At 73.7% G+C, this 56878-nt stretch carries 47 protein-coding genes (2 of these 47 cut by a window edge); 38 read left to right on the top strand and 9 right to left on the bottom strand.

The window, feature by feature from the left end:
• From atpA to pdxA, 13 genes are all read left to right on the top strand, one after another.
• Window positions 1-1054, top strand: partial view of a F0F1 ATP synthase subunit alpha gene (atpA, locus tag AMPC_RS14420; protein WP_248341979.1) — the 3' portion only. Its footprint begins 476 nt before the window's first position; the window shows 1054 of its 1530 coding nt (coding positions 477-1530); its start codon lies off the left edge, out of view; its stop codon occupies window positions 1052-1054.
• 27 nt (window positions 1055-1081) lie between these two features.
• Complete coding sequence (atpG, locus tag AMPC_RS14415) at window positions 1082-1960, top strand: ATP synthase F1 subunit gamma (protein WP_248341978.1); 879 nt, start codon at window positions 1082-1084, stop codon at window positions 1958-1960.
• 30 nt (window positions 1961-1990) lie between these two features.
• On the top strand, window positions 1991-3439 hold the full coding sequence (gene atpD / locus AMPC_RS14410) for a F0F1 ATP synthase subunit beta (RefSeq protein WP_248341977.1): 1449 nt from the start codon (window positions 1991-1993) through the stop codon (window positions 3437-3439).
• Between the two features lie 18 nt (window positions 3440-3457).
• The gene (locus AMPC_RS14405) at window positions 3458-3853 is read left to right on the top strand and encodes a F0F1 ATP synthase subunit epsilon (RefSeq protein WP_248341976.1); all 396 of its coding nucleotides are present in this window, start codon (window positions 3458-3460) and stop codon (window positions 3851-3853) included.
• 105 nt (window positions 3854-3958) lie between these two features.
• The gene (gene gyrA, locus AMPC_RS14400; RefSeq protein WP_248341975.1) at window positions 3959-6652 is read left to right on the top strand and encodes a DNA gyrase subunit A; all 2694 of its coding nucleotides are present in this window, start codon (window positions 3959-3961) and stop codon (window positions 6650-6652) included.
• Complete coding sequence (hemL, locus tag AMPC_RS14395) at window positions 6649-7938, top strand: glutamate-1-semialdehyde 2,1-aminomutase (RefSeq protein WP_248341974.1); 1290 nt, start codon at window positions 6649-6651, stop codon at window positions 7936-7938. The genes gyrA and hemL overlap by 4 nt, the downstream gene beginning before the upstream one ends.
• A 126-nt stretch (window positions 7939-8064) precedes the next feature.
• A complete protein-coding gene (locus tag AMPC_RS14390; RefSeq protein WP_248341973.1) occupies window positions 8065-8334 on the top strand; it encodes an AtpZ/AtpI family protein in 270 nt (89 codons plus the stop codon).
• A gap of 11 nt (window positions 8335-8345) precedes the next feature.
• Window positions 8346-8696 carry a hypothetical protein gene (locus tag AMPC_RS14385; RefSeq protein ID WP_248341972.1) on the top strand — a complete coding sequence of 117 codons (351 nt, stop codon included), beginning with the start codon at window positions 8346-8348 and terminating at the stop codon, window positions 8694-8696.
• The gene (locus tag AMPC_RS14380) at window positions 8693-9829 is read left to right on the top strand and encodes a F0F1 ATP synthase subunit A (protein ID WP_248341971.1); all 1137 of its coding nucleotides are present in this window, start codon (window positions 8693-8695) and stop codon (window positions 9827-9829) included. Before AMPC_RS14385 ends, AMPC_RS14380 begins: the two co-directional genes overlap by 4 nt.
• Before the next feature lie 70 nt (window positions 9830-9899).
• A complete protein-coding gene (gene atpE / locus AMPC_RS14375) occupies window positions 9900-10130 on the top strand; it encodes an ATP synthase F0 subunit C (RefSeq protein ID WP_248341970.1) in 231 nt (76 codons plus the stop codon).
• Between the two features lie 55 nt (window positions 10131-10185).
• Window positions 10186-10725 (top strand): F0F1 ATP synthase subunit B, encoded by a 540-nt coding sequence (atpF, locus tag AMPC_RS14370; protein WP_248341969.1) that lies wholly within the window; start codon window positions 10186-10188, stop codon window positions 10723-10725.
• 129 nt (window positions 10726-10854) lie between these two features.
• Entirely contained in the window at window positions 10855-11964 is a 1110-nt protein-coding gene (gene ychF, locus AMPC_RS14365) for a redox-regulated ATPase YchF (protein WP_248341968.1), read from the top strand.
• Window positions 11965-12075: 111 nt separating this feature from the next.
• Window positions 12076-13113 (top strand): 4-hydroxythreonine-4-phosphate dehydrogenase PdxA, encoded by a 1038-nt coding sequence (gene pdxA / locus AMPC_RS14360; protein WP_248341967.1) that lies wholly within the window; start codon window positions 12076-12078, stop codon window positions 13111-13113.
• Here the strand turns inward: pdxA and AMPC_RS14355 are convergent.
• From AMPC_RS14355 to mfd, 3 genes are all read right to left on the bottom strand, one after another.
• On the bottom strand, window positions 13110-14147 hold the full coding sequence (locus AMPC_RS14355; RefSeq protein WP_248341966.1) for a peptidylprolyl isomerase: 1038 nt from the start codon (window positions 14145-14147) through the stop codon (window positions 13110-13112). The genes pdxA and AMPC_RS14355 overlap by 4 nt on opposite strands.
• A gap of 90 nt (window positions 14148-14237) precedes the next feature.
• Window positions 14238-15257 (bottom strand): peptidylprolyl isomerase, encoded by a 1020-nt coding sequence (locus tag AMPC_RS14350; RefSeq protein ID WP_248341965.1) that lies wholly within the window; start codon window positions 15255-15257, stop codon window positions 14238-14240.
• Between the two features lie 95 nt (window positions 15258-15352).
• Complete coding sequence (gene mfd / locus AMPC_RS14345; RefSeq protein WP_248341964.1) at window positions 15353-19132, bottom strand: transcription-repair coupling factor; 3780 nt, start codon at window positions 19130-19132, stop codon at window positions 15353-15355.
• A 457-nt stretch (window positions 19133-19589) separates the two neighbouring features.
• Between mfd and AMPC_RS14340 the strand changes: the two genes are divergently transcribed.
• From AMPC_RS14340 to AMPC_RS14305, 8 genes are all read left to right on the top strand, one after another.
• The gene (locus AMPC_RS14340) at window positions 19590-20291 is read left to right on the top strand and encodes a tetratricopeptide repeat protein (protein WP_248341963.1); all 702 of its coding nucleotides are present in this window, start codon (window positions 19590-19592) and stop codon (window positions 20289-20291) included.
• A gap of 7 nt (window positions 20292-20298) precedes the next feature.
• Complete coding sequence (gene hrcA / locus AMPC_RS14335; RefSeq protein ID WP_248341962.1) at window positions 20299-21372, top strand: heat-inducible transcriptional repressor HrcA; 1074 nt, start codon at window positions 20299-20301, stop codon at window positions 21370-21372.
• 197 nt (window positions 21373-21569) lie between these two features.
• Window positions 21570-22325: a nucleotide exchange factor GrpE gene (locus AMPC_RS14330; protein ID WP_248341961.1), complete on the top strand. Its 756-nt coding sequence runs from the start codon at window positions 21570-21572 to the stop codon at window positions 22323-22325.
• A gap of 24 nt (window positions 22326-22349) precedes the next feature.
• A complete protein-coding gene (gene dnaK / locus AMPC_RS14325; RefSeq protein WP_248341960.1) occupies window positions 22350-24176 on the top strand; it encodes a molecular chaperone DnaK in 1827 nt (608 codons plus the stop codon).
• A gap of 126 nt (window positions 24177-24302) precedes the next feature.
• Entirely contained in the window at window positions 24303-25427 is a 1125-nt protein-coding gene (gene dnaJ, locus AMPC_RS14320) for a molecular chaperone DnaJ (protein WP_449658152.1), read from the top strand.
• 9 nt (window positions 25428-25436) lie between these two features.
• Window positions 25437-26867, top strand: coding sequence for a penicillin-binding protein activator (locus AMPC_RS14315; protein ID WP_248341959.1), 1431 nt, complete (start codon window positions 25437-25439; stop codon window positions 26865-26867).
• A gap of 16 nt (window positions 26868-26883) precedes the next feature.
• Window positions 26884-27825 carry a site-2 protease family protein gene (locus AMPC_RS14310; protein WP_248341958.1) on the top strand — a complete coding sequence of 314 codons (942 nt, stop codon included), beginning with the start codon at window positions 26884-26886 and terminating at the stop codon, window positions 27823-27825.
• A 327-nt stretch (window positions 27826-28152) separates the two neighbouring features.
• Entirely contained in the window at window positions 28153-30042 is a 1890-nt protein-coding gene (locus tag AMPC_RS14305) for an ATP-dependent DNA helicase (protein WP_404800654.1), read from the top strand.
• A 3-nt stretch (window positions 30043-30045) separates the two neighbouring features.
• On the opposite strand, the gene AMPC_RS14300 is transcribed toward AMPC_RS14305, so the two are convergent.
• Window positions 30046-31740, bottom strand: coding sequence for a sensor histidine kinase (locus AMPC_RS14300; RefSeq protein WP_248341956.1), 1695 nt, complete (start codon window positions 31738-31740; stop codon window positions 30046-30048).
• A 686-nt stretch (window positions 31741-32426) separates the two neighbouring features.
• Between AMPC_RS14300 and AMPC_RS14295 the strand changes: the two genes are divergently transcribed.
• Genes AMPC_RS14295 through AMPC_RS14245 form a run of 11 tightly spaced genes read left to right on the top strand, consistent with a single transcriptional unit; the run spans window position 32427 to window position 44011 of the window.
• Window positions 32427-33116, top strand: a complete 690-nt coding sequence (locus AMPC_RS14295; RefSeq protein WP_248341955.1) for a GTP-binding protein — start codon at window positions 32427-32429, stop codon at window positions 33114-33116.
• The gene (locus AMPC_RS14290) at window positions 33113-34516 is read left to right on the top strand and encodes an ATP-binding protein (RefSeq protein ID WP_248341954.1); all 1404 of its coding nucleotides are present in this window, start codon (window positions 33113-33115) and stop codon (window positions 34514-34516) included. Before AMPC_RS14295 ends, AMPC_RS14290 begins: the two co-directional genes overlap by 4 nt.
• Window positions 34517-35485, top strand: a complete 969-nt coding sequence (gene thiL, locus AMPC_RS14285) for a thiamine-phosphate kinase (protein WP_248341953.1) — start codon at window positions 34517-34519, stop codon at window positions 35483-35485.
• A 31-nt stretch (window positions 35486-35516) separates the two neighbouring features.
• Entirely contained in the window at window positions 35517-36908 is a 1392-nt protein-coding gene (locus tag AMPC_RS14280) for a methyl-accepting chemotaxis protein (RefSeq protein WP_404800618.1), read from the top strand.
• A gap of 10 nt (window positions 36909-36918) precedes the next feature.
• A complete protein-coding gene (locus tag AMPC_RS14275) occupies window positions 36919-37386 on the top strand; it encodes a chemotaxis protein CheW (protein WP_248341952.1) in 468 nt (155 codons plus the stop codon).
• A 5-nt stretch (window positions 37387-37391) separates the two neighbouring features.
• Window positions 37392-37763: a response regulator gene (locus AMPC_RS14270; protein ID WP_248341951.1), complete on the top strand. Its 372-nt coding sequence runs from the start codon at window positions 37392-37394 to the stop codon at window positions 37761-37763.
• Window positions 37760-39778 (top strand): chemotaxis protein CheA, encoded by a 2019-nt coding sequence (locus AMPC_RS14265; protein WP_248341950.1) that lies wholly within the window; start codon window positions 37760-37762, stop codon window positions 39776-39778. Before AMPC_RS14270 ends, AMPC_RS14265 begins: the two co-directional genes overlap by 4 nt.
• Window positions 39775-40374 carry a chemotaxis protein CheC gene (locus AMPC_RS14260; protein ID WP_248341949.1) on the top strand — a complete coding sequence of 200 codons (600 nt, stop codon included), beginning with the start codon at window positions 39775-39777 and terminating at the stop codon, window positions 40372-40374. Before AMPC_RS14265 ends, AMPC_RS14260 begins: the two co-directional genes overlap by 4 nt.
• 13 nt (window positions 40375-40387) lie before the next feature.
• Window positions 40388-41134: a nickel pincer cofactor biosynthesis protein LarB gene (gene larB / locus AMPC_RS14255; protein WP_248341948.1), complete on the top strand. Its 747-nt coding sequence runs from the start codon at window positions 40388-40390 to the stop codon at window positions 41132-41134.
• On the top strand, window positions 41131-42321 hold the full coding sequence (gene larC, locus AMPC_RS14250; RefSeq protein ID WP_248341947.1) for a nickel pincer cofactor biosynthesis protein LarC: 1191 nt from the start codon (window positions 41131-41133) through the stop codon (window positions 42319-42321). The genes larB and larC overlap by 4 nt, the downstream gene beginning before the upstream one ends.
• 31 nt (window positions 42322-42352) lie before the next feature.
• Window positions 42353-44011 (top strand): ATP-binding protein, encoded by a 1659-nt coding sequence (locus AMPC_RS14245; RefSeq protein ID WP_248341946.1) that lies wholly within the window; start codon window positions 42353-42355, stop codon window positions 44009-44011.
• Window positions 44012-44014: 3 nt separating this feature from the next.
• On the opposite strand, the gene AMPC_RS14240 is transcribed toward AMPC_RS14245, so the two are convergent.
• Entirely contained in the window at window positions 44015-45679 is a 1665-nt protein-coding gene (locus AMPC_RS14240; protein ID WP_248341945.1) for a type 1 glutamine amidotransferase family protein, read from the bottom strand.
• 93 nt (window positions 45680-45772) lie between these two features.
• Between AMPC_RS14240 and AMPC_RS14235 the strand changes: the two genes are divergently transcribed.
• From AMPC_RS14235 to AMPC_RS14210, 6 genes are all read left to right on the top strand, one after another.
• Entirely contained in the window at window positions 45773-46519 is a 747-nt protein-coding gene (locus AMPC_RS14235) for a MotA/TolQ/ExbB proton channel family protein (RefSeq protein ID WP_248341944.1), read from the top strand.
• 12 nt (window positions 46520-46531) lie between these two features.
• Window positions 46532-47008 (top strand): ExbD/TolR family protein, encoded by a 477-nt coding sequence (locus tag AMPC_RS14230; RefSeq protein ID WP_248341943.1) that lies wholly within the window; start codon window positions 46532-46534, stop codon window positions 47006-47008.
• A gap of 6 nt (window positions 47009-47014) precedes the next feature.
• Window positions 47015-47581, top strand: a complete 567-nt coding sequence (locus AMPC_RS14225; protein ID WP_248341942.1) for an ExbD/TolR family protein — start codon at window positions 47015-47017, stop codon at window positions 47579-47581.
• Window positions 47582-47711: 130 nt separating this feature from the next.
• Window positions 47712-50120, top strand: a complete 2409-nt coding sequence (locus AMPC_RS14220; RefSeq protein ID WP_248341941.1) for a sodium-translocating pyrophosphatase — start codon at window positions 47712-47714, stop codon at window positions 50118-50120.
• A 6-nt stretch (window positions 50121-50126) separates the two neighbouring features.
• Window positions 50127-50831, top strand: coding sequence for an LON peptidase substrate-binding domain-containing protein (locus AMPC_RS14215; protein WP_248341940.1), 705 nt, complete (start codon window positions 50127-50129; stop codon window positions 50829-50831).
• A 13-nt stretch (window positions 50832-50844) separates the two neighbouring features.
• Window positions 50845-52437, top strand: a complete 1593-nt coding sequence (locus AMPC_RS14210; protein WP_248341939.1) for an LIC_10190 family membrane protein — start codon at window positions 50845-50847, stop codon at window positions 52435-52437.
• A gap of 48 nt (window positions 52438-52485) precedes the next feature.
• Here AMPC_RS14210 and AMPC_RS14205 read toward each other — a convergent pair whose 3' ends face one another.
• The 4 genes in view from AMPC_RS14205 to AMPC_RS14190 are tightly spaced (at most 56 nt apart) and all read right to left on the bottom strand, a layout consistent with a single transcriptional unit that may run on beyond the window.
• A complete protein-coding gene (locus AMPC_RS14205; protein ID WP_248341938.1) occupies window positions 52486-53952 on the bottom strand; it encodes a hypothetical protein in 1467 nt (488 codons plus the stop codon).
• Between the two features lie 29 nt (window positions 53953-53981).
• Window positions 53982-54722 carry an SDR family oxidoreductase gene (locus AMPC_RS14200; protein WP_248341937.1) on the bottom strand — a complete coding sequence of 247 codons (741 nt, stop codon included), beginning with the start codon at window positions 54720-54722 and terminating at the stop codon, window positions 53982-53984.
• Window positions 54719-56053, bottom strand: coding sequence for an FAD-binding oxidoreductase (locus tag AMPC_RS14195; protein WP_248341936.1), 1335 nt, complete (start codon window positions 56051-56053; stop codon window positions 54719-54721). Before AMPC_RS14195 ends, AMPC_RS14200 begins: the two co-directional genes overlap by 4 nt.
• A gap of 56 nt (window positions 56054-56109) precedes the next feature.
• On the bottom strand, window positions 56110-56878 hold the 3' portion of the coding sequence (locus AMPC_RS14190; protein ID WP_248341935.1) for a decaprenyl-phosphate phosphoribosyltransferase. Its footprint extends 110 nt past the window's final position; the window shows 769 of its 879 coding nt (coding positions 111-879); its start codon lies off the right edge, out of view — the gene reads right to left on this strand; the stop codon is at window positions 56110-56112.

Here is a 56878-nt window from a genome sequence, read left to right as displayed (position 1 = left end):
CGGCCGCGGCCAGCGCGAGCTCATCCTCGGCGACCGCCAGACCGGCAAGACCGCCGTCGCCATCGACACCATCATCAACCAGAAGGGCCTGAACGTCTTCTGCATCTACGTGGCCATCGGGCAGAAGCAGTCCACCGTGGCCCGCGTGGTGGACCGCCTCAAGGAGGCCGGCGCGATGGAGTACTCCATCGTCGTCGCCGCCAACGCCTCCGACCCGGCCCCGCTGCAGTTCCTCGCGCCGTACACCGGCGTGACCATGGGCGAGTACTTCCGCGACAACGGGATGCACGCCCTCATCATCTACGACGATCTCTCGAAGCAGGCCGTCGCCTACCGCCAGCTGTCGCTGCTCCTCCGCCGCCCGCCGGGCCGCGAGGCGTACCCGGGCGACGTGTTCTACCTCCACAGCCGCCTGCTCGAGCGCGCCGCCAAGCTCTCCGACAAGGAGGGCGCCGGGTCGCTCACCGCCCTCCCCATCATCGAGACCCAGGCCGGCGACGTCTCCGCGTACATCCCGACCAACGTCATCTCGATCACCGACGGCCAGATCTTCCTCGAGACCGACCTCTTCAACGCCGGTCAGCGCCCCGCCATCAACGTCGGCATCTCGGTGTCGCGCGTCGGCGGCTCGGCCCAGATCAAGGCCATGAAGCAGGTGGCCGGCTCGCTGAAGCTCGAGCTCGCCCAGTACCGCGAGCTCGCCGCCTTCGCCCAGTTCGGCTCCGACCTCGACAAGGCCACCCAGGAGACCCTGGCCCGCGGCGAGCGCCTGGTCGAGGTGCTGAAGCAGGGCCAGTACCAGCCGCTCCCGGTCGAGAAGCAGGTCATCCAGATCTACGCCGCCACCAACAAGGACGCGGCCGGGCAGGGCTGGATCCGCAACATCGCCGTGGAGCAGGTGAGCCGGTACATGAAGGAGCTCATCGAGTTCCTCGACAACCGCCACCCGGAGATCGGCAAGGCGATCGTCGAGAAGAAGCAGCTCGACGACGGCATCAAGAAGTCGCTCGACGCTGCCCTCGCCGAGTTCCGCGAGGTCTTCCAGGCCGCCTAGCCGGCGGTCCTCTCCCGGAAAGAGCCCGTGCCCAACCTTCGCGACATCCGAAAGCGGATCGGCTCGGTCAAGAGCACCCGCCAGATCACCAAGGCCATGAAGATGGTGGCCGCGGCCAAGCTGCGGCGGGCGCAGGACGCCATCCTCAAGACCCGCCCGTACGCCGCGCTCCTCGAGCGCGCCCTCGGCGAGGTGGCGGCCCGCGCCGGCGCCGCCGCCGAGAAGCCGGCCCACCCGCTGCTCGCGCCGCGGGTGGCGAAGAAGGCCGAGATCGTCCTCGTCACCAGCGACCGCGGGCTCGCCGGCGCGTTCAACTCGAACGTGCTCCGCCGCGCGCAGCGCTTCATGACCGAGAACGCCGAGCGCTACGCCGAGGTCCGCGTCACCACCATCGGCCGCAAGGCGCGCGACTACTTCAAGAGCCGCAAGGTCACGATGCAGGCCGACTACACCGGCGTGCACCAGCACCTGCGGTTCGAGAAGGCGCAGGAGATCGCCGAGGAGCTCACCGCCCGCTGGCTCGCCGGCGAGGTGGACGCGGTCTTCCTCTGCTACAACGAGTTCAAGAGCGCCATCTCGCAGCACGTGGTGGTGCGCCAGGTGCTCCCGGTCGAGACCCCCGCGGCCACCGAGGCGCAGGCGGCCTCGGTCGACTTCATCTACGAGCCGGGTCGCGAGGCGCTCCTCGCCGACCTGCTCCCGCGCCACATCAACATGCAGGTGTGGCGGGCGCTCCTCGAGTCGGCCGCCAGCGAGCACGGCGCGCGCATGACCGCGATGGAGTCCGCCACCAAGAACGCCGAGGAGATGATCGGCAAGCTGACGCTCGACTACAACCGCGCGCGGCAGGCCTACATCACCAAGGAACTGATGGAAATCGTCAGCGGCGCCGAGGCGCTCAAGTAAACCCTCCCAAAGCCACCGGACAACACACACATGGCCACCGAGCTCCATCTGCAGAACGGCAGGATCACCCAGGTCATCGGCCCCGTCGTCGACGTCGAGTTCCCGCCCGGCGCCCTGCCCGAGATCTACAGCGCCCTCGCCATCACCAACCCCGGCATCGACGAGCGCCAGGACAACCTGGTGGTCGAGGTGGCGCAGCACCTGGGCGAGTACACCGCCCGCTGCATCGCCATGGACACGACCGACGGCCTCGTCCGCGGCATGGCGGTGAAGAACACCGGCGCCCCGATCTCGATGCCGGTCGGCAAGGCGGTGCTGGGCCGCATCCTCAACGTGGTCGGCGAGCCGGTGGACGAGCTCGGCCCGATCGCGGCCAAGGAGACCCGCCCCATCCACCGCTCCGCCCCGACCCTCACCGAGCAGAACGTGAAGATCGAGGCCTTCGAGACCGGCATCAAGGTCATCGACCTCCTCGCCCCCTACCTCCGCGGCGGCAAGATCGGCCTCTTCGGCGGCGCCGGCGTGGGCAAGACCGTGCTCCTCATGGAGCTCGTGAACAACGTGGCGAAGGAGCGCGGCGGCTTCTCGGTGTTCGCCGGCGTCGGCGAGCGCACCCGCGAGGGCAACGACCTGTACCACGAGATGATGGAGTCGGGCGTCATCAAGTCCGACAACCTCTCCGAGAGCCAGTGCGTGCTCGTGTACGGCCAGATGAACGAGCCGCCCGGCGCCCGCGCCCGCGTGGCCCTCTCGGCGCTCGCCATCGCCGAGTACTTCCGCGACGTCGAGGGGCGCGACATGCTCCTCTTCATCGACAACATCTTCCGGTTCACCCAGGCCGGCTCCGAGGTGTCCGCGCTCCTCGGCCGCATCCCCTCGGCCGTGGGCTACCAGCCGACCCTCTCCACCGAGATGGGCGAGCTGCAGGAGCGCATCACCTCCACCAACAAGGGCGCCATCACCTCGGTGCAGGCCATCTACGTGCCCGCCGACGACCTCACCGACCCGGCCCCGGCGACCGCGTTCGCCCACCTCGACGCCACCACGGTGCTCAGCCGCAAGCTCACCGAGATCGGCATCTACCCGGCCGTGGACCCGCTCGACTCCACCTCGCGCATCCTCGACCCGCTGGTCGTCGGCGACGAGCACTACCGGGTGGCCCGCTCGGTCCAGGAGACGCTCCAGACCTACAAGGACCTCCAGGACATCATCGCCATCCTCGGCATGGACGAGCTCTCCGAGGACGACAAGCTGGTCGTGTCCCGCGCCCGCAAGATCCAGCGCTTCCTCTCGCAGCCGTTCCACGTCGCCGAGCAGTTCACCGGCAACCCCGGCAAGTACGTGAAGCTCGCCGACACCATCCGCGGCTTCAAGGAGATCGTCGAGGGCAAGCACGACGACCTGCCGGAGCAGGCGTTCTACATGGTCGGCACCATCGAGGAGGCCGCCGAGAAGGCGAAGAAGCTGGCGGCGGCCTAGCCGGCCCGAGGCGACCCCATGGCCATCACGCTCGACATCGTCACTCCGGAGAAGCGGGTGCTCTCGGTCAGCTGCGACGAGGTGCGCGCCCCCGGCGTGCAAGGCGGCTTCGGCATCCGCCAGGATCACACGCCCTTCATGAGCGCGCTCGAGCCGGGGCGCCTCACCTACGTCGAGGGCGGGCGGGAGCACCACTACGCCATCGGTGGGGGCTTCCTGCAGGTGGCCGACAACAAGGTCATCGTCCTCGCCGACACCGCCGAGGCCCGCGACGAGATCGACGTCGCCCGGGCGCAGGCGGCCCTGGAAGAGGCCAACGAGCGGCTCCGCAGCATGACCGAGCAGGACCAGAACCACGGGGTCGAGTCGGCCCGCGTCCGCCGCGCCGCGGCCCGCCTCTCCGTGGCCCGCTGAACCATCACAAAACGTTGAGATTCCAAGGGGAACGGGCTAATAATAGGCCCGTTCCCCTTCCGTTTTTCTGGCCCCGGCGCGACCTTCGCGCCTCCTCGAGATCCGATGCCCGAAGAGACCTTGCCACCCCCTCCGCCGTCCGGTCCTCCGGCACCGCCATCCGGGGACGGGCCGCGCGCCCAGGTCGCCATCGAAGACGAGATGCGCAAGTCGTATCTCGACTACTCGATGTCGGTGATCATCGGCCGCGCTCTCCCCGACGCGCGCGACGGCCTGAAGCCGGTGCACCGCCGCATCCTGTACGCGATGCACTCCGAGGGGCTGCACCACAACAAGCGCTACTCGAAGTGCGCCGGCGTCGTCGGCGAGGTGCTGAAGAAGTACCACCCGCACGGCGACTCCGCGGTCTACGACGCGCTCGTCCGGCTCGCGCAGGAGTGGAACCTCCGCTACCCGCTCATCGACGGCCAGGGCAACTTCGGCTCGGTGGACGGGGATCCCGCCGCCGCCTACCGGTACACCGAGTCGCGCCTCGAGCGGCTCGCCGACTTCCTCCTCGCCGACATCGACAAGGAGACGGTCGAGTGGGGGCCGAACTTCGACGACTCCACCGTCGAGCCGCTGGTCCTCCCGACCCGCTTCCCCAACCTCCTCGTCAACGGCAGCTCCGGCATCGCCGTGGGCATGGCCACCTCGATCCCGCCCCACAACATGGGCGAGGTGATCGACGCCGCCATCCACGTGATCGAGAACCCGAAGTGCACCTTGCCGGAGCTGATGCGCTTCGTGCCCGGCCCCGACTTCCCGACCGCCGGCATCATCCTCGGCCGCGACGGCATCCGGAAGGCGTACGAGACCGGCCGCGGAAACATCACCGTCCGCGCCCGCGCCAGCGTCGAGGTGCACCCGAAGACCGAGCGCGAGTCGATCGTCGTCACCGAGATCCCGTACCAGGTGAACAAGGCGAAGCTCGTCGAGCACATCGCCGATCTGGTGCGCGAGAAGAAGCTCGAGGGGATCAGCGATCTCCGCGACGAGTCGTCGCGCGAGGGCATGCGGGTCGTCATCGAGGTGAAGCGCGACGCCGTGGCCCAGGTGGTGCTCAACAACCTGTACGCCCACACCGCGCTCCAGACCGGCTTCGGCGTGACCTTGCTCGCCATCGACGGCGGGCAGCCCCGCATCCTGAACCTCAAGCAGCTGCTGGAGCGCTTCGTCGCCCACCGCCGCGACGTCGTGACCCGGCGCACCCGCTTCGAGCTCAAGCAGGCCCGCGCCCGCGAGCACATCCTGCTCGGCCTCCAGATCGCGCTCGACCACATCGACGAGATCATCGAGCTCATCAAGAAGGCCGAGAACCGCGACGCCGCCCGCGACGGGCTCATGACGCGGTTCGGCCTCTCCGAGCTGCAGGCCAAGGCGATCCTCGAGATGCAGCTCCAGCGCCTCACCGGCCTCGAGCGGCAGAAGATCCTCGACGAGCTGGCCGAGGTGCAGAAGCTCATCACCCGGCTCAAGGAGATCCTGGGCTCGGAGAAGGTGCTCTTCGAGGTCATCGTCGGCGAGCTGCGCGAGGTGAAGCAGCTCTTCTCGGACGAGCGGCGCACCGAGATCCAGAGCGCCCAGGCCGACCTCGAGCTCGAGGACCTCATCGCCGAGGAGGAGATGGTGGTCACCGTCTCCCACGCCGGCTACGTGAAGCGGAACCCGGTCTCCCTCTACCGCGCCCAGCGGCGCGGCGGCCGCGGCAAGACCGGCGCGGTGGCCCGCGAGGAGGACTTTCTCGAGAGCCTCTTCGTCGCCTCGACCCACAGCTACCTGCTCGTCTTCTCCGACAAGGGCAAGGTCTACTGGCTCAAGGTCCACGCCATCCCGCAGGCGGGCCGGAGCGCGCGCGGCAAGCCCATCGTCAACCTGGTGCAGCTCTCGCCGGGCGAGAAGGTGGCCGCCATCCTCCCGGTGCGCGAGCTGCCCGAGCCGCCCGCCTCCGGCGACGAGGCGCTCGACCAGGAGGCCGCCGAGGCGAGCCAGCAGGCCGAGAAGCAGGCCGTGGCCGCCACCGGCGAGTTCGTGTTCCTCGCCACCCAGCGCGGCCTCATCAAGAAGACCCGGCTCGACGCCTTCAGCCGCCCGCGCACCGCCGGCATCATCGCGCTCGGCATCGAGGAGGGCGACGCCCTCATCTCGGCCCGCATCTGCGGCCCCGGCGCGCACGTGCTCCTCTCGACCGCGGGCGGCATGGCCATCCGCTTCGACGAGTCCGACGTCCGACCCATGGGCCGCGGCGCCTACGGCGTGAAGGGCATCTCCCTCGAGGACGGCGACCAGGTGGTCTCGGGCGAGGTGCTCGCGCCGGTGGCCGAGGGCGAGCCCGCGCCCACCATCCTCACCGTCACCGCCAACGGCTACGGCAAGCGGACCGAGCTCTCCGAGTACCGCGTGCAGAGCCGCGGCGGGAAGGGGCTCATCACCATCAAGACCACCGAGCGCAACGGCCCGGTGGTCTCGGCGGCCCGCGTCCTCGACAGCGAGGAGGTGATGCTCATCACCAACAAGGGCATGCTCATCCGCATGCCGGCGAAGGGGATCAGCGTCATCGGCCGCAACACGCAGGGCGTGCGGCTCATCACCGTCGAGTCGCGCGAGGAGCAGGTGGTGGGCGTGGCCCGCGTCGCCGAGACCAGCCCCGAGGCCGACCAGGCCGGGGTGGCCGAGCCGGCCGAGGGCGCCGCGCCGGTCGAGAGCGCGCCGGCCGACGAGCCGGGCGCCGAGGACACCGAGGAAGGGAACGAGGAATGAAGACCGAGCTCTCCGAGAAGCTGTTCGCGAAGGCCAACACCCTCTTCCCGGGCGGCGTGAACAGCCCAGTCCGCGCCTTCAAGGGCGTGGGCGGCGGGCCGCGCTTCATCGCCCGCGGCAAGGGCTCGCGCCTCTTCGACGTGGACGGCAACGCCTACCTCGACTACGTCGGCAGCTGGGGCCCGCTCATCCTCGGCCACTGCAACCCCGAGGTGATGCGCGAGGTGCAGGACGCCATGAAGTCGGGCGCCAGCTTCGGCGCCCCCTCGCCGCGCGAGATCGTCCTCGCCGAGCTCATCCGCGAGCGGATGCCCTGGGTGGAGAAGATGCGGTTCGTCTCCTCCGGCACCGAGGCCACCACCGGCGCCATCCGGCTCGCCCGCGGCTTCACCGGCCGCGACGACCTCGTGAAGTTCGACGGCTGCTTCCACGGCGCCGGCGACTCGGTGCTGGTGAAGGCCGGCTCCGGCGTGGAGACCCTCGGGCTCCCCGACTCCCCCGGCGTGCCCGCGGACTTCGCGAAGCACACCCTCACGCTCCCCTACAACGACCTCGCCGCCGCCGAGGCGCTCTTCGCGGCGCGCGGCGGCACGATCGCCGCGGTGATCGTCGAGCCGGTGGTCGGCAACATGGGCGTGCTCGTCCCGCGGCCCGGCTTCCTCGAGGGCATCCACGCCCTCTGCAGGAAGCACGGGGCGCTCTTCATCGTGGACGAGGTGATGACAGGCTTCCGGCTCGCCATGGGCGGCGCCTGCGACCGGCTCGGGCTGCGCCCCGACCTCGTCACCTTCGGCAAGGTCATCGGCGGCGGCCTGCCGGTGGGCGCCTTCGGCGGCCGCGCCGAGGTGATGGACCGGATCGCGCCGGCCGGGCCGGTCTACCAGTCGGGCACCCTCTCCGGGAACCCGATGGCGATGGGCGCCGGCATCGCCACCCTCCGCCAGCTCACCCCCGCCTCCTACGAGCGGCTCGAGGCCGCCTCGGCCCGGCTGGCCGAGGGGCTCGCCGCCGCCGCCAGGGAGGCGGGCGTGCCGGTGCAGGTGAACCGCGTCGGCTCGATGCTGACGGTCTTCTTCTCCGAGCAGCCGGTGTTCGACGCCCAGAGCGCCCGGGGCTGCGATACCAAGCGCTTCTCCCGGTTCTTCCACGCCATGCTCGAGGCCGGCGTCTACCTGCCGCCCTCGCAGTTCGAGGCCGCCTTCGTCTCCCTCGCCCACTCGGACGAGGACGTCGAGGCCACCCTCGACGCCGCCAAGGTGGCCTTCCGGGCCGCGCTCCAGGGCTAGGCGGAACGCCGCCGCGGGCGGCCGCCAGAGGGTTGACCTTCGGTGCGCCGCCTGCTATACGGGCCTGCCCTCTCGCTCGCGTAAACACGGGCTTTTTCGCGCGAGCGGCGGGGTCAGGAGGCGAGCGTGGCGGACCCGGGCGACCGAGAGCGCCGGGACCGGGACGACGAAGGTCTCTCGGGCCTGGCGGAGGGATACCGCAAGGCGGCTCCCTTCCTGGCAGCTTCGACGCAGCTCGTGGCCGCGGTGGGCGTCTTCACCTTCCTCGGCTACTGGCTCGACAAGAAGCTGCACCACACCGTGCCCTGGCTGCTCATGGTCGGGGCCGTCGTGGGCGCGGTCGGCGGCTTCGTCAGCTTCTTCAAGACGGTCCTCGGGGCCGGGAAGGACAAGTGAGGCGTTTCGGGATGCTCACCACCCTCGTCGCCGCCCTGGCCATCGGGGGTTCGCTCGTCGTCGCCCACCGTGGGGCGGCGCTCACGGGCGCGGGCATCGCCAGCCTCACCGCCGTCGCGTCGCTCTGGGGGATCTCCCGGGCCTCCCGCGGGGCGAAGAAGCCGGTCCAGGCCGCGCTCGCCGTCTTCACCCTCGTGTTCCTCGTCCGCATCCTCCTCGTCGCGCTCGGCACCGCGCTCGTCGCCCGGTCCGGACTCGACGCCATCGCCTTCGTCGCCGCCTTCTTCGTGCCGTACTTCGCCTTCAGCGCGATCGAGGGGGCCTTCGTCCACTCGCTCGCGCGCTCCGGAACGACCGCATGAACGCCGTCATCGTCGCCCTCGCCCTCGCCCTGGGACAGGCCCAGGAGCCCGCCGCCGCGCCGGCCCCCGCCGAGCACGCCGCCCCCGCCGCCGGCCAGGCGGAGACCCCGGCCGTCGCGCCGGGCGAGCACGAGGTCGCGCCCGGCCAGGGCGCCCACGAGCACGGCGGCAACGTCGCCGAGCCCGCCGGCCACGAGGGCGCCGAGCACGAGGAGTCGCTCTCCGACGTCCTCATGGAGCACGTCTCCGACAGCTACGTGCTCGAGTTCCCGGGCTTCTGCCACGGCGGGTTCAGCGCCGGCTGCGAGCTCGACCTGCGCGAGGTCTTCGGGACCGCGCTCGTGTTCCACGTCGGCGGCACGGCCGTGGACATGACCCCGACCAAGCACCTCATCATGCTCTGGCTCGCCTCGGCGCTCCTGCTCCTCGCGTTCTTCGCCGCCTCGAGGAACCGCGAGCTCGTGCCGCGCGGCCTCTACAACTTCCTCGAGCTGCTGGTCCAGTTCGTCCGCGACGAGATCGCGATGAAGAACATCGGCAAGGCCGACGCCGACCGGTTCGTGCCCTACCTCTGCACGGCGTTCTTCTTCATCCTCTTCGCCAACCTCTTCGGCCTCATCCCCTACGCCGCCACCGCCACCGGCAACCTCGCGGTGACGCTGACGCTGGCGGTCTTCACCTTCCTCATCACCCAGTACGCGCAGATCAAGGCGCAGGGGCTGGGCGGCTGGCTCAAGCACCTCACCGGCGGCGTCCACCCGGCGCTCTGGGTCATCATGGTGCCGGTCGAGATCCTCGGCCTCTTCACCAAGCCCTTCGCCCTCACCATCCGTCTCTTCGCCAACATGATCGCGGGCCACATCGTGATCCTGTCGCTGCTCGGCCTCATCTTCGCCCTGCACTCGCCGCTCGTGGCGCTCGGCTCCGTGCCCATGGCGCTCGGCATCTTCGCCCTCGAGCTCTTCGTGGCCTTCGTGCAGGCCTACATCTTCACCATGCTCTCCTCGCTCTTCATCGGCGCGGGCCTCGTCCACCACGGTCACGACGACCACGGGCACGGCGAGGAGGCCCACGGCGAGGTGGCGCACGCACACGTTTCCGACGTGGCCGGGAAGGCTCCCGGCCATGGGTAGTCGAGCGCAGTAAGCGCCGCGGGCCGGCGGCCCGTCCCCTTCAACCGCCCCACAACGAAGGAAGTCCACCATGAACTCCGTCGCTCTCGCGTTCCTCTCCGCCGGCTTTGGCGCCGGTCTCGCCGTCCTCGGCGCCGGCCTCGGCATCGGCAAGCTCGCCGCCGCCGCCCTCGAGGGCTCGGCCCGCCAGCCCACCGCCGCCGGCGACATCCGCACCTCGATGATCATCGCCGCCGCCCTCATCGAAGGCGTGACGCTGTTCGCCATCGTGGTCTGCGTCCTCCTCGCCATCAAGACGTAGCGGCCGGCAGGACCGCAGCGCCGCCGCAGCAGGTTTCGCCCACACGGAGTCCTCGATGACGTCACTCGCCAGCTCGTTCTCCCCGGTGCTCGCCGCCGGCCTCATGGACCTCAAGCCGGGGCTCGTCCTCTGGACGGCCATCACCTTCCTCATCCTGGTGGCGGTGCTCTCCAAGTTCGCCTGGGGCCCCATCGTCAAGATGCTCGACGAGCGCGAGCGGACCATCCGCGAGGCGCTCGAGCAGTCGAAGAAGGAGCGCGCCGAGGCCGAGCGGATGATGGCCGAGCAGAAGGAGACGCTCGCCGCCGCCCGCAAGGAGGCCGCCGAGCTCGCCAAGAAGAGCGCGGCCGACATCGAGGTCCTCCGGGCCGACCTGACGGCGCGGGCGCGCAAGGAGGCCGACGAGCTCGTCGCCCAGGCGCGCAAGCAGATCAACGAGGAGAAGGCCAAGGCGATGGGCGAGCTCAAGGCCCAGGTGGCGGACCTCGCCATCGACGCCGCCAGCCGGCTCATCCAGGGCAGCCTCGACGACAAGGCGCAGCGCAAGCTGGTGGAGGACTACCTCGCCCAGCTCCCGTCCAACCGGGCGGCGTAGCGCCTCGCCTCGCGAACCTCTCGGCTCCGGCGCGCCCTCCGCGGCCGCCGGAGCCGTTTCATTTTTCCAAGGGGGGCGCGGCCCCCCGCCACTTGCCGAACCGCCGCGATCGCGGCTAGGAACACCGCCATGGGTCTCAGCATCGGAATCGTCGGCCTGCCCAACGTGGGCAAGTCCACCCTCTTCAACGCCCTGAGCGGCTCGGCCAAGGCGCAGGCGGCCAACTACCCGTTCTGCACCATCGACCCGAACGTCGGGGTGGTGCCGGTGCCGGACGAGCGGCTGGCGCGGCTCGCCACCGTGTTCAAGTCGAAGAAGCTGGTCCCGACCACGCTCGAGTTCGTGGACATCGCCGGCCTCGTCGCCGGCGCCTCCAAGGGGGAGGGGCTCGGGAACCAGTTCCTGTCGCACATCCGCCAGGTGGACGCGGTGGCGCACGTGCTCCGCTGCTTCGTCGATCCCGACGTGGTGCACGTGGGCGGGAAGGTGGATCCGCGCAGCGATCGCGACGTGGTCGAGACCGAGCTCATGCTGAAGGACCTCGAGTCGGTCGAGAAGCGGCGCGAGCGGACCCAGAAGAACGTGAAGATCCCCGGCAAGGCCGGAGAGCAGGCCAAGCTCGAGCTCGCGGTGCTCGAGAAGGTGAAGGCGGGGCTGGAGAGCGGCGTGCCGGTGCGAGCCCAGAAGCTCGGCGAGGAGGAGCGGCCGGTCCTCGGGGACATGTTCCTGCTCACCGACAAGCCGGTCATCTACATCGCCAACGTGGACGAGTCGCAGCTCGCCAGGCGGGACGATCCGGGCATCCAGGCCGTGAAGGAGATGGCCGAGGCCGAGGGCGCGAAGGCCGTCGTCATCTGCGGCAAGGTCGAGTCGGAGCTGGCCGAGCTGGCCGACGCCGAGCGCAAGGAGTTCCTCGAGAGCCTGGGGCTCGCCGAGCCGGGCCTGAACGCGCTCGTGCGCGCCGGCTACGAGGAGCTCGGCCTCATCACCTTCCTCACCGCGGGGCCGGAGGAGAGCCGCGCCTGGACCGTGAAGAAGGGCGCCCGGGCCCCCCAGGCCGCCGGCGTCATCCACACCGACTTCGAGCACGGGTTCATCAAGGCCGAGGTCATGGGCTTCGAGGACCTCGTCACCCTCGGCAGCGAGGCGGCGGTGAAGGAGAAGGGGCTCATGCGGATGGAGGGCAAGGAGTACGTCGTGAAGGACGGCGACGTGATGCACTTCCGGTTCAATGTCTGAGAGGGCAGGGCCGCCCCGCGTGGAACCTCTCGTGGAACGGTGCCGGAGATCCGCGGACGCTGGGTCCGTGACCAGGGGAATGCCGTGACGAGACGCCGGGTTGCGGGGCCAGTGCGCGTCGCCGTGAGCATGGGCGACCCCTCGGGCATCGGGGCCGAGGTGACCGCCAAGGCCCTCGCCCGGATCTCCGGCACCGGTGCCGGAGGTGGTCGGCGGTCAGCGGACGAGGCGAGCCCGGGGCCGGCGGTGGTCCCGGTCGTCTTCGGAGACGGCCCCATCCTGGCCCGCGCCCTGGCCGACGCCGGCGTCGAGCTGCCGGTGGTCGGTGCCGGAGGTCCTGTCCCGAATGGGGGAGCGGTGGTGGCGATGACCGCCCTGCCGGCGCGCGCCTGCCGGCCGGGAAGGCCGTCACCCGAAGGGGGGGCCGCCCAGCTCGCGTACCTCGAGGCCGCCTTCCAGGCGGTCACCTCCGGCACCGCCGAGGCGCTCTGCACGGCGCCGGTCTCGAAGGCGCAGGTGGCGACCGCGCTGCCGGGCTTCGTCGGCCACACCGAGTGGCTCACCGAGCTCACCGGCACGAAGCGCTCGGTGATGATGCTCGCCGGCGCGCGGCTCCGGGTGGCGCTGGTGACGAACCACCTCGCCCTCGCCGAGGTGCTCGAGGCGGTCACGCCGGCCGAGATCCTGGCCACCCTCGCCGTGACCGACGCCGCCATGCGCCGCGACTTCGGCCTGCGCCGCCCCCGGCTCGCGGTCTGCGCCATGAACCCACACGCCGGGGAGGGCGGCGCGTTCGGCGACGAGGAGGCGCGGGTGGTGGAGCCCGCGATCGCGCGCGCGCGTCGCCGCGGCATCGCCGCCTCCGGCCCGTACCCAGCCGACAGCGTCTTCTTCCGGGCGGCGCGGGGCGAGTTCGACGCCGTGGTCGCGCTCTACCACGACCAGGGGCTCATCCCCGTGAAGCTGCTCGACGCCCTCCTGGACGACCCGGCCGTCAACGTGACGCTGGGGTTGCCCATCGTCCGCACCAGCCCCGATCACGGGGTGGCCTACGACCTCGCGGGGAAGGGCAGGGCGAGCGAGGCGAGCATGGTGGCGGCGCTGCAGCTCGCGGCCCGGATGGCCGCCGGGCGCCGCCGGCGCGCCTAGGGCTTCTTCTCGACGGCGGAGGCGGGCGCGGTGGCCGGCGCCTGGCCGGCGGCGGAGCCGAGGTCGGCCAGCTCCGGCATCTTGACCTCGATGATGGCGTCCTTGCGGAGCTCCGACACGTACTGGTTCCGGTAGCTCTCGAGCTGCTCGTTGGTGAGCCGGTCCCGGATCTCCTCCTTCACGTCGGCGAAGGGGCGGGGGCCGCCGCCGCGGAGATCCTCGACCTGGATGATCTGGAAGCCGAGCTGGGTGCGGAGCACGGGCGAGATCTCGCCCTTCTTCATCCGGAAGGCGGCCTTCTCGAGGTCGGGCTGCACCATGCCGCGCTTGAGCCAGCCGAGCTCGCCGCCCTCGGCGGCGCTCGGGCCCTGCGACACCTCGCGGGCCACCTGGGCGAAGTCGGCGCCGCCGCGGACCCGCTTCAGCGCCGCCTCGGCCCGCGCCTCCACCTTGCCCTCCTCCGACTTCGGCGCGGCCGGGTCGAGCGCCAGGAAGATGTGGCGGACCCTCACCTCCTCGCCGGCGGTGAACTGCGCCAGGTGCGACTGGTAGTAGGCCTGCAGGTCCTCGTCGGTGACCTTCACCTTGCTGCGGACCTTCACCTGCATGAGCCGCATCGACTCGAGGTCGCGCTTCACCGCCTTGCGGAACGCGTCGCGCGACAGCCCCTGCTCGGCCAGCGCGCGGTCGAGCCCCGCCTCGTCGAGCTTGTTGCGGGTCTTGATGTCGGCGATGGCGCCGTCCACCTCGGCGTCGGTCACCTCGAGCTGCAGCGCCGTGGCCTGCGCGTCGAAGAGCCGCTCCGAGACCACGCGGTCGAAGGCGAGCCGCAGCGCCCGGGTGCGCTCCTTCTCCGCCTCCGGGCCGGTCTCCTTCTCGAGCTCCCGGTACTGCGGGCCGAGCCGGTCGATCAGCTCGCCGAGCGTGACGACCTCCCCGTTCACCACCGCGGCGACGCGGTCGATGACGCGCCCGGGCGCGGTGGACGCGGCGGGGGCGGCGGCGAGGAAGGCGGCGAGGAGGAGGCTCGTCATGGGGGGTCCGTGGTCCAGTTTCGGAAAAGAGAAGCGCCCTGCCGCGGTGGTGCGGCAGGGCGCGGTTCTAGCCTTGCTGCGTGCGCCTCGCTACTTGGCGGCCGGCGCCGGGGCCGGCATCGGCGGGTGGGCGACGTTGGCGCCGCCGCCCATCGGGGCGCGGGGAGCCCCGCCGCCCATCATGCCGCCACCCATGCCACCGCCCATCATCCCGCCCATGCCGGCGGGGGCCGCGGCGACCTCGACCTTCTCGAGCTCGGCGTCGTTCACCTTCACGTTCGCCTTGTCCTTGAGCTGCTTCGTGAACTCGTCGAACTCCTTCTTCTTCTTCTCGCTCCAGAGGCGGCTCGCGATCTGGGCCTTCACCTGGTCGAAGGGCCGGTTGATCTCCTCCTGGTGCCCGGTGACCTTGGCGATGACGAAGCCCTGCGGGGTCTCGATCGGGCCGGCCTCGTCGTTGTCCTTCAGCGGGGCGACCGCGTCGGCGAACGCCTTGCCGTACGCCTTCTCGAGCTCGTCCTTGGTCTTGTAGCCGACGTCGCCGCCGGTGGCCTTGGAGGCGTCGTCCTGCGAGGTCTCGCGCGCCACGTTGGCGAAGGCGAGCGGGTTCTTCTTCTCCTGCTCCTTGAGCGCCGCGGCGGTCTTCTTGGCGGCGGCGCCGTCCTTCACCACGATCACCGAGAGCCGCTGCTTGGCGGCCTTCTGGTAGTCGTCCTTGTGCTCGTCGTAGAACTTCTGGAGCTCGGCGTCCGGGATGTTCTTCGCGCCCTCGGTGTCGGCGAACTTCTTCTGCAGGTACTTCTGCACCATCGCCCGCTTCACGAGGTACTGGACGTCGGGGTCCTTCTCCATCCCGGCCTTCTGCGCCTCGCCGGCGAGGAGCTCGAACTGGACCAGGTTCTGGAGGAACTCCTTCTTCCGGTCGAGCGAGGTGAAGCGCTGGCGGATGAAGGGCGACTGCTCGTCGAGGCGGGCCTTCAGCTCCGGGGCGGTGATGGTCACGCCGTTACCGGAAGCGACCACCGGGCCGGACTTGCCGGGCGCGCCCTTGTTGCACGCGACGAGGCCGGCGGCGGCCACGACCGAGACGACGATCGAGCGGCGGAACATGGATCGGGTTCTCCTGACTGGGGAAAAGGTTGGAGCGGCCTCCCCGGGCCGCGGACGGGTGACAAAGAGCACAAGCAACGGCCCGGATCAAGGCGTCAGTCCGCCGTGGCGACCCGGGCGAGGCCGGCCAGGACCTCCTTCGCGGCGCGCAGCATCTCGAGCCCGTGGGCGGCCTCCTGCGCGGGCGTGGGCGCGAGCGGCGGGGGCGGCGGGCGCGAGGCGGCGGTGCGGCCGGGCGCCGCCTTGACGCGGGCCTTCCCCGCCGGGCGGGCCGGCTTCTCGGGCGGGGGCGCGACGCTCCCACCTTGCCCCACGTGCGCCACGAGCTTCATGTCGGGCGTGAGCCGCAGCGCGCCGCTCGAGGCCTGCACCCGCTTGGCGAGCTGGAAGGGGTCGAGCGCCGCCTGGTCCCCGAGGGTGAAGACGAGCCGCCCCGGCCCGCTCTCGAGCGCCCGGATCCGCAGCGCGCGCAGCCGGACCTTCACCTCGTGCAGGGCGCAGAGCGCGTCCACCTCGTCGGGCGCGTCGCCGTAGCGGTCCACGATCTCGGCCCGGATCTCGTCGAGCTCCTCGTCCGACGAGGCCTGCGCGAAGCGCTTGTAGAAGTAGAGCCGCTGGTGGACGTCGGGCATGTACGGGTCGGGGATGAAGGCCGGCACCGGCAGCTGCACGTCCGGGTCGATCTCCTCCCGGGGCGGCTCGCCCTTGAGCTCGCGCACCGCCTCGTCCATGAGCTGCGTGTAGAGGTCGAACCCGACCGCCTCGATGTGGCCGGACTGGTCCTTGCCGAGCAGGTTGCCCGCGCCGCGGATCTCGAGGTCGTGGCTCGCGATCTTGAAGCCGGCGCCCAGCTCGGAGAACTGCTGCAGGACCTCGAGCCGCTTCTGGGCGTCCTTCGTCACCGGGCGGCGCGCCGGCACGAGGAGCCAGGCGTAGGCGCGCTCGCGGCTCCGGCCGACGCGGCCGCGGATCTGGTAGAGCTGCGACAGGCCGAAGTGGTCGGCGCGGTTCACGATGATGGTGTTCGCGCTCGGGATGTCGAGGCCGCTCTCGATGATCGACGAGGCGATGAGCACGTCGATCTCGCGGTTCACGAACCGGCTCATCACCTTCTCGAGCTGCCCCTCGCCCATCTGCCCGTGCGCCACGCCGAGCCGCGCCCCCGGCACGAGCTCGGAGAGGAACTTCTCGATGGCCGCGATCGAGCGGACGCGGTTGTGGACGAAGTAGACCTGCCCGCCGCGCTTCAGCTCCTGCTCGATGGCCTCCTTGATCGCGCCCGGGTCGAACTTCACCACGAAGGTGCGGATGGAGCGGCGGTCCTCCGGCGGCGTGGCGATGATCGAGAGGTCGCGGGCGCCGGCGAGGCTCATGTGCAGCGTGCGCGGGATGGGGGTCGCGGTGAGCGTGAGGACGTCCACGAGCTTGCGCAGCTTCTTGAGCCGCTCCTTGTGCGCCACGCCGAAGCGCTGCTCCTCGTCCACCACGATGAGCCCGAGGTCCTTGAAGGAGACGTCGGCGGCGAGGAGCCGGTGGGTGCCGATGACGATGTCCACCTTGCCGGCGGCGGCGTCCTTGAGGAGCTGGCGCACCGCCTCGGCCGACTTCATGCGCGACACGGCCTCGATGCGGACCGGGTAGCCCTTGAAGCGCTCGCGGAAGTTCCGCTCGTGCTGGGCGGCGAGCACGGTGGTGGGGACGAGCACCGCCACCTGCTTCTTCGAGAGCACCGAGAGCATGGCGGCGCGCATCGCCACCTCGGTCTTGCCGTAGCCCACGTCGCCGCACACCAGGCGATCCATCGGGCCTTTGCCCGCGGCCCGTTCGCCGGCCTTGAGCATGTCCTGCACCACGTCCTCGATGGCGCGCGCCTGGTCGGGGGTGGGCTCGTAGGGGAACTCGGCCTCGAACTCGCGGAAGAGCTCCTCCGGCTCCTTGAACTCGAAGCCGGGGTGGGCGGCCCGGGCGGCGTACACGTCGAGCAGCTCCGCCGCCATCTTGAGGAGCTGCTCCTTCACCCGCGCCTTGCGCAGGGCGAAGGACTGCCCGCCGAGCTTGTCGAGCCGCACCGCCTCGGCCGCGGCGCCGGTGAACTTCTGCACCTGGCGCAGCTTGGAGACCGGGAGGTAGAGCCGGTCGGCCCCCTCGTACGCGAGCACGAGGAAGTCGGCCTCGACCCCGCGGATCTGCATCTTGGTGAGCCCGAGGTACTTCGCGATTCCGTGCTCGACGTGGACGACGAGGTCGCCCTCGTTGAGCTCGCGGAAGCTCGCCGCGAAGGCGTTGTCCGCCTTGGCGGCGCGGACCTTCCGGCGCGCCTTCTTCCCGAAGATCTCCTCGTCGGAGAGGAGCGCCAGCCGGGAGCCGGCGTCCACGAAGCCGGCGGTGACGTCGCCCGGCACGAGGTGGGCGTGGATGGCCGGGTCGTACCAGGGGGCGGAGGGCTCGGTGCCGGAGAACGGTCCCGGATGGGTGCGGACGGCCTGGCGGCGGTCCTCGAGGAGCCGGCGGAGCCGGTCGGCCGAGCCGGGGCTGGCGCAGGCGACCACCGTCGAGATGCCGCGCCGGCGCCAGTCGTCGAGCCGGCGCAGGAGCGGCGCGAGCGCCCCCTCCTCGCCGTGGGCGCCCTCGATCTCGGCCCGGAGCCCCGCGGTCTCCTCGAGCTGGAAGGCGATGGGCGGCGCCGTACCGAGCCAGACCCGGTGCCGGAGGACGCGCGGCAACCCCGCGATCTTCGCCAGGGCCTCGGATTTGCCGAGGAAGTGGGCCGCGGGCGGCAGCGCCAGCTCGTCGCGCTTCACCGCCCCCCGGTGCTCGCGCTCGAGCTCCTCGTCGAGGTCCTGGAGCGCGGCCTCGACGTTGGCGGCGTCGTCCACGTACGCCACGAGCCGCTCGGGCAGGTAGTCGAAGAGGGTGCCGAGGCCGCCCCGGTGGAAGCCGGGGAGGAGCGCCTCCATACCGAAGAACGGGGTGCCGGCGTCCACCGCGTCGAGGATCTCGCGGACGCGGGTGGTCGGGCGGTCCACCCGCTCGGCGAGCTCCCGGACCGCCTCCTTGGCGGCCGCCTTGCCCCCCTCGGTGAAGAGCGCCTCGCGCGCCGGGCAGAGCACCACCTCCGGCACCTCTTCGGTGGTCCGCTGGCCGTCGGGATCGAAGGCGCGGCAGCTCTCGATCTCGTCGCCGAAGAACTCGAGCCGGACCGGGCGCGAGTCGAGCGGGCTCCAGAGGTCCACGATCCCGCCGCGGACCGCGAACGCGCCCGGGTCCTCCACCAGCGGGACGCGCGTGTAGCCGAGCGCCACCAGGCGCGACGCCAGCGCCTCCCGCTCGATCTGCACCCCCTTGCCGAGGATGTCGGTCAGCTCGTCGAAGACCGCCTTCGGCACCATGCGCCGGGCGAGGGCGCGGGCCGAGACCACCACCGCCCGGACCTTCTCGCGCAGGTGAAGGCGGCAGAGGGCGGCGAGCCGCTCCATCTCGAGGCCGCGGTCGGGCGAGAGGTCGTCGTAGGGGAGCACCGGGTCGGCGGGGACCCGGAGGACGGCCGAGTCTCCGGCGAGGGCGGTGCCGGAGGTGCCCGCGGCCCGATCTCCGGCACCGGGGGCGGTCCCGCCACTTACCGAGTGGTTGTGGCCAGTTGCGAGGAAGAAGGCGAGGTCGCGGGCGAGGAGATCGGCCTCCTCCTCGTCCTGCGCGACGGCGAGGAGGACGGGCGCGGGCTGGCCCTTGGGCGTGGCGAGGAGGGCGCGCGCCAGCAGGCCGCGGGCGGCGCCGGACAGGCCGGTGACCTCGGCCGGGCGCCCTTCGGCGAGCGCGCGCAGGACCTCCCGGACGGCGGGGCTGTCGGATGGGGTCGTTCGTTCCTGGAAAGCCAAGGGCGGCGGCATGATAGCGGCGGGTGCCGGAGGCGGCGGCGAAAAGTGCCAGGAAGACGCGACACCAGCGGCGCGAGTCGTCCTTCGCCGCCGGTCGCCGGCGTGGGGGCGTCCTCCTGGTGAGGCGAGGAGAGCGCTCCGACTCCAGAGACCCGTGCGCCGATTCTCGCTGCGCCGCCGGTGTCGGGGAGGGATCTAACCCGGTGCCGGAGGTCGCGCCCGCGAGCCGGTGCCGGAGGTGAGGCTCGGGCCCGGTGCCGGGGGCCCGGTGCCGGAGGCGAGGTCCCGGGCGGAGGCCGTGCAGGAGGCGGGGACCCGGCCGGCGTCCGGCCGGTGCCGGAGAACCGGGCGCCACCCCCGCCCGGAGCAGAGCGCGCGATCCGTCGCTTCCTTGAAAGGCCTACTCCCCCCCGCTAGACTCGAAGCTGGGGAGCCGCCGCCGCGGCGCTCGAAAACCATGTTTCGCCCACGCTTCCACCCCGCGCTGCTGGCGCTGCTGGCCCTCGCCGCCTGCGGCGGGGTCGATGCCGGCCAGCCGGGCGTGAAGGCCGAGGCCTCCCCGGTCCTGGCGGCCATCGCCTCCCCGGACGGCCCCGGCCGCGCCCAGCTGCAGTCGGGCGCTGCCGAGGCGGCTCGTGCCACCTTCGAGGCAGCCCTCTCCGCCGACCCGAACAAGCTCTCGGCCCTGAACGACCTCGCCCTCGGCTACTCCCTCGAGGGCCGCTCGGACGCCGCCCGCCAGCTCCTCGAGGAGGTGGTGGCCCGCGGCGCGCCGCGCGACCAGCAGCTCGCCCTCGTGAACCTGGGCGAGCTCTACGCCCTCGACGGCTACGCCAGCGCCGCCGCCGCCTACTTCGAGTCGGCCCGTGGCATCGATCCCACCCGCCCCGAGCCGCTCTACGCCGTCGCGCTCCTCGCCGACGCCCGGGGCGACGCCGCCCAGGCCCGCGCCGCCCTCCGCGACGCCGTCCGGGCCGACGACGGCTCGGCCCTCCGCTCGCTCGCCTACGTGCAGCCCGAGGAGCGCACCCACCTCGAGGCGCTCCTCGCCGAGCTCCGCGGCGACCGCGCCACGGCGCAGGCCCGCTTCCAGGCCCTCGCCGCCGGCCGCTTCCCCGCGCTCGCCGCGGCGGCGCAGCGCCACCTCGAGGAGCCCTGAGGTCGAGATGGCCTCCGACTCGCCGGAGCTGGGCAGGCGGGAGCGCGAGATCCTCCGCGCGCTGGTCCAGGACTACATCCACGGCGGCGAGCCGGTCGCGAGCCAGCCGCTCCTCGCACGGCACGACTTCGACTGCTCGCCGGCGACCATCCGCAACGTGATGGCCGACCTCGAGGCGCTCGGCTACCTCGCGAAGCCGCACGCCTCGTCCGGCCGCGTCCCCACCAGCCGCGGCTACCGGCTCTACGTGGACACGCTCCTCAAGGTCCGGCCGCCCTCGGCCCAGGAGCGGGAGCGGATCGAGCGCGCCACGCAGGCCGCCCCCGACGTCGGCGCGCTCTTCGAGGACACCGCCGGGCTCCTGCACTCGCTCTCCCACCACGTGGGCGTGGTGACGACGCCGCGGCCGATGAGCGACCCGGTCCGGCAGCTCGAGTTCGTGCGGCTGCGCGAGAACCGCGTGCTCGCGGTCTTCGTCTCGCAGGCCGGGCTCGTGACCAACAAGCTCCTCACCCTCGAGTTCGCCATGGACGCGAGCGAGCTCGAGCGGGCCGCGAGCTACCTCAACGCCAAGCTCGCGAGCGCGCCGTTCCAGGAGCTGCGCGAGCGGATCCTGGCCGACATGCGCGCCGACGAGTCGGCCCTGCACGGCCTGCTGGCGAAGGCGCTCCGCCTGGCGGAGCAGACCGCCGAGGCCCAGGGCGCCGGGCGCCCGGAGGCGCAGGTGGTGCTCGAGGGCGAGGCGAGCGTGCTCGACGCCCCCGAGTTCGCCGACGTCACCAAGGCGCGCGCCCTCCTGCGCGCCTTCGCCGAGAAGGACCGGATCCTGCGCGTCCTCGACCGCGTGCTCCGCTCGCGCGAGGTGCAGATCTACATCGGCGCCGAGAGCGAGCTCGCCGGCCTGCCGGACGTGAACGGCGAGGTGTCGGTGGTCGCGGCGCCGTACGTCCGCGGCGACGACGTGCTCGGCACGCTCGCCGTCATCGGCCCGACGCGCATGAACTACGCCCGGCTCATCCCGCTCGTGGACCTGACCGCCCGCGAGATCTCCCGCGCCCTGAGCGGCGGCGGCGAGCCCTGAGTCGCGGTCCGGGGTCGGGCCAGCCCCCCCGCGGCGGACGACTCCGGGGCCGGCGTCGTCGCCTGGCGCCCGCGCCCCTACATCCTTTTTTTCCCCCCGGCCGTGTGTCAGAATCGCTGCCCCTCCCAGTACTTGCGCCGGTCTGGCCCATAGGGGGCGAGAGCGTCGGCGCGCTCGCACGGGAGTGAGGTGCTGGCGTGTCCGACGATCCGAAGGGCTCCATCTCGGCCGACATCTCCGAAGACGCCATCGCCGCCGCGGTCGCCGCGGTCGAGCGGCACGAGCCGGGCGCGCCGGTGGAGGTCGAGGTCGAGCCCGACGCCGCGGCGCAGGCCGAGGCCGCCCTCGCCGCCGCGCGCGAGGAGCTCGCCCGCGCCGTCGAGGGCCAGGCGAAGCTCCGGGCCGAGCTCGACGAGGCCCAGTCCCGCCTGCTCCGGACCGCCGCCGACCTCGAGAACACCCGCAAGCGCGCCGCGCGCGAGAAGGAGGAGCTGAAGAAGTTCGCCGCCGAGCGGCTCCTCCACGACCTCGTGCCGGTGGTGGACAACCTCGATCGCGCCCTCGCGGCGGCGCCGGAGGGCGACCCGCTCGCCGGCGGCGTGAAGCTCGTGCTGAAGAGCTTCGAGGACGCGCTCGCCCGGCACGGCGTGAGGATCTTCTCGGCGCTCGGCGATCCGTTCGACCCCCGCGTGCACGAGGCGATCATGCAGGTGGAGGGCGACGCCGAGCCGGGCACGGTCGTGTTCCAGCACGGCCGCGGCTTCCTCCTCGCCGAGCGGCTGCTCCGCCCGGCCATGGTGGGCGTGGCGGTGGCGCGGCAGGGGGCCGCCGCCGCCGAGCCGCCGCCCGCCGCCGTCCCCGCTCCCGAGGCGCTGCCTGCCGAGGGCGAGGGCGCCGCCGCGGCACCCGCCGCTCCGCCCGCCGCGCCCGCGGACGGGGCCGGGCAGCCCTAAGGTCCGCACCAGGAAAGAGACGCCATGGGCAAGGTCATCGGAATCGATCTCGGCACGACCAACAGCTGCGTCGCGGTGATGGAGGGCGGCGAGCCGGTGGTGATCCCGAACAGCGAGGGCTCGCGCACCACCCCCTCGATGGTCGCCTTCACCGAGTCGGGCGAGCGGCTGGTGGGCCAGATCGCGAAGCGGCAGGCCATCACCAACCCCGACTCGACCGTCTACGTGGTGAAGCGGCTCATCGGCCGCAAGATGGGCGACGCCGAGGTCTCCCGCACCGCGAGCCTCGTGCCCTACCACATCGTGCCCGCCGACAACGGCGACGCCTGGGTCGAGGTGGACCGCAAGCGCTACTCGCCCGCCGAGGTCTCGGCGATGGTGCTCGCCAAGATGAAGCAGACCGCCGAGGACTACCTCGGCGAGTCGGTCACCGAGGCGATCGTCACCTGCCCGGCCTACTTCAACGACGCCCAGCGCCAGGCCACCAAGGACGGCGGCCGCATCGCCGGGCTCGAGGTGCTGCGCATCATCAACGAGCCGACGGCGGCGGCGCTCGCCTACGGCATCGACCGCCAGGAGGAGGGACGCTCCGAGAAGATCGCCGTCTACGACCTCGGCGGCGGCACCTTCGACATCACCATCCTCGAGCTCAACAGCGGCGTGTTCGAGGTGAAGGCCACCAACGGCGACACCTTCCTCGGCGGCGAGGACTTCGACCAGCGGATCATCGACTGGCTGGCCGACCGCTTCCGCGAGCAGCACCGGATCGACCTGCGCAAGGACCGGATGGCGCTGCAGCGGCTGAAGGAGGCCGCCGAGCGGGCCAAGCACGAGCTGTCGAGCGCCGGCGAGACGGAGGTGAACCTCCCCTTCATCACCGCCGACCCGGCCACCGGGCCGAAGCACCTCTCCGAGACCATCGACCGCAAGACGCTCGAGGAGCTGGTCGGCGACCTCGTCGAGAAGACCATCGAGCCCTGCCAGATCGCCCTCGCCGACGCCGGCGTGAAGCCGCAGGAGCTCGACAACGTGATCCTGGTCGGCGGCATGACGCGCATGCCGAAGGTCCAGGAGGTGGTGAAGCGCTTCTTCGGCCGGGAGCCGCACAAGGGCGTGAACCCCGACGAGGTGGTGGCGGTGGGCGCCGCCATCCAGGGCGGCGTGCTCAAGGGCGAGGTGAAGGACGTCCTCCTCCTCGACGTCTCGCCCCTCTCCCTCGGCGTCGAGACCGCCGGCGGCGTCTTCACCAAGATCATCGAGAAGAACACCACCGTCCCCGCGAAGAAGTCGCAGGTCTTCTCCACCGCGGTGGACAACCAGCCCCTCGTCTCGGTCCACGTGCTCCAGGGCGAGCGCGAGATGGCGGCCGACAACAAGACCCTGGCCCGCTTCGAGCTCGTGGGCATCCCGCCGGCGCCGCGCGGCGTGCCGCAGATCGAGGTCAGCTTCGACATCGACGCCAACGGCATCGTCCACGTCTCGGCCAAGGACCTCGGCACCGGCAAGACCCAGCAGATCCGGATCACCGCCTCCTCCGGCCTCTCCGAGGACGAGATCCAGCGGATGATCCGCGACGCCGAGTCGAACCAGACCGACGACAAGCGCAAGCGCGAGCTCGCCGACGCCCGCAACAACGCCGAGGGGCTCATCTACACCACCGAGAAGAGCGTCGAGGAGTACGCGAGCGCGCTCAAGCCGAACGACCTCGCCGAGATCAAGGCCGACCTCGAGGCCCTGAAGGCGGTGCTGGGCGCGGACGACCCCGCCCGGATCAAGGAGGCGCTCACCCGGCTGGAGGGCAGCGCCTACCGGATCGCCGACGCCATCTACGCGAGCACGAGCGGCGGGTAGCCGGTCGGTCTCCCCTCTCCCGCGCGGCGGGGGAGGGCCGGGGAGGGGCCGGCCCCGGCCGCCGGGCATTTGCCAGCCGGCAGCCCGGTTTTACATTCCTCGCGCGCCCGTGCGTGAGGACCTGGAATGACCTTGGAAAAGCGCGACTATTACGAAGTCCTCGGCGTGACCCGCGGCTCCACCGAGCAGGAGATCAAGAGCGCCTACCGGCGCCTCGCCCACCAGTACCACCCGGACAAGAACGAGGGCGACAAGGGGGCCGAGGAGCGCTTCAAGGAGTGCTCCGAGGCGTACGCGGTCCTCTCCGACCCCGACAAGCGCGCCCGCTACGACCAGTTCGGGCACGCCGGCGCCGGGGCCAATCCGTTCGAGGGCTTCGGCGGGGCGGCCAACATCAACGACATCTTCGGCGACATCTTCAGCGAGATGTTCGGCGGCGGCACGCGCCGGTCCCGCGGCCGGCCGCGCGGCTCCGACCTGCGCTACCACCTCGAGCTCTCCTTCGAGGAGGCGGCCTTCGGCACCACCGCGCGGCTCGAGCTGCCGCGCCCGAAGCGCTGCGCCCGCTGCGAGGGCTCGGGCGCGAAGCCGGGCACCCAGCCGCGCACCTGCCAGACCTGCGGCGGCGCCGGCGAGGTGCGGCTCACGCAGGGCTTCTTCTCGATCGCGCGCACCTGCCCCCGCTGCGGCGGCCAGGGCAAGGTCATCGTGGACAAGTGCCCGGACTGCGGCGGCGCCGGGATGCAGAAGGACGTCGCCACCGTCGAGGTGAAGGTCCCGCCCGGCGTGGACACCAACACGCGGCTCAAGCTCTCCGGCGAGGGCGAGCCGGCGCCGAGCCCCGGCGGGCTCCCCGGCGACCTCTACGTGGTGGTGCAGGTGCGCGAGCACCCGATCTTCCGGCGCGAGGACACCGAGGTGGTCTACGAGATGCCCATCTCGTTCACCCAGGCGGCGCTGGGCGCGGCGCTCGACGTCCCCACCCTCGACGGCCCAGTGAAGATGAAGATCCCGGCCGGCACGCAGAGCGGGAAGGTCTTCCGCCTGCGCGGCAAGGGCATCCCGGCGCTCAACGGCGGCGGGCGCGGCGACCAGCACGTCCGCGTGGTGGTCGAGACCCCGTCGCACCTCTCGAAGGAGCAGCGCGAGCTGCTGGAGCGCTTCGCGGCCCTGTCGGGGGAGGACACCCACCCGCAGACCCGCAGCTTCTGGGACAAAGTGGGCGACCTCATCGGCGCCAAGAAGCGTTAGAACACCGCCATGTCACATTACCTGGTGGCGGTCTCGCTGGTCCTCCTCGCCTGCGTGAAGCGCGTGCCGGAGGGCGACGAGGAGGGCGGCGCCACCCCGCAGCAGTCGGCGCCCGCGCGCGGCGGCACCGGCGCCGGCCCCGGCGCGGCGCGGCCCCTCCCGCCGCTCCCCGGCCAGGGCGCCCAGGTCGTCCCGCCCCCGGGCGCGCTCGCCACCGCCTCCATCGGCGTCGCCGTGCCGCTCTCCGGCCGCTACAAGGCCTGGGGCGACGCGATCGTCGCCGGGCTCGAGCTCGCGCTCGCCGACACGCCCTACCAGCTCGTGAAGCGCGACACGCGCGGCGAGCCGGGCGGCGCGGCCCAGGCCCTGGCGCAGCTCGCCCGCGAGGACCAGGTCATCGCCGCCGTGGGCGGCGTCACCAACGCCGAGGCGATGGCCGCCGCGCAGGCGGCCCAGGCCGAGGGCGTGCCGTTCATCTCGCTCTCCAAGGTGGACGGGGTCACGCAGGCCGGCGCCTTCGTCTTCCGCAACATGCTCACGGCGGAGGCCCAGACGGCCGCGCTCGCCGACTTCGCCGTCGCCCGCCGCGGGCTGAAGCGCTTCGCCACGCTCTACCCCGAGACGAGCTACGGCCAGGAGCTCGCCGGCAGCTTCGCCGGCGCGGTCGCCGCGCGCGGCGCCGAGGTGTCGAGCTCGGTCCCCTACGAGGCCGACCGGACCACCTTCTCGCCGATGGTGCGCGACCTCGTGGGCAAGTCGAGCCTCGAGCGCCGGGCCGACTACCGGAAGGCCGCCCAGGAGATCCAGAAGAACGAGAAGGACCCCTTCCGCCGCAAGAAGGCGCTGGAGAAGCTGCGCAAGGAGCTGCCCCCCATCATCACCTTCGACGCGGTCTTCATCCCCGACTTCGCGAAGAACGTGGCGCTGCTCGCCCCGGCCCTCGCCGTCGAGGACGTGATGACCCTCACCTGCGACGAGCCGGCCCTGGAGCGCTTCCGCAAGGCGACGAACCAGCCCGACGCGCGCGCGGTGCAGCTCCTCGGCGCGAACGGCTGGGACGATCCGGCCCTGGTGGCGAAGGCGTCGCGCTACGTCGAGTGCGCGGTCTTCGTGGACGGCTTCTTCGCCGGCTCGCAGCGGCCGGCGACGCGGCGGTTCGTGGAGGCCTTCGAGAAGCAGTACCAGCACCCGCCCACCATCCTCGAGGCCTCCGCCTTCGACGCCGCCGGGCTCCTGCGCGGCGCGCTCGAGGCCGGGGCGGTGAACCGCGAGGCGGTGCGGGCCCAGCTCACCTCCGGACGCCCCTGGCCGGGCGCCACCGGCGACCTCCGGTTCGACGCCCGCCGCGAGCCGGTCCGGCAGCTCTTCTTCCTCACCGCCGAGAAGGGCCAGCTGCGCGAGCTGACGCCCCAAGAGCTTTCTGCGCCGGGCGCCGGGTAGCCTTAGGCTCCCGAGGATGGACGCCGTCGCCGCGGTCCGCCGCGCCCGCTTCCCGTACGTGAACGCCGCGCTCTTCGCGGCCACCGCCGTCACCACCCTCTGGGCGGGCGCGCAGCTCGGCGAGCTCCCGCAGGCCGGCAACGCCGTGGCGCAGGTGGTGCTCGGGGGGCTGCCCTTCGCCGCCGCCATCCTCGGCATCCTGGTCTGCCACGAGATGGGCCACTACCTGCTCGGCAGGGCCTACGGGGTGGACTCGACGCTCCCCTTCTTCATCCCGGTCCCGTTCGGCTTCGGCACCTTCGGCGCGGTGATCCGGATCCGCTCGGCCATGCCGACGCGGCGGGCGGTCATCGACATCGGCGCGGCCGGGCCCATCGCCGGCTTCGTGGTGGCGGTGCCGCTCCTCGCCTGGGGGCTCGCGCACTCCGAGATCCGGGCCGTGGGGGAGGGGGCGGCGCAGGCCTCCAACGTCGGCTCGCCGTTCGCGATCCTGCGCGCGCTCTGGCTGCACCAGGAGCTCCGCGGCGGGGGCGGGCTCCAGATGATGGGGGACAGCCTCGTCACCTGGGGGGTGGCCAAGCTGGTGGTGGGCGCGCTCGCGCCCGGCTTCGACGTCTTCCTCCACCCCGTCGCGCTCGCCGCCTGGCTCGGGCTCTTCGTCACCACGCTCAACCTCATCCCCATCGGCCAGCTCGACGGCGGCCACGTCACCTACGCGCTCCTCGGCCGCCGGGGCGCGTTCTGGGTCTCGCGGGCGGTGAGCCTCGGGCTCCTCGGCTTCGGCATCTTCGCCTCCTGGAACTGGCTCATCTGGTGGCTCATCACCCTGTTCGGCGTGGGCCTGCGCCACCCGCCGGCGCTGGTCGAGGAGCCGCTCGGCCCGGGGCGCAAGCTGCTCGCGGTGGTGTCGCTGCTGCTGTTCCTCGCCACCTTCATCCCGGTGCCGATCGCGGTCTAGCGCCCGGAGCGCCCCCTCCCTGACCCTCCCCCGCCGTCGCGGGAGAGGGGAACCTCTCTGCGCTCCGCCGCCGTCGCGGCGAGCGGACCGCCTTCCTGCTCCTCGAGGCGGTGCGCGCGAGGAATCCTCGTTGAGCTCCCTCCCCGCCGGGCGGGGAGAGCCGGGGAGGGGCCGCCAGGAAGCCCGGTCCGCGTCCCGTGCTAGAACCTCGGCGTGCCGTCCCCGCTCGACCCCGCCGCCCAGGACCCCGTCACCGCCCTCCTCGGCCAGGGCGGCGCGCTCGCCCGCGCCCTCCCGGGCTACGAGGAGCGCGCCGACCAGCTCGCCATGGCCCACGCCGTGGCCGACGCGCTCTCCCGGCGGCGCTACCTCATCGCCGAGGCCGGCACCGGGACCGGCAAGACCCTCGCCTACCTCGTCCCGGCGGTGCTCTCGGGCCGCAAGGTGGTGGTCTCCACGGCGACCAAGACGCTCCAGGAGCAGATCTGGTTCAAGGACCTGCCGCTCCTGCAGCGCCACTGCGGGCTCGAGCTCTCCGCCGCCTACCTGAAGGGCCGGGCCAACTACCTCTGCCTCGCCCGCTACGAGAAGTTCGCCCGCGCGCCCACCTTCCCCGCGCGCGAGGAGGCGGCCCACTGGCCCATCATCGCCGCCTGGGCGCGGCGCACCGAGACCGGCGATCGGAGCGAGCTCGACCTCCCCGACCAGTACGGCGCCTGGCGCGAGCTCTCCGCCACCGGCGAGACCTGCCTCGGCCGCGACTGCGACCGCTATGAGGACTGCTTCGTCACCCGCGCCCGCGCCCTCGCCGGCCAGGCCGACGTGGTGCTCGTGAACCACCACCTCTTCTTCGCCGATCTCGCCATGCGGACCTCGCGCGCCGGCGTGGAGGTGCTCCCGGCCTACGACGCGGTGGTCTTCGACGAGGCGCACGCGCTCGAGGAGACCGCCACCGAGTACTTCGGGCTGCAGGTCTCCTCCTATCGCGTGGAGGAGCTCTGCCGGGACGCCGGCCGCGCCGTCGGCGACCGGCCCGACCTCGCGGCGATGATGAAGGAGCAGACCGCCGGCATCCTGCACGCCGGCGAGCGGTTCTTCGCCGCGCTCGCCGAGCGGCTCCGGGCCGCCGGCGGCCGCGCCCAGCGCGCCTTCCCGGCCCGCGGCCGCGCCGGCGCCCGCCCGGAGGAGGACCTGCGCGTCCCGCTCTCGGAGGCCATCCTGGAGCCGCTCGCGGGCGAGCAGCAGCGGCTCGACGGCGCGCTCGAGGAGCTCCGGGGGCTCCTCGCCGAGGCCGAGGCGCCGGCGCTGGTGCAGCTGGCCCGGCGGGCGGCCGAGCTGCGGGTCGAGCTCGGGGCGGTCACCGCGCTCAACGAGCGGAGCCGGGTCTACTTCGGCGAGCTGCGCGGCCGCGGCGCCTTCCTGCGCGCCGCCCCCATCGACGTGGCCGAGGAGCTGGTGGACCGGCTCTACCGGCGGGTGGACACCGTGGTCTTCACGAGCGCCACCCTGGCGGCCCAGGGGCGGTTCGACTTCTTCCGCCGGCAGGTGGGGCTCGCGCCCGAGTTCGAGGTGGAGGAGGCGCGCTACCCCGGGCCGTTCGACTACCGGCGGCAGGCGGCGCTGGTGGTGCCGCAGGACCTGCCGGAGCCGGCGAGCCCGGCCTTCGGCGAGGCCTCGGCGCGCGCCATCGAGGAGCTCACCGCCATCACCGGCGGGAGGGCCTTCGTGCTCTGCACCAGCTCGCGCGCCATGCGCCAGCTCCGCGAGGCCTGCCGGCACCTGCCGTACCGGCTGCTCCTGCAGGGCGAGCTGCCCAAGCACCGGCTGGTGGCGCAGTTCCGCGCCGAGCCCTCGGTGCTCTTCGCCACCCAGAGCTTCTGGGAGGGCGTGGACGTGCCCGGGGAGGCGCTGTCGCTCGTGGTCATCGACAAGCTCCCCTTCGCGCCGCCGGGCGACCCGGTGGTGCAGGCGCGGCTCGAGGCGCTGGCGCAGGAGGGGCGCGACGGCTTCTCGGAGCTGCAGGTGCCGGCGGCCGCGCTCTCGCTGCGGCAGGGGTTCGGCCGGCTCATCCGCAGCGCCGCCGACCGCGGCATCGTCGCCATCCTCGACCGGCGGCTGCTCACCAAGGGCTACGGCCGGTCCTTCCTGGCCTCGCTGCCGCCGGCGCCGCTCCTGCGCACCATCGCCGACGCCCGGCGCTGGTGGGAGGCGGGGTAGCGGCTACGGGTGCGCCCGCTGCCCGCGGGGACGCAGCGTCTCGACCTGCGCCAGCTCCGCGTCGGCCTCGAGCAGCGGCAGGCGGACCGTGAACGTGGTGCCCACGTCCACCTCGCTCTCGACGTCGATGGAGCCGCCGTGCGCCAGCACGATGTTCCGCGCCAGCGAGAGGCCGAGGCCGGTGCCCTGGCCGGCCGGCTTGGTGGTGAAGAACGGCTCGAAGAGCCGCTTCAGGTGCTGCGGCGCGATCCCCTTGCCGGTGTCCGCGACCTGGATCACGGCCTGGCTCCCCTCGCGGCGGAGCAGGACCTCGATCCGGTTCGGCCGGACCTCGTCGCGCGCCTGGATGGCGTTCACCACGAGGTTGAGCACCACGTCCACGAGCTCGCCGCGGTGCCCGAGCACCTCGATCCCCTCGGCGAGATCGACCTTCGCCGCCGCGGCCCGGAGGTCCTGCGAGGCGGTGCGCACCACCGTGTCCACCACCTCGCCGAGCGACACCGCGGAGGCCGGCTCGCCGGCCTGGTCGCGCCGGGCCGCCGAGCGGAGGGTGGACACCACCTGCCGGATCCGCTCCATCCCCTGCAGGCTCTCCGTCACCGCGCTCGCCGCCTCGCGCCGCGCGAAGACCATCTCCGGCCGCTGCAGCACCAGGCTGGCGCGCTCGGCGGCCCCGGCGGCGAGGCTCGCCTCGGCCAGCTCGGCGAGGCCGCTCTCGTAGGCCCCGAGGTAGCGCCCGAGCTCCTCCAGGTTGGAGGTGACGAAGGCGGTCGGGTTGTTGATCTCGTGCGCCACGCTCGACGCGAGCACGCCCACCGCCGCCAGCTTGTCGGCCTGGACGAGGCGGGTGTAGAGCCGCCGCAGCTCGCCCACGTCGCGGATCACGCGCACCAGCCGGTCGCCGGTCCGGGTGGTGGTGATCTCGAAGAGCGAGTCGAAGACGGTGTCCTCCACCTCGATGATGCCGTCGGTCTTCCCCTCGTACCAGCGGGGCGGGTGGCCCTCGAGGATCTGCGGCAGGAGCCGGCCGGCGAGCTCGTGCGGGCGCGCGCCCAGGAGCTTCGCGAAGGCCCGGTTGCAGCGGATCACCGCGCCGCCGAGGTCGCTCACCACCACCGCCTCGTGCAGGAGGTCCACCGTGGCCTCCCACTCCGAGCGGGCGCGGTCGGCGGCCTCGCTCGTGATGCGCAGCCGCTCGGCGCTGAGCTCGCGGCTGCCGTGGAGGTAGGCGGCGATGATGCCGACCGTGGCGATGATGCCGCTCTCCATGGCCCAGCGCGCCACCGTGTCGTGCGACAGCAGCGCGGGGTCGAAGCCCATGGCGACGACGTCGGCGATCACGAGCGAGGCGATGGCCCAGATCCCGACCACCGCCACCTCGATGGTGCGCGGCAGCACCGCCGCGGCGCCCACCACGCCCACCAGCACGCCGTAGCGCAGCGCGTTGCGCGGGTCGCGGTGGAGCAGCACCACCAGCACCGGCACCGAGACCACCAGGGCCGACTCGAAGCGGGCCATCCGGAGCAGCCAGGCGAGCGGGATCCGGCGGGAGAGGAAGGCGGAGTAGGCGGCGTTCAGGAGCAGCAGGCCGGCGCCGAAGCCGAGCGCCGTCCAGGGCGCGCCCTGGTTGGTGAGGAGGGTGCTCGCGAGATCGACCGCGACGAAGACCGGCACGATGAGCCACCGGAGACGCAGCATCCATTGGAGGCGGTCCCTGAGGTCCGCCTCCGCCCGCTGGTCGTCACCGCTCGTGGCCGTCGCTTCTGGCACTTGCTGGATCAAGGAACCTGCTCTCCCTATCCCCCGAGCCGGCACCCGACTGCACGTGCGGTGCCACACCCCATCGGGCGAGGCGCCGCCGGGCGGGGGCGTTCGGGTGGAGCGGAGGAACCTCGATCGAAATCAGGGGGTTGTCGAAGCCCCGTCCGGCGGCGAGGTCGGTGCCGGAGATCCGCTGTAGGGCAATGGGCGGATGGACGCGGACTGACCGGGTCCCCCTTTCGGAGGCACCATCCGGACCGCCTGGGGAACCCTTATGTGCCCGCGCTCCCAGCCGGATCGGTCACCTCCGGCACCTGCTCCGGCACCGGGCCTCGGCCGCGGGGCCTGGCGCCGCGCGCCGGCCCGGGCGACGGAGAAGGCCGCCGGCCGTCGATATCGATCCCGGGTGGCGCCCGACTCGCGACGGCCGCGGTGGCCCCTCGGGGTGGGGGACAGATCGCCCCACTCCGCCCGACACCCGCGGACCGGCCCCCACCTGATCGCCAGCGAGCGAGCGTGCGATCGGCCGGGCGACAGCACCCAGGCCCTGCGCGGAGTGGGCCAGATGCCCCAGCGAAATTGGGTCAACCCACGGCCCGATGCTAAGCTCGAAAACTGCCCACATGGTCCAGCTCAATCCGGAATCGCGCGAGCTCTCGCTGAAGGTCGTCTACTACGGCCCGGGTCTCTCCGGTAAGACGACCAACCTCCAGGCGCTCTTCCAGAAGATCGATCCCAAGGTGCGCGGGCGGCTCATGACGCTCGACACCAAGGACGACCGGACCCTGTTCTTCGACATGATGCCGGTCTTCTTCAAGAGCGCGGCCGGCGTGAAGGTGAAGATCAAGCTCTTCACGGTGCCGGGCCAGGTGATGCACGAGTCCACCCGGCGCATCGTCCTGCAGGGCTCCGACGGCGTGGCCTTCATCGCCGACGCCCGCCGCTCCGAGCAGGCGGTCACCGCCGCCTACTGGAAGGACATGCTCCGGAACCTGCAGGCGAACGGCCTCGATCCGCGCTCGCTGCCCATCGTCATCCAGGCCAACAAGTGCGACCTGCCCGACGTGCGCACCGCGCCCGAGGACTACGCCGACCTGCGCGCCCTCGCGCCGGCCCCGGTGGTCCCGGCGGTGGCCCTCCGTGGCGAGGGGGTCATCGAGACGCTGCACACGCTGCTCGCCGCGCTCTACCGCAGCCTCGACGGGCGGATCGGCCTCGCCCGCTCCTTCCGCATCGAGGAGCGCGAGTTCCTGGGCCGGATCTTCGCGCAGGTGGACCTCACCGGCACCCGCTTCACGAGGGCCGCCCCGTGAGCGCCACGCTGCCGCCGTCGGCCCTGCAGCAGGAGGTGCTGCTCGGCGACCTGCTCGACCTGCGGGCGTTCGCCGACGTCTGCCGCTCCTTCGCCGAGCTCTACCGCGTCGGCGTGAAGGTGTTCGACTCGCGCGGCGAGAAGCTCGTGGACGTGGCCGTCGGCAACGCCGACTTCTGCGGCTACCTCTGGCAGCAGCCGGAGGGGCGCGCCCGCTGCATCGCCACCGTGGGCCGGGTGAAGAACGATCCGCTGCCCGACGAGCCGGTCCCGCAGCGCTTCGACTGCTTCTCCGGCTGCCGCTACGCCGTGCTGCCGGTGCTCTACGAGGGCGACACCCTCGGCCGGATCGTCTTCGGCCCGTTCGTGCCCGACGACCTCGTCGAGCTGCCGCGGAGCCTCGCGGGGCTCTCGCCCGGCTTCGACCCCGCCCTCGCCGACCGCTACCAGCGCCAGATCCGGCGCGTGCCCAAGGCGGCCGCCGAGCGGGTGGTGAAGCACTTCGGCGACCTCCTCGACGTGCTGGTCTTCAGCGGGCACAAGAACCTGCTCACCGCCCGGCTGCACATCGAGGCGGTGCAGGAGTCCTTCCGCGAGCTGCAGGACAAGAGCCGCGCCCTCGAGGACAGCTACGAGAAGCTCAAGGAGCTCGACCGGCTCAAGTCGAACTTCCTCGCCACCGTGAGCCACGAGCTGCGGACGCCGCTCACGAGCGTCATCGGCTACTCCGAGATGATGCTCGACGGCATGGGCGGCGCGCTCACCGGCGAGCAGCGCGAGTACGTCTCCATCATCATGGAGAAGGGCGAGAACCTGCTCCACCTCATCACCTCGATCCTCGACATCACCAAGATCGAGGCCGGCCGGGTGCGGGTGCTCCTCTCCGACGTGGACCTCTCGCAGGTGCTCCGCGACGCCTGCGACACCGTCCGCCCGGCGGCGCTCAAGAAGGGGCTCACGCTCTCCTGCGAGGTGGACCCGGCCCTGCCCGAGGTCCGCTGCGACCGCGAGAAGGTGCGCCAGGCGCTCGTCAACCTGGCCTTCAACGCGGTGAAGTTCACGCCGGCCGGCGGCGCGGTGACGCTCTCGGCCCGGCCGCACGGGGCCGAGCGGGTGGCGCTCGAGGTCCGCGACACCGGCATCGGCATCGCCCCCGAGCACCTGAAGAAGATCTTCGACACCTTCTACCAGGTGGACGGCTCCTCCACCCGCGAGCACGGCGGCGTGGGGCTCGGCCTCTCGATCGTGAAGAGCTTCGCCGAGGCGCACGGGGGCGAGGTGACCGTGGCCTCCACCCCCGGCCAGGGCAGCGCCTTCACGCTGCTCCTGCCGCGCCGGGCCGAGCCGGCCGCCGCGAGCGCCGCGGCCGCCTCCGCCTCGGCGGCCAAGCTCGCCGGGTAGATGACCGAGTTCGAGCTCATCCGCCGCTTCACCGCCCCCGCGCCGAGGCGGGGCACGGGCGTGGTGCTCGGGATCGGCGACGACTGCGCCGTGCTCCGCCCGCCCCCGGGCGAGCTGCTCCTCGCCACCGTGGACGCGGTGGTCGAGGGGGTCCACTTCGACGCCCGCTTCGCGCCGGGCGACGTGGGCTGGAAGGCGCTCGCCGTGAACCTCTCCGACCTCGCCGCCATGGGCGCCCGGCCGCTCTGGGCGCTCTGCGCGCTGGCGGTGCCGGAGGGGGCCGATCCCCGCCGGCTCGCCGCGGTGGGGCGCGGCCTCGCCGCCTGCGCGCGGCGGCACGGGATCGCCCTCGCCGGCGGCAACGTCACCCGCGCCCGCGAGCTCTCCCTCACCGTCACCGCCCTCGGGAGCGCGCCCGCCGGCCGGGTGCTCCGCCGCGACGGCGCCCGCCCGGGCGACGTCCTCCTCGTCTCCGGCACCCTCGGCGACGCCGCGCTCGGCCTCGCCCCCGGGGCGGCGGCGGCGCTCGCCCGGCGGCAGCGGCGGCCCGACCCGCGCCTCGCGCTCGGCCGCGCCCTCGGGCCCCTCGCCAGCGCCTGCATCGACCTCTCCGACGGGCTGGCGCAGGACCTCGGCCACCTCTGCCGGGCCTCCGGGACCGGCGCCCGCGTGGAGCTCTCGCGCCTGCCGCTCTCGCCGGCGGCGCGGCGCGCCCTCGCCGGCGCGGCGGACCCCTTCCTCGCCCCGGCCACCGGCGGCGAGGACTACGAGCTCTGCGCGGCGGTGCCGCCGGGCCGGGTGGCGCGGGCGCTCGCGGCCGCGCGGCGCCTCCGGATCCCGCTCACGCCGGTGGGCGTCGTCACCCGCGGGCGCGCCGTGGTGCTCGAGGGGCCCTCCGGCGCCCGCTACCGGCCGGCCCGCGCCGGGCACGACCACCTCGCCCCACACCGGCGGAAGCCCGCGTTTTGACTAAACCGGGCGGAGTCGTAGGATCCGCCGCGTGAGAGAACGCCGGCTGTCGGCGCGGCCCTCGGCCCGCCAGGATGAGAGCGCACCGCACCTCGTGGCCCTGCGCGGGCGCCCCGCGCCCGCCGACCTGCGCCAGCTCGAGCCCGGCCCGGCGCCGCTCACGCTGTCGCTCCACCTCAAGATCCTGGTCTCGTACCTCATCCTCGGGACGGTGCTGGTGTTCGCGGTCCCGGCGGTCACGGCGCGCGTCCACGGCCGCCTCGGCGCCGGCGCGCTGCTCCTCGGCCTCACCCTCGCGCTCGGGCTCGGGCTGTCGCTCGCGCTCGCCCGCGTCTCCCGCCTCACCCGGCTCAAGGGCTCGGCGGTGGAGATCAGCCGCGGCGACCTCTCGCGCGCGGTGGCGGCGGAGGAGGGCGGGCTCCTGCACGACGAGATCGACGACCTCGCCCGCGCCATCCGCACCATGCAGGAGAACCTGCGCGATCTGGTGTCGCGGATCCAGCGCACCGCCCAGTCGGTGGCCGAGAGCGCCAACGGGCTGTCGGTCTCCGCCGAGGAGGTGAACGGCTCCTCCGACGAGGTGGCCCGCTCCATCGCCGAGATCGCGAGCGGCGCCGAGGAGCAGTCCCGCCTCGTGGAGCGCACCTCCAAGGTGATCGGCGAGATCGCGGCCTCCATCGAGCGCACCGCGCGGAGCGCCGAGGAGGCCGCCCGCGCCTCGGCCGAGACCTCCACCGGCGCCGCCAGCGGCGGCGAGGCGGCCCGGCTCGCCGGCGAGAAGGTGAAGAAGGTGTTCGCCCGGATCGAGGCGGCGAGCGAGCAGGTCTTCGCCTTCGGCGAGCGGACCAAGGAGATCTCCAAGATCGTCGAGGTCATCACCAGCGTGGCGCAGCAGACCAACCTGCTCGCGCTCAACGCCACCATCGAGGCCGCCCGGGCCGGCGAGTACGGGCGCGGGTTCGCGGTGGTCGCCGACGAGGTGCGCAAGCTCGCCGAGAGCGCCGGCCGGTCCGCCGAGCAGATCTCGAGCGTCGCCGCCGACATCTCCGGCCGGGCCGCCCTGGTGGTGGGCGCCATGCGCGAGTCGGTCTCGGAGCTGGGCGAGGGGCGCGAGGACGTGAACGTCATCATCCGCGCCCTCGACGACATCGCCCGCGTGGCGGCGAGCGGCGCCGACAAGGTGACCGTCATCTCCCAGGCCGCCCGCGACCAGCTGCAGGGCTCGGCCGACATGGTCCAGGCCATGGACCACATCTCCGACGTCGCCACCTCCAATGCCGCCGCCACCGACCAGGTGGGCAAGGTGATCGCCGAGCAGACCGCCGCGGTCGGCCAGATGGCGAGCGCGGCGCAGGAGCTGTCCAACCTCTCGCTCGAGCTGCAGGCCGTGGTCTCCCGGTTCCGGCTCGGCGAGCGCGCCTGACGGGGACCGCGTGTCCGGGACCGCCGCCGCGCCGGGGAAGGACGGGGCCCCGGCCGCGGCGCCGCCGCGCCAGGTGGTCTTCCGGGCCGGCGCCGAGCGCTTCGCGCTCCCGCTCGAGGCGGTGCGCGAGGTGGTGGTCCCGCGGCCGCCCTTCGCCCGGGTGCCGCGCGCGCCGGGCGCGGTGCGCGGCGCCATGAACCTGCGCGGGCGGGTGCTCGCGGTGGTGGACTTCGCCCAGCTGGTCGGCCTCCCGGAGCAGCCGTTCGCCGCCGGGCAGGGGCAGGTGCTGGTGCTCGACCGCGAGCGGCGCGGGCTCGGGCTCCTCGTGGGCGCGGTGCTCGGCGTGGAGCCGCTGGCGCCCGAGGGGGCGCGCGCCGGGCTGCTGCGCGGGGTGGCGCAGGGGACCGGCGGGGCGGTGTCGCTGGTCGATCCGGAGCTCCTCGCCGCCCAGGCGGAGGCGCTCTTCGGGGCGAGGTGACGGCGATGGCGACCCGGGTGCTCATCGTGGACGACGCGGTCTTCATGCGGACCATGATCCGCGACATCTTCACCGAGGCCGGCGGGTTCGAGGTGGTGGGCGAGGCCGGCAACGGGCTCGAGGCGATCGAGCGCTGGAAGGAGCTGCGCCCCGACGTCGCCACCATGGACATCGTCATGCCGTTCAAGAGCGGCATCGAGGCCACCCGCGAGATCGTGCGGCTCGACCCGCGCGCGGTGGTGGTGATGTGCTCCGCGCTCGGCCAGGAGTCGCTCGTGATGGAGGCCATCGAGGCGGGCGCGAGCGACTTCATCGTGAAGCCGTTCCGCGGCGACGAGGTGGTCGCGGTGGTGCGCAAGGTCCTCGGCCGCGCGTGAGCGAGCTCTCGAAATACCTCGGCCTCTTCGTCTCCGAGGCCCAGGCCCACCTCTCCCGGCTGGGCGACGGGCTGGTCCGGCTCGAGCGGGCCGGCCGGGACGGCGGCGAGGCCGCGGCGCCGCTCGTGGACGCGCTCTTCCGCCACGCCCACAGCCTGAAGGGCATGGCCGCCTCGATGGAGCTCACCGGCGTCGCCGCGGTGGCCCACCACGCCGAGGACCTGGTGGACGCGCTCCGGCGCGGCGGCGCGCCGGCCGATCCCGCCGCGGTGGACCTGCTCCTCGCGGCCGTGGACGCCCTGCAGGGCATGGTGGAGGACGCGTCCCGCGGCGAGAGCCCGCCCGCCGATCCGGTGATCACCGACCGGCTGCTCGAGGCCGCGCGCGCCTGGCGCGCCGCGCACCCGCCGGTCCTGCCGCTCACGCCGTCCGTCCCCGCACCGAAGCTCCCCCTCCCCGAGGTCCCCCCGAAGCCCACCCTCTCCACCGAAGGTGGGGAGGGCCGGGGAGGGGCGACCGTCGCGCCGCCGAAGCCCTCGCTCGCCGCCGGCCCCCGCCGCCTCGCCGTCACCGTCGAGATCGCCCCCGCGAGCCCGGTCCCGTCGGTCCGCGGCTTCCTCGTCCTCAAGAAGCTCTCGCTCCTGGGCGCGGTGGTCCGCGCCGCCCCCGACGCCGCCGACCTCAAGGCCGGCCGCATCCCCGACCGGCGGCTCGAGGTCGAGCTCGACACCCCGGAGCCGCCGCAGGCCGTCGAGCGGGCCCTCTCGCAGATCTCCGACCTCGCCCACGTGCGGGTGGCGGAGCTCGCGCCGCCGCCGCCCGAGCCCGCCCCGGCGCCCCGCGCCGACCCCGCGCCGGAGGGGCGCACCGTCCGCGTCCGCACCGACCTCCTCGACGGCTTCATCGACTCGGTCGGCGAGCTCATCCTCGCGAACGCGCACCTGCGCGAGGTGGGCAAGCTCGTCCCCGAGTCGCTCCGCCCCGCCTTCGACGAGGGGCTCGACCGGCTCCACGCCACGGTGAAGGACCTGCACGACCGGGTGATGGCGGTCCGCATGGCGCCGCTCGCGCTCGCCACCGAGCGGCTGCCGCGCGCCGCCCGCGACCTCGCCCGTCGCACCGGCAAGTCGGTCGAGGTGGAGGTGAAGGACGCCGGCATCGAGATCGACCGCGCCATCCTCGAGGAGCTGGCCGAGCCGCTCCTGCACGTGCTGCGCAACGCGGTGGACCACGGCCTCGAGCCGCCGCACCTGCGGCTCCTCGCCGGGAAGCCGGAGGCGGGGCGGATCACCGTGGCGGCGCGCCGCGAGCGCGACCGGGTCATCGTGGAGATCGCCGACGACGGCAAGGGGATGGACCCGGCGAAGCTCCGGGCCGCCGCCGTGGCCCGGGGCGCCGTCGCCGCCGCCGAGGCGGCCGCGCTCGACGACGCCGCGGCGCTGCGGCTGGCGCTCCTCCCCGGCGTCTCCACCGCCGAGGTCGTCACCGACGTCTCCGGCCGCGGCGTCGGCATGGACGCGGTGGCGCGCGCGGTCGAGGCGGTGGGCGGCGCCATCGAGGTGTCGAGCGCCCCCGGCCGCGGCGCCCGCGTCACCCTGCGCCTGCCGCTCACGGTGGCGGTCCAGCCGGTGCTCCTCGTGCAGGTGGCGGGCGAGGTGCTCGGGATCCCCATCGCCAAGGTCCACGGCGCGGCGCAGGTGGAGGTGGCCGCGCTCGACCAGGCCCAGGGCGGCCCGGTGCTGCCCTACGACGGCCGGCTCGTCCCGGTCCACGACCTGCGCCGGCTGCTCGGGTTCCCCGGCGAGGGCGCCCCGCGGGTGCAGTCGGTGGTGGTGGCCGACGGCGAGCAGGCCCGGGTCGGCCTCGCGGTGGACGCGCTGCTCGGCCAGGCCGAGGCGGTGCTGAAGCCGCTCTCGCGCCCGCTCGACCTCGTCGCCGGCCTCTCGGCCGTGACCGTGCTCGGCACCGGCCGGCCGGTCTTCATCCTCGACGTCCCGAGGCTCCTCGCGGCATGAGCCCCCCTGACCTCGGCCCCCGCGCGGTGGACGCGCTCCAGGAGGTGGCCACCATCGGCACCGGCCACGCGCTCACCGCGCTCGGGCGGCTCCTGGCGCGGCGGCTCGACATGGACGTGCCGGAGGCCTGGGTGGGGCAGGGCGGGGAGCTGGCCGCCGAGCTCCTCTCGGCGCTGGGCGAACGGCTCCTCACGGTGGCGGTGCGGCTCGAGGGGCTCCTCGCGGGCGAGCTCGTGCTGGCGCTGCCGGAGGCGTCGGCGGCCCGGCTCGCCACCGCGCTCGGGCGCCCCGCCGGCGAGGGGGCCTTCGACGCCGGCGCGGAGAGCGCGCTGCTCGAGTCGGGCAACATCGTGGGGAGCGCCTTCGTCTCGGCCATCGCGCGGATGCTGCGGGGCCGGCTGCTCCTGTCGGTGCCGCGGCTCGCCCGCGGCGGCGCGCGGGAGTGCCTGGGCGCGCTCGCGCCGGGGGAGGGCGCCCCGGTGGCCCTCGCCACCCGCTTCGGCTGCGCGGCGCTGGGGCTCGAGGGGCTGGTGCTGGTGCTGCCGGAGGCGGCGCCGATCGAGCCCCTGCTCGCGCAGCTGCGCGCTTGCTGCTAGATCCCTCCCCGACATGGACGAAAAGTCACTGCGAGACCTCCTCGGGCGGGTGCGCCAGGGCGACGCCGGCGTGGACGAGGCGGTCGCCGCCCTGAAGGGCGCGCCCTTCGAGGAGCTCGGCGGCTTCGCCACCCTCGACACCCACCGCACGCTGCGCGTCGGCATGCCGGAGGTGGTCTTCGCCCAGGGCAAGACCGCCGCCCAGGTGGCGGCCATCGCCCGCAAGCTCGCCCAGCGCGGGCCGCTCCTCGTCACCCGGCTCGACGAGGAGAAGGCCGGCCCGGCGCGGCGGGCGGTGAAGGGGAGCCGCTACGACCCGGTCTCGCGCACCCTCTCGAAGGGGCGGATGAGCCTGCCGGTGCGCGGGCCGGTCGCGGTCTGCTGCGCCGGCACGAGCGACATCCCGGTCTGCGAGGAGGCGGCGGTGACGCTCGAGGTGATGGGCGTCGAGCCGGTGCGCATCTTCGACGTGGGCGTGGCCGGGCTGCACCGGCTCCTGGCGCGGCGCGGCGACCTCGACCGCTGCGTGGCGGTGATCGTGGCCGCCGGGATGGAGGGGGCGCTCGCGTCGGTGGTGGGCGGGCTCGTGGGCAAGCCGGTCATCGGGCTCCCCACCAGCGTGGGCTACGGCGCCTCGCTCGGCGGGCTCGCGCCGCTCCTCACCATGCTCAACTCCTGCGCGCCCAACGTGACGGTGGTGAACATCGACAACGGCTTCGGCGCCGGCTTCGTGGCCGGCCTCATCGCGAGGCAGGGATGACGGGCGACCTGCTCTGGCTCGAGCCGGTGGGCGGCCTCGCCGGCGACATGTTCCTCGCCGCCGCGCTCGACCTCGGCCTGCCGCGCGACGCGCTCGAGGCGGCGCTGGCCGGCCTCGGGCTGCCCGGCTTCCGGCTCGAGGTGACGCGCCGCGAGTCCTCGGGGATCGCCGGCACGCACCTCGACGTGCGCGTCGAGGGGGCGCAGCCCTCCGTGCGCGGGCTCTCCGAGATCCTGGCGCTCGTCGGCGCGAGCGGGCTCTCGCCGCGGGCGAAGGAGGCGGCCGCGGCGGTGTTCCGGCGGCTCGGCGCGGCCGAGGCCAAGGTGCACGGGGTGCCCGTCGAGCAGGTCCACTTCCACGAGGTGGGCGCGGTGGACTCGATCGTGGACGTCTGCGGCGCCGCCGCGGTCCTGGAGCTCCTCGGCTGGCCGCGCGTGATCGCGTCGCCGCCCGAGCTCGGCAAGGGGATGGTGAAGACCGCCCACGGCTTCCTCCCGGTGCCGCCGCCTGCGGTGCTCGAGCTCGTGCGCGGCCTCCCGGTCCGGCCGGGCGGCCCCCCCGGCGAGGCGGTCACGCCCACCGGCGCCGCCCTCCTCGCCACCCTCTGCGAGGTGGGCGAGCCGCCGCCCCTCGTCGCCCGCGCCGTCGGCTACGGCGTGGGCACCGCCCGCTGGCCCGACCGGCCGAACGTGCTCCGCATGACCCTCGCCGACGCGGCCCCGGGCGCGGCCGCCGGCGCTCCGGCGGGCGAGGTCTGGGAGCTCGCCTGCAACCTCGACGACGCCACCGGGCAGCTCGCGGCGCGAGCGGTGGACGAGGCGCTCGCGCGCGGCGCGCTCGACGCCTGGGTGGCGCCGGTCACCATGAAGAAGGGGCGGCCCGGGCTGGTCCTGTCGGCGCTCGCGCCGGCCGCGGCGCGGGACGAGGTCGCGCGGGCGCTCGTGCGCGAGACCACCACGCTCGGCGTCCGCATGCGCCCGGTCTCCCGGCTCGAGCTCGCGCGCGAGTGGCGCGAGGTGGAGACGATGTACGGCGCTGTGCGCGTGAAGCTCGGGCTGCTCGACGGCGCGGTGGTGCAGGCGCAGCCGGAGCACGACGACTGCCTCGCGCGCGCGCGGGAGCGCGGCGTGCCGCTCAAGGAGGTCCTCGCGGCCGCGCTGGCGGCGTGGCGTTCCGGCCGTGCGTGATAAGCTCCCCGGCCGTTCCGGAGAGGCTGGCATGGCCAAGAAGGCGACAGGCGAGGCGGTCCCCGCCGAGGCGGGCAGGAAGCCGGCCCCGCGCCGGAAGCGCCGGGCGCCGGCCGGCGCGACCGCCGCCGCCGAGGCGGCCGCGGTGCTCGAGATCCTGCTCGGCCACTCGCGCGACGTCGCCCTGGCGCGCAACGAGGAGGAGCTCACCGGCGCCACGGCGCGGGCCATCGAGCACCTCTTCTCGGGCTGCAGCTTCTGCATCCGGCTCGTCGATCCCAAGACCCTCGCCCTCACCACCCTGTACGCCCGCGGCCGGCTGAAGGCGCAGGCCCGGGAGCGGCTCGCGCTGCGCCGCGACGCGGTGCGGCTCGGCGGCCTCTCCGAGGCGGCGCTGGAGGCGGGCGGGCTCGCGGTGGTGGACCGCGACGAGCCGGTCTTCGAGGGCTGCGACCGCGCCCTCGCGGTGCCGCTCACGGCGCGCGGCGCGCTCTTCGGCGTCTTGAACCTCGAGTACGGGCCCGACGCGCCGGCGGCGGCCAGCGCCCACGAGCCCCTCCTGCTACAGGTGGCGAACCACGCCGCGCTGGCGGTGCGGAACCTGCGCGCCATCGAGGAGCTCACCTTCCTCAAGACCTACCTCGAGGACCTGATCGAGAACGCCAACGCCCTCATCCTGGTGGTGAACCGGGACCTCGAGGTGCTGGTCTTCAACCGGGCCCTGTCGCGCCTCACCGGCTACGCCCGCGAGGAGGCGCTCGGCGAGGAGCTGGTGGACTTCGTCCCCGAGGAGGAGCGGCCGCGGGTGCAGCGGGTGGTCCGCCGCACGCTGGAGGGCGAGCCGGTCACGAGCTTCGAGACGCGCATCGCCGTCCACGCCGGCGGGCAGGCGCGCGTGGCCTTCAACACCTCGCCCATCTACGGCTCGTCGGGCGAGGTGGAGGGGGTCATCGCCATCGGCCACGACCTCACCGGCCTGCGCGCCGCCGAGGCCCGCGCCGAGCAGGCGCAGAAGCTGGCCGAGTTCGGCAAGCTCGCGGCCGGCATCGTCCACGAGCTCAACAACCCGCTCACCGCCATCATCGCCTACTCCGACAACCTCGTCGGCCGCGCCGCCCTGGCCGGGCGCGAGCCGGGCGAGCTCGAGAAGCTCCGGCGCATCCACGAGGCCGGCCAGCGCATCCTCCGCTTCTCGCGCGACCTCCTCTCCTACGCGCGCCCCTCCTCCGACCGGCGCGAGCTGCTCGAGCTCGCGGTGGTGCTCGAGCAGGCCGCCGCCATGTGCGAGCCGGCGCTGCGCGAGGTGGGCGCGCGGCTCGAGCGGCGGCTGGAGCCGGTGCCGGCGGTCTGGGGCGTCCGCTCGGGCCTCATCCAGGTGTTCGTGAACCTCATCACCAACGCCGCCCACGCGCTCGCGCCGGCCGACGGCGTGGTGACCCTCGAGCTCGCCGCCGCCGGCGACCACGTGGCCGCCCGCGTCCGCGACAACGGCGCCGGGATGGAGCCCGAGGTCCGCGCCCGCATCTTCGAGCCGTTCTTCACCACCAAGCCCGACGGCCGCGGCGCCGGGCTCGGGCTCTCGATCGTGCAGGGGATCGTGCAGCGCCACGGCGGCGCCCTCTCGGTGGAGAGCGCGCCGGGCGCGGGCAGCGCCTTCACGGTGCTCCTGCCGACGCAGCCGCCGGCGTAGCGCCTACCGCGCGATCGACAGCACCGCGTAGCCCTGGAACGCCGGGAGCACGGTGGAGATGGAGTAGCCGGCCGGGTTCATCCCGATCTTCTCCTCGGCCCCCGCGGCCGACTGGAACCGGCCCCAGCGCGCGGTCCCGGCCACCTGGTGCCCGAGGAAGAGGGTCGTCCCCTGCGCCGGGCCGCTGCCCAGGGTGACGAGGTGCACGTCGAGCCGCTCCTCCACCCGCTGCAGCACGACCAGGAGCGGCGCGCGCCCGAAGGCGGAGGCGGCGCGGCGGCCCTTCCCGAGGAGCACGTTGAGCGCCTTCGCGAGCGGCTCGAGCCCCGCGGCGTCGCCGGGGGCGCGCGGGGCGGGGAGCGCCGGGAGCGCCGCCACGGTCCCCTTGCCCACCCGGGCGCCGGCCGGCTTCCCGGGCGGCAGCGGGGGCTCGGCGGGGCGCCCCGCGCCGTCCACCGCGCCGAGCGCGCCGAGCACCAGGGCGAGCCCGCCGGCCTCCACCCGCCGCGAGAGCTCCGCCGCGTCCTGCGGGGCGAGCGCCGTCGCGCCGGCGAGGACCAGCACCGCCCCCGCGGGCGCGTCCTCCACCCGGGTGACCACCGGCGCCTGCGCGTGCAGCGCGGCCAGCGCCTCGCCGGCGCGCTCCACCTGCTCCCGGTGGGCGCCGCCGCTCCAGAGGTCCGACTCGGCCGAGTAGAGCACGGCGCACTCGATGACCGGCTCGGGCCAGGCCTCGCCGTCGCGGCGCGAGAGGGCGCGCGCGAAGTGGCGCACCGACCCCAGCCCGGCCGCGGCCACCTCGAGCGGATCGGAGGCCACCACCTCCACCCCGCAGGCCGCGCCCACCGCCGCCACCCGCGCGAGCGACGCCTGCGGGAGCTGGGCGCCCACCGCCGCGCCGCAGGGGCGCCGCCCCATCACCGCGCGCAGCAGCCGGAAGGCGCCCACGCCGGTGGAGGCGCCGGGGAGCTGCGCCGGGAAGACCGCCGCGTCGAGGTGGCGCGAGGCGTGGAGCTGCGCCGGCCCGGCCGCCTCGAACTGCGCGGTCACCGCGAACGCCTTGCCGGCCGCGCGGGCGAGGTCGCGCGCGGTGCGGGCGTGCGCGGTGAGCGCCCGGTCGAGCGAGTCGGTGCGGAAGCGCCAGAAGTCGCGGCCGAAGGGGAGCTGCTCGAACCCGACCGCGCCCGGGGCCTGCGCCACCGCCTCGCGCGCCAGGGCGAGGTAGTCGAGCGGCTGGAAGTGGTCGCCGTACTCGCGGGTGAGCGCCTTCGAGAAGGCCCGCTGGCAGTCGGGGCAGAAGCCGGCGCCGAACGTCCCCTCGGCGAGCGGCGCGTCCGGGCGGTCGAGGCAGACGCCGGCGTACCCCGCGGTGAGGGCGGCGGTCACCGACTCGGCGACCCGGGCCCGGTGGCGCTCGGAGACGAGGCAGGGGCGCATCGCCGCGCGGCTCCCGGAGGGGCTCCCGTCGGCGGCGCGGCAGGCCTCGTCGAGCCCCTGCGCCCGCCCGGCCGGGACGAGCGCCAGCGCCTCGCCCACGAGCCGCGCCGGCAGCGGCTCGTCCGGGGCGGCCAGGAGCGGCTCGGCGCCGGCCGCGGCGGAGAGCCGCTGGGCCTCATCCGGGAGCGACCCCGGCGGGAGGCGATAGGGAGCGAAGTTGGAGAGGGCCATCGGCGCGGCCGCGAGCCTACGACGCCCGTGCGGTCCGGGCAATTGCGGGAGCGTGGGGAGGTGCTGACCCTTCAGACACTCGGAGGGCGAGCGATGGGCGACTTCTTCCACGGGCTGGCGCGGGCGTACGAGCAGGGCGGGCCCGGCATGTACCCGATCTCGGTGGCGCTGGTGTTCGCCCTCGCGATCATCGTCGAGCGGGTGCAGGTGCTCTTCTTCCGGGCGGCCATCGACAAGGACGCCTTCATGCTCGGCGTGAAGAAGCACGTCTTCGCCGGCGACCTCGACAAGGCGATCAGCTACTGCGCCGGCCAGAAGCGCACGCCGCTCGTGAACGTGGTGAAGGCCGGCCTGGCCCAGGTCTCGCGCGGCGAGGAGGAGGTCCAGGCGGCGATGGACGAGGCCACCCTGCGCGAGGCGCCGGTCATCGAGCGGCGCACCGGCTACCTCGCCATGATCGGCAACGTCGCCACGCTGCTCGGCCTGCTCGGCACCATCGTCGGCCTCATCCAGTGCTTCGGCGCCGTCTCGAGCGCCAACCCGGCCGACAAGGCGACCATCCTCTCGCGCGGCATCTCCGAGGCCATGAACTGCACCGCCTTCGGCCTCGCCGTCGCCATCCCCTCGCTCGTGGCCTGGTCGGTGCTGCAGGGCCGCACGCAGCGGATGATGGACGACCTCAACGAGGCGGCGGTCGGGCTCCTCAACCTCGTGGTCTCGAACCGCGACAAGCTCAAGCTCTCGCCGCCGGTGCGGGCGGTGGGGCGCGCGGCCGAGGACGGCGCGGCGGCGCACAAGGACGGCGTCGCGCACAAGGTCGGCGCGGCCCAGCCGGCGTAGCGGGGAGGGGACATGGGCGCGGCGGCGGCACCCGAGACCGGCAGGGGACGGCGGCGGAGCCTGGACGCGGTCATCAACGTCGTCCCGGCCATCGACCTCCTCTCCTGCTGCATCGCCTTCCTCCTCTTCACCGCGGTCTGGACCCAGCTCTCGCGCCTCGAGGTGCAGCCGCTCGGCGCGCCCGCGGAGGCCGCGGAGACGAAGGGCACCGTGCCGCTCACCGTGGCGCTCACCGCCCAGGGCTACCGGCTGGCGGTCGGCGAGGAGAGGCCGCTCGACATCCCGCTCGCGAGCCCGAAGGCGGGGGAGGCGCGCTACGACGTGAAGGCGCTGCAGGCCCGGCTCGGCGAGGTGAAGGCGCGCTACCCGGCGCAGAGCGCGGTCACCCTCTCGGCCGAGGACGCCGTCGCCTACCGCGACCTCGTCGAGGCCATCGACGCCTGCGTGGGGGCGGGGCTGCCCGGCGTGGCGGTCGCGTCGGCGGGGTAGGGCGCCATGGCCATCGTCCTCCCCGGCCGTCGCCCGGCGCTCCGCTTCCGCCGCTCCGGCGTGCTCGAGCGGCGCCTGCGCAAGGGCGGCCACCCGCTCGACGCCCAGCTCAACGTGGTCCCGATGGTGGACATGATGACGATGCTCGTCATCTTCCTCCTGCAGCAGTTCTCGGCCACGGGCGAGGTGCTCTACCTCCAGAAGGACATCCGGCTCCCCGACGCGCGCCACGGCGCCGCCATCGAGGCCGCCCCGGTGGTCGCCATCAGCCCGAGCCAGCTCTTCCTCGGGCCGGAGAAGCTGGGCGAGGTCCCGGCGCTGCTCGCGGAGGAGGGGCTCGCCATCCCGGCCCTCGAGGAGAAGCTGCTGGAGGAGCGGCGCCGCTGGGAGGTGGTCCACCGGAACGACCCTGACCGGGACAGGCACTGGACCGGCGCGGTGAACGTCCAGGCCGACGTCAAGGTGCCGTTCAAGCTGGTGAAACGGGTGATGTGGTCCTGCGGGCGGGCGGGCTACCACGACGTGAACTTCGCCACCGTCGAAGAGGCCGAGCGGTCGGCCGCCGCGCGCTGAGCCCGGCCGCCCGCCTTCCTTGCCACAAGCGTGACGTGCCGCTAGTATCCCGCCGCCCCGAGCAGCGGTGCGGGTGCGCCAATTCGCTCGCAAAAGCGAGCCTTTTGCTAAAAAGAGGAAGCAGCCGGTCATGAACCTTCACGCGATGCTCTCGTCCTTGACGCTTGCCGCCACCGAGGGCGGACACGGTGGCGAGGCCAACCTGATCCTGCCGGACCTCCGGTCGGTCACCTTCCTCGGCCTGACCGGCTGGTCGCTGCTCGCGACCGGCATCGTGGTGTCGCTGGCCGGCCTGGCCTTCGGCCTCGCGATCTCGAACCAGCTCAAGAACCTGCCCGTGCACCGGTCGATGCGCGAGGTCTCCGAGCTGATCTACGAGACCTGCAAGACCTACCTGCTCACGCAGGCCAAGTTCATCGCGGTGCTCTGGGCCTTCATCGCCCTCATCATGGTGGCCTACTTCGGCTACTTCCAGGGCTTCGGCGCGCTCAAGCTCGCCATCATCCTGGTCTTCAGCCTGGTGGGCATCGCCGGGTCGGCCGGCGTGGCCTGGTTCGGCATCCGCGTCAACACCTACGCCAACAGCCGCGCCGCCTTCGCCTCCCTGCGCGGCAAGCCCTTCCCCACCTACGCCATCCCGCTCAAGGCGGGCATGAGCATCGGCACCATGCTGATCAGCACCGAGCTGCTGATCATGCTCTTCATCCTCCTCTTCGTCCCGAGCGACCTCGCCGGCTCCTGCTTCATCGGCTTCGCCATCGGCGAGTCGCTGGGCGCCTCGGCGCTGCGCATCGCTGGCGGCATCTTCACCAAGATCGCCGACATCGGCTCGGACCTGATGAAGATCGTCTTCAAGATCAAGGAGGACGACGCCCGCAACCCCGGCGTGATCGCCGACTGCACCGGCGACAACGCGGGCGACTCGGTCGGCCCGTCGGCCGACGGCTTCGAGACCTACGGCGTCACCGGCGTGGCGCTCATCTCGTTCATCCTGCTGGCCGTCCCGCAGCCGGAGACGCAGGTGAAGCTGCTCGTATGGATCTTCGCGATGCGCATCATGATGGTCATCGCGAGCGTCATCTCCTACTTCGCCAACGAGGCCTGGGCCAAGGGCAAGTACGGCAACGCGCAGGCGATGAACTTCGAGGTCCCGCTCACCACCCTGGTGTGGCTCACCTCCTTCGTCTCGGTGGGGCTGACCTTCGTCGTCTCCTACCTCCTCATCCCCGACCTCGGCGACGGCAGCCTCTGGTGGAAGCTCTCCGCCATCATCACCTGCGGCACGCTCGCGGGCGCCATCATCCCCGAGGTCATCAAGGTCTTCACCTCCACCAACTCGGGCCACGTCCGTGAGGTCGTCACCGCCTCCAAGGAGGGCGGCGCCTCCCTCAACGTCCTCGCGGGCCTCACCGCCGGCAACTTCTCCGGCTTCTGGATGGGCCTCGTGATCGTGGCCCTGATGGGCGCGGCCTACGGCGTCTCCACCCTCGGGGTCGGCGCGCTGATGCTCGCCCCGGCCGTGTTCGCCTTCGGCCTGGTGGCCTTCGGCTTCCTCGGCATGGGCCCGGTCACCATCGCGGTGGACAGCTACGGGCCGGTGACCGACAACGCGCAGTCGGTCTACGAGCTCTCCCTCATCGAGAACGTCCCGAACGTCGAGGCGGAGGTGAAGCGCGACTTCGGCTTCGACCTCGACTTCGAGAAGGGCAAGCACTACCTCGAGGAGAACGACGGCGCCGGCAACACCTTCAAGGCGACCGCCAAGCCGGTGCTCATCGGCACCGCGGTGGTGGGCGCCACCACGATGATCTTCTCGATCATCATGGCCCTCACCAACGGGCTCAAGGACAACATGGACAAGCTGTCCATGCTCCACCCGCCCTTCCTGCTCGGGCTCATCACCGGCGGCGCGGTGATCTACTGGTTCTCCGGCGCCTCCACGCAGGCCGTCTCCACCGGCGCCTACCGCGCGGTCGAGTTCATCAAGGCCAACATCAAGCTCGAGGGGGCCGAGAAGGCCTCGGTGGAGGACTCGAAGAAGGTCGTCGAGATCTGCACCCAGTACGCGCAGAAGGGCATGTTCAACATCTTCCTGGTGGTCTTCTTCGCCACCCTGTCCTTCGCGTTCCTCGAGGAGTACTTCTTCATCGGCTACCTCATCTCCATCGCGCTCTTCGGCCTCTACCAGGCGATCTTCATGGCCAACGCCGGCGGCGCCTGGGACAACGCGAAGAAGGTGGTCGAGGTGGAGCTCAAGGCCAAGGGCACGGCGCTGCACGACGCCTGCGTGGTCGGCGACACCGTCGGCGACCCCTTCAAGGACACCTCCTCGGTGGCCATGAACCCCATCATCAAGTTCACGACGCTCTTCGGCCTCCTCGCCGTCGAGCTCGCGATCAAGGTCCCGGGCGAGGTCCGCTACGGCGCCTTCGCCGCGCTGCTCGCGGTGGCCCTGGTGTTCGTGTGGCGGTCGTTCTACGGCATGCGGATCAAGTCGGGCGTCGAGGCCGCCGCGGCCGCGCACTCCGAGGCCGCCTAGCCGCGCATGTCGAAGGAGGTCCCAGGCCGCTCGGCCCAGGAGCTCCGGGCGCTGCTCGCGCAGGCGAGCGGCGCCCTCAAGGTCTTCCCTCTCCACGGCGTGGCCGTCCTCCCCGGGACGCCCACGCCGTTTCACATCTTCGAGCCGCGCTACCGCGAGCTGACCCGGGCCGCGCTCTTCGGCGACCGGCTGCTCGCGGTGGCCAACCTGGAGCAGCCGGGCACGGAGCTCGACCCGCGCCCGTCGCTCCGCGCCATCGCCGGGGCCTGCGTCATCGAGGAGGACGAGCTCCTCGACGACGGCCGCTACGACCTCCTCACCCGCGGGCTCGCCCGCGTGCGGCTCCTCGAGGAGCTCGAGACCGGCCGCCCCTACCGCGAGTTCCGGGTGCAGGTGCTCGACGACGTGCTCCCCGCCGGCGGCGCCGTCGCGCTGCGCGGCGAGGTGACGGCGCTCGAGCAGTGCGTCCTCGAGCTCGCCTCGCTCCTCCCGCCGGAGTCCGGCGCGGCCCAGCTGGCCGAGGCGGCCGCGGGGCTGGCGCACCACCCCGGCGCCCTCGCCGACCTCGTCGCCGCCGCGGTGGTGAGCGAGGCCGCCGCCCGGGTGCGGGTGCTGGAGGAGCTGCGGGTGGAGCGGCGCCTCGAGCTCGTCACCCAGGAGGTGGCGAGCGTGATCCTGATGCTGTCGCGCGGCCGGAGCCCGTCGGCGTAGCGCCGCCTCGCCGATGCTCCGCGCCACCCTCGTCGCGCTCCTCTGGCTGCCGGCGCTCCTCGGGCTCGGCACGCTCGTGCCGGCGGCGGCGCCGCCGCCCTTGCGGGCGCCGCTGCGGGGGCTCTTCGGCCTCGCGGTGCTCGGCGGCGCGGCGCTGCTCCTGAACCTCGCCGTCCCCCTCGGCCCCGGGCTCTCCCTCGCGGCGCTCGGCCTCGGCTACGTGCTGCTGGCGTGGCGCCTCCGGCCGCTCGCGGAGGGGGTGGCTTGGTGGGAGCCGGCCGGCGTCGCCGCGGCCACGGCGCTGCTGGCGGCCGTGAGCCGGCCGGCCGGCGCCCACTACGACACCGGCCTCTACCACCTGCAGCTCGTGAAGTGGGCGCTCGCCTCCCGCCTGCTCCCCGGGCTCGCGCTCGTCCACCACCGCTTCGGCACCGCCTCGCTCTGGCCGCAGCTCTGCGCGCTGCTCGAGCTCCCCGGGGTCGGCGCCGGCGAGAGCGCCGCCTTCGCCGCCCTCCTGCCCGCGGCCCTGGCGGCCTGGGTCGCGCTCGCCGCGCTCCGGCTCACGGCCGGCCCGGCCCGCCTCGGCGCGCTCGCGCTCGCGGGCGCCCCGCTCGCCGTCGCGGCCCAGCCGTGGGAGCTCGGCGGGCTCGGCCCCGACCTCGCGCTCGCGATCCTCGCCTACCTCGCGCTGGCGCTCTGGGCGCTCGCGCTCACCGCCCGCGACGAGGCCGGCTGGGCCGGCCCGGCGGCGCTCTTCCTCGCCGCGGCCGCGGTAGCGGTGAAGCTCTCGGCGGCGGCGGTGCTCGCCGCCTCGCTGGCGCTCGCGGCCCTCCGCTGGCGCGCCGCCCCCCGGCGCGCCTGGGCCGGCGCGGCGCTCGCCGGGGCGGCGCTGCTCGGGCTCTGGGCCGCGCGGAGCGTCGTCGCCTCGGGCTGCCTCCTCTACCCGGCCCCCGCGAGCTGCCTGCCCGTGCCCTGGCGCGTGCCCGACGCGATCGCCGGCGACCTCTCCGCCTGGACCCGCTCCTGGGCGCGCGCCCCCGGGCACCCGCCGGACGAGGTGCTCTCGAGCTGGGACTGGCTCGGGCCGTGGGCGGCGCGGATGGCGGCCGATCCGGCGCTCCGGCTCCTCGGCCTGTCGCTCCTGTCCGGCCTCGCGCTCGGCGCCAGTCGCCGCCGCCGGCCCTCTGCCGGGGTCGTCGCCGCCTGGGCGGCGGCGCTCGCGGCGGTGGCGTTCTGGTTCGCGACCGCGCCCGACCCGCGCTTCGGCCTCGGCCCGCTCGCCGCGGCGGCGGTCCTCCCGCTCGCATGGGGGCTGGCGCCGCTGCTCGAGCGGCGCGCCGCCCGCGCCGCTGCCCTCGCCGGCTGGGTGGCCGCCGTGGGGGGGCTCTGCGCGGTGCAGGTCTCGCGGATCGGCCCCGACCGGCTGCCGGCCGAGGGCTGGCAGCCGTTGCCGGCGCCGGCGCTCCTCGACCGGACCACCCGGTCCGGCCTCCAGGTCACCGCGCCCCTCCAGGGCGATCAGTGCTGGGACGCCCCGCTCCTCTGCACGCCCACCCCGAGCCCGGCGCTCGAGTGGCGCGGCCGCTGGTTCGCGCTCGCGCGCTGACCCGCGTCGCTCGCCGCGGCTGCGGGACGGGCGTCCCGGCCAGCCCGCTCAGCGGGCGAGCCGGATCCGCGCCTTCCCGAAGAAGGCCGCGTAGCTCCCGTCCTTGTAGCGGTGGAAGAAGGGCGAGTCGCTCGCCTCGTCCACCGCGTCCTCGAACCAGGAGAGCGAGCGGGGCGGGTCCTGGAGCGGCGGCACGTCGCAGACCGCCGGGCAGCGGGCGAGGAGGTCGTACCGCGCCAGGAGCTGCGCGTCGTGGCGCGCGGCGCGGCCGGAGGCGAGGTCGTCGAGGGCGACGCGCAGGGCGGAGCCGGGGAGCAGGGCGAGGAGCGCCGTCGCGGCGAGGGCCGCGGGGGCGAGCGCGGGCGCGGGCCGGGGCGGCTCGGCGCGGCGGCCGGCCCGGGCGCCCGCGCAGGCGGCCACGAAGAGCAGGCTCCCCGCGAAGAGCGCGTGGGCCAGGTTGAGCGTGTGCGGCTCGAGGGTGCCGCCCCCGTAGAACGGCAGGAACAGGGTGCCGCTGAGGGCCGCCGCCAGCACGGCCGCCGCGAGCGCCGGGTGGGGGAGCGTCCAGCCCCGGTCGGCGCGGGCGGCCCGCGCCGCGGCGAGCGCCAGCGCGAGCGCGGCCGGCAGGAGCGGCGAGCCGAGCCACCGGAGCCCGTGGCGCCCCGCCGCGGCCAGCGCCGGCGAGAGCGCGGCGAGGACGTGGCGGCCGCCGGCCGGGGCCGCCGACTGGAGGCGCGCCAGCGTGCCCGGCGCGAGGAGGTTCAGGGCGGCGCCCGCCGCCGCCGCGACGAGCAGGACGGCGAGGTGCGCCCCGGGCCGCCGCCGGGCGAAGGCCGCCGCCAGCAGCGCCGCCGCGCCCCCGGCGAGCAGGAGCCCGAGCACCTCGTTCGCCCCCGCCGCGAGCACCGCCAGCGCGGCCGCGGCGGCGGCCCAGGCGCCACCCCGGAGCCCGCGCCCGGCGCCGCAGCGGAGCGCGGCCCCGAGGGCGCCCATCGCGAGCCCCTCGCCCGTCGCGTAGCAGACGGCGCCGTTCATCCAGTAGAGGCCGGTCGCGGTCGAGGGCATCCCCGCGAGGTGCAGCGCCGTCAGCCCGAGGGCGAGCGCCCACGGCGCCGCCCGGCCCGCCGAGCGCGGCGCGAGCGCGCCCGCGAGGAGCCAGGCGCCGGCCGTGAAGGGGACGAGGTCGAGGAAGATCGCGAGCCGCCAGCCCGAGAGCGAGCGGGCGGCGAGCGGCGAAGCCGAGACGAGGTAGAGCGAGGTGAACCGCCCGGTCCAGGCGTGGAGCCAGCGGTCCATCGAGGCGAGGACGCCGCCGTCCATCGCCGAGACCGCGAAGACCCAGTCGTCGTTCTGCGGGTGCGCGTCGGCGTAGAGGAGGAGGAAGGGGACGAGCGCGACGAGCGAGAGGGCGATCGCGGCGCCGGCGAGGGCGCCGGGGCGCCGCGCCGCCGCCCCCTCCGCGCGCGGGGGCGGGCCGGGGAGGGGCGGGCAGGCGGAGTCGCGCGTCGAGGTCATCGCGGCGCGATGCTACCTCACGCGCCCCCCTAGAACCGGAGCTGCTTGAAGATCCGCTCCGGGATGTGGCGCACCGCGAACATCACCAGCCGCCAGAACCAGGGCAGGTAGACCTCGTCCGCCTTGCGGTCCACGGCGCGCACGATCCCCTGCGCCACCGCGCCCGGCGGCGCGAAGAGCGGCCCCTTCGCGAGGTGCGCCGTCATGGGCGTGTCCACGAACCCCGGCTTCACCGTGAGCACGTGGACCCCGGCGCGCCAGAGCCGGGCCCGCAGGCCGGAGAGGAAGGCGGTGAGGCCGGCCTTGGAGGCCCCGTAGACGGCGTTGCCGCTCCGCCCCCGGTCCCCGGCCACGCTGGAGATGCCGACGATGGTGCCGCGCCCGGCGCGCGCGAGCCGCTCGGCGACCAGCGTGAGCAGGGCGACGGGCGAGACCAGGTTGGTGTTGAGGACCTCGACCGCGGCGTAGGGATCGCGGTCGAGCACCACCGGGCTGCCGAGCGCGCCGTAGGCGAGGAGCACCACCTCCGGCGGACCGCCCAGCGCCGCCTCGGCGGCGTCGAGCAGCTCGCGGTGGTGCGAGAGGTCGTTGAGGTCGGCGACGAAGCCCTCCACCTTGGGCGCGCCGCGCAGCGCGAGGTCGTCGGCCACGGCGGCGAGCCGGGCCGGGCTGCGCGCCACGAGGAAGAGCGCGTCGCCCCGCTCGGCGTGGACCCGCGCGGTGGCCTCGGCGATGGCCGAGGTGGCGCCGAGGACGAGGACGCGCCTCACGGCGTCACCCCCTTCCCGCCGGCTGCCGGCGGCCCGAGCGGCAGGGACGGCTGGTAGGGGTGCCCCTCCCGCACCCGCCGCCAGAAGCCCGAGGAGCAGGCGGGGTCGAGGTGGCGCTCGAACTCGGCGAGCCGCGGGTACGAGGCGGCGAAGTCCTCGGGCGACATGACCGCGTCCTTGGCCGGGTAGAACGCGCCGCCGCCCTGCCGCGCCACCGCGTAGAGCTGGCGCACGAGCTCGAGCGTCTTCGGCCCGCGGTTCGCGAAGTCGAGCGCGAGCGTCACGCCCTTGCGCGGGAAGGAGAGGAGCCCCGGCGACGGCACCTCGCCGAAGGTCTTCAACACCGCCAGGAACGAGCCCTGCCCGGCGGCGGCGATGCGCCCCAGGAGCTCGCGGATCACCTCCGGCGCCGCGGCGGTCGGCACCGCGCACTGGAACTGCAGCAGCCCGCGCTTGCCGTAGATCCGGTTCCAGCGCCCCACGCCGTCGAGCGGGAAGAAGAACCCGTCGAGGTGCTGCTCGCGCTCGCCCCGCTGGCGCCGGTTCTTCCGGTAGTAGGCGAAGTTGAAGGCCGAGACGGTGAGGCGGTTGAGCGTGGCGGAGGGGAGGTCGAAGGGGACCGAGAGCCGGCCGCGGCCCGCCTCCCCGGGGCGCGCCGGCGTCTCGGCGTGGTTGCCGCGGTAGAACAGGCCGCGCCCGATGTGGCGGCCGCGCGCCAGCACGTCCACCCAGGCGACCGTGTACTCGAAGCGGGCGTCCGACTCGGCCGAGACCTGGAAGAAGTGGTCGAGGTCGGGCACCTCCACCGTCTCGGCGGCGATGTACGGGCCGGCCACCTTGCGGAGCTGCAGCTCGGCCCAGGTGACGACGCCGGTGAGCCCGAGCCCGCCCACGGTGGCGGCGAAGAGCTCCGGGCTGTCCTCGCGCGAGCAGACCCGGCGGCTCCCGTCGGAGCGGCAGAGCTCGAGGGCGCGCACGTGGGCGCCGAAGGTGCCGGCGCGGTGGTGGTTCTTGCCGTGGATGTCGTTGGCGATGGCCCCGCCGACGGTCACGTGCTTCGTGCCCGGCACCACCCGCGGGAACCAGCCCTGCGGCAGGGTGAGGTCGATGATCTCGGCGAGCGACACGCCGGCCTCGCAGCGGAGCACGCCGGTGGCGGGGTCGAAGGCGACGAAGCGGTCGAGGCCGCGGGTGGAGAGGAGCAGGCCGCCGTCGTTGAGGCAGCTGTCGCCGTAGCTGCGGCCGAGCCCGTAGGCGAGCGCCCGCTGGTTCACGCCGGCGAAGGGATCCTCGGCGCGCCAGTGCAGGTCGCGCACCTCCGCCTGCGCCACCGGAAACCGCCCCCAGGACTCGAGCCGACGCAGCGGAGCTCCCTCCATCTCTTCCCTCACCGGCTGTAAAGCGCCCAGGCCACCGTCGCCACGTAGAGCACCAGGTTCACCTGCGTGGGGCGGTCGTGCAGGAGCACCCGCTCCGGGTGACCCCCCTCGCCGCGCCGCGCCACGAGATACAGGTACCGGAAGAGACCGAAGATGACGAGGGGCACGGTGAACTTGAGCCGGTCGGTCCCGAACTTCTGCACGGTGTCGGCGGCGGTGGTGTAGAGCGCGTAGGCGAGGATGGCCGAGGCCGAGGTGACGCCGACGAGCTGGTCCACGAGCGGCACGCTGTACTCGGCGAGGATGGCCCGGTGCCGGGCGGCGTCGGCGGAGAGGAGGGAGAGCTCGGCGCGCCGCTTCGCGAGGGCGAGGAAGAGCGCGAGCAGGAGCGTGCAGAGGTAGAGCCAGTTGGAGATCGGCACGTCGATCGCCTCGGCCCCGGCGACCACCCGCAGGACGAAGCCGGCCGCGATGGCGAAGACGTCCACGATCACGAGCCGCTTCAGCCCGGCGTTGTAGGCGAGCTGCAGCGCGAAGTAGCCGGCCACGCAGGCGAGGAAGCGGGCCGGCAGGAAGAAGCCCAGCGCGAGCGCGAGCAGCGCGAGCGCGACCCCGGTGACGGCCGCGGCGCGCGCGGAGATCGCCCCCGAGGCGAGCGGCCGCAGCCGCTTCTCCGGGTGGAGCCGGTCGGCCTCGCGGTCGGCGAGGTCGTTGCCGAGGTAGACCGCGCTCGCCGCGAGACAGAAGGCGAGGAACCCGAGGAGCGCCCGCGAGGCC

Source organism: Anaeromyxobacter paludicola (assembly GCF_023169965.1).
GTDB lineage: Bacteria > Myxococcota > Myxococcia > Myxococcales > Anaeromyxobacteraceae > Anaeromyxobacter_B > Anaeromyxobacter_B paludicola.
The sequence above is the reverse complement of the archived record's forward strand: the minus strand, read 5'-3'. Positions and strand labels throughout refer to the sequence as shown.

Excerpts from the sequence above, each read along its gene's own strand:
- AMPC_RS14210 (WP_248341939.1), top strand. The coding sequence starts at position 50,845 with ATGCTCCGCGCCACCCTCGTCGCGCTCCTCTGGCTGCCGGCGCTCCTC.
- AMPC_RS14240 (WP_248341945.1), bottom strand. The coding sequence starts at position 45,679 with ATGGCCCTCTCCAACTTCGCTCCCTATCGCCTCCCGCCGGGGTCGCTC.
- atpE (WP_248341970.1), top strand. The coding sequence starts at position 9,900 with ATGAACTCCGTCGCTCTCGCGTTCCTCTCCGCCGGCTTTGGCGCCGGT.
- hrcA (WP_248341962.1), top strand. The coding sequence starts at position 20,299 with ATGGCCTCCGACTCGCCGGAGCTGGGCAGGCGGGAGCGCGAGATCCTC.
- AMPC_RS14380 (WP_248341971.1), top strand. The coding sequence starts at position 8,693 with ATGAACGCCGTCATCGTCGCCCTCGCCCTCGCCCTGGGACAGGCCCAG.
- atpD (WP_248341977.1), top strand. The coding sequence starts at position 1,991 with ATGGCCACCGAGCTCCATCTGCAGAACGGCAGGATCACCCAGGTCATC.
- AMPC_RS14305 (WP_404800654.1), top strand. The coding sequence starts at position 28,153 with ATGGCCCACGCCGTGGCCGACGCGCTCTCCCGGCGGCGCTACCTCATC.
- AMPC_RS14355 (WP_248341966.1), bottom strand. The coding sequence starts at position 14,147 with ATGACGAGCCTCCTCCTCGCCGCCTTCCTCGCCGCCGCCCCCGCCGCG.
- larC (WP_248341947.1), top strand. The coding sequence starts at position 41,131 with ATGACGGGCGACCTGCTCTGGCTCGAGCCGGTGGGCGGCCTCGCCGGC.
- AMPC_RS14310 (WP_248341958.1), top strand. The coding sequence starts at position 26,884 with ATGGACGCCGTCGCCGCGGTCCGCCGCGCCCGCTTCCCGTACGTGAAC.
- AMPC_RS14295 (WP_248341955.1), top strand. The coding sequence starts at position 32,427 with ATGGTCCAGCTCAATCCGGAATCGCGCGAGCTCTCGCTGAAGGTCGTC.
- AMPC_RS14300 (WP_248341956.1), bottom strand. The coding sequence starts at position 31,740 with ATGCTGCGTCTCCGGTGGCTCATCGTGCCGGTCTTCGTCGCGGTCGAT.
- hemL (WP_248341974.1), top strand. The coding sequence starts at position 6,649 with ATGAAGACCGAGCTCTCCGAGAAGCTGTTCGCGAAGGCCAACACCCTC.
- AMPC_RS14215 (WP_248341940.1), top strand. The coding sequence starts at position 50,127 with ATGTCGAAGGAGGTCCCAGGCCGCTCGGCCCAGGAGCTCCGGGCGCTG.
- AMPC_RS14230 (WP_248341943.1), top strand. The coding sequence starts at position 46,532 with ATGGGCGCGGCGGCGGCACCCGAGACCGGCAGGGGACGGCGGCGGAGC.
- AMPC_RS14385 (WP_248341972.1), top strand. The coding sequence starts at position 8,346 with ATGCTCACCACCCTCGTCGCCGCCCTGGCCATCGGGGGTTCGCTCGTC.
- AMPC_RS14225 (WP_248341942.1), top strand. The coding sequence starts at position 47,015 with ATGGCCATCGTCCTCCCCGGCCGTCGCCCGGCGCTCCGCTTCCGCCGC.
- ychF (WP_248341968.1), top strand. The coding sequence starts at position 10,855 with ATGGGTCTCAGCATCGGAATCGTCGGCCTGCCCAACGTGGGCAAGTCC.
- larB (WP_248341948.1), top strand. The coding sequence starts at position 40,388 with ATGGACGAAAAGTCACTGCGAGACCTCCTCGGGCGGGTGCGCCAGGGC.
- atpF (WP_248341969.1), top strand. The coding sequence starts at position 10,186 with ATGACGTCACTCGCCAGCTCGTTCTCCCCGGTGCTCGCCGCCGGCCTC.
- dnaK (WP_248341960.1), top strand. The coding sequence starts at position 22,350 with ATGGGCAAGGTCATCGGAATCGATCTCGGCACGACCAACAGCTGCGTC.
- AMPC_RS14315 (WP_248341959.1), top strand. The coding sequence starts at position 25,437 with ATGTCACATTACCTGGTGGCGGTCTCGCTGGTCCTCCTCGCCTGCGTG.
- AMPC_RS14245 (WP_248341946.1), top strand. The coding sequence starts at position 42,353 with ATGGCCAAGAAGGCGACAGGCGAGGCGGTCCCCGCCGAGGCGGGCAGG.
- AMPC_RS14340 (WP_248341963.1), top strand. The coding sequence starts at position 19,590 with ATGTTTCGCCCACGCTTCCACCCCGCGCTGCTGGCGCTGCTGGCCCTC.
- dnaJ (WP_449658152.1), top strand. The coding sequence starts at position 24,303 with ATGACCTTGGAAAAGCGCGACTATTACGAAGTCCTCGGCGTGACCCGC.
- AMPC_RS14405 (WP_248341976.1), top strand. The coding sequence starts at position 3,458 with ATGGCCATCACGCTCGACATCGTCACTCCGGAGAAGCGGGTGCTCTCG.
- thiL (WP_248341953.1), top strand. The coding sequence starts at position 34,517 with ATGACCGAGTTCGAGCTCATCCGCCGCTTCACCGCCCCCGCGCCGAGG.
- AMPC_RS14260 (WP_248341949.1), top strand. The coding sequence starts at position 39,775 with ATGAGCCCCCCTGACCTCGGCCCCCGCGCGGTGGACGCGCTCCAGGAG.
- AMPC_RS14350 (WP_248341965.1), bottom strand. The coding sequence starts at position 15,257 with ATGTTCCGCCGCTCGATCGTCGTCTCGGTCGTGGCCGCCGCCGGCCTC.
- AMPC_RS14205 (WP_248341938.1), bottom strand. The coding sequence starts at position 53,952 with ATGACCTCGACGCGCGACTCCGCCTGCCCGCCCCTCCCCGGCCCGCCC.
- AMPC_RS14270 (WP_248341951.1), top strand. The coding sequence starts at position 37,392 with ATGGCGACCCGGGTGCTCATCGTGGACGACGCGGTCTTCATGCGGACC.
- AMPC_RS14235 (WP_248341944.1), top strand. The coding sequence starts at position 45,773 with ATGGGCGACTTCTTCCACGGGCTGGCGCGGGCGTACGAGCAGGGCGGG.
- gyrA (WP_248341975.1), top strand. The coding sequence starts at position 3,959 with ATGCCCGAAGAGACCTTGCCACCCCCTCCGCCGTCCGGTCCTCCGGCA.
- AMPC_RS14220 (WP_248341941.1), top strand. The coding sequence starts at position 47,712 with ATGAACCTTCACGCGATGCTCTCGTCCTTGACGCTTGCCGCCACCGAG.